Origin of the sequence: Streptomyces sp. NPDC004435, from assembly GCF_042873895.1 — a bacterium.
GTDB lineage: Bacteria > Actinomycetota > Actinomycetes > Streptomycetales > Streptomycetaceae > Streptomyces.
The window spans coordinates 113,134-169,061 of record NZ_JBIAMB010000019.1 but is presented as its reverse complement, the minus strand read 5'-3'; the positions used below and the strand labels follow the sequence as shown (position 1 = coordinate 169,061).

Genomic DNA, 55,928 nt, shown 5'->3' with positions numbered 1-55,928 from the left:
ACGGCGGCCACGTCGTAGAGCAGCAGTCCGGCGGCTCCGAGGACGACGGCGGCGAGCAGGGCGGCGGGGATCCGCCGGACGGCCCAGAAGCGGCGGACCCGTTCGGTGTCCGTACCGCTTCCGGCGAGGACGGGGACGCCGCCGTCGCCGTCCTCGGCCGTCTCCCCGCTCTCCCGGGGGCCGTTGGGCTGTCCGGGTGTCGTCATGCCAGGCGGCCCTTCCCGGCGGCGGACGAGGTGCGCGCGGAGTGGAGGCGTTCGACGTGGACGGAGACCTCGTGGACCTCCATGCCGACGAGCTCCTCGACCCGGCCGCGGACCCGGCCGCGGACGGCTCCGCAGCGGCGGCCGACGTCCGTGGGGTAGTCCAGTTCGAGGCTGATCGAGATGCGGGCGGCGTCCCGGTGGACGGCGACCGAGGCGTGCGGCGGGTGGCCGCCCTTCGGCACGCCGCCGAGGGCCTCCCGGGCGGCCTGGGCGGAGATCTTGGCGACCACCCGGTCGGCGATCGTGGTCGCGCCCCGCTCGCGCACCCGGGGCCGCTCCTTCACGTCCGTGGGCACCCGCCGTCACCGCCGCCGGTCGCCGCGGTCGCGGCCCCGGAGGAGATCGCCGGGTTCGAGGTCGCCGTCGAGGAAGCGGCCGGCCACGAAGCCGACCGCGCCCAGGGCCGCGACCAGCAGAAACGCCCCGAAGCCGCCGAAGTATCCGGCGAAGCCGAGACCCATGCCGGCCAGCAGGCCGACCACCGCCATGCTCATGCTGAACCTCTTTCCGGGCCCTGCGGTCCGTTGTCGGTGCCGGTCGGCTACTGGAGCCGCGACTCCGGCTCCTCGTCCTCCTCGTCGGGCAGCTTCACGTCACTGACCGCGATGTTGACCTCGACGACCTCCAGGCCGGTCATCCGCTCCACGGCCGCGATCACGTTCTCGCGGACGTCGCCGGCGACGTCGGCGATGGAGACGCCGTAGTCGACGACGATCTCCAGGTCGAGGGCGGTCTGCACCTCGCCGACCTCGGCCTTCACCCCTCGGGTGACGCCCGCCTTGCCGCCGCCCCCGCCGGGGACGCGGTCGCGGACGGCGCCGAGGGTGCGGGAGAACCCGCTGCCCATGGCGTGGACGCCGACGACGTCGCGGGCGGCCATGCCGGCGATCTTCTCGACCACTCCGTCGGCGATGGTGGTGCGGCCCCGGGAGCCGGCCGCGCCGCCGCCCTTCTTGGTGATCGAGGTGGTCTCGCCTGTGCGTTCGCTGTCCGTCATGGAATTCATCCCCTTCTGGGATATTTCGGGGTTCTTCGCCCACACTAAGGGCGGTTCCCCGAGACCGCTCCGGGGATACGGCAGGCTGGGGCAATGACCATGGGTGACGGTTGGACGGCGGCGGTGCGCGACCGCCTGGCGCCGGGCAGGCTGCTGCCGCTGGGCGCCGCGGCGGGGGCGTGGCTCGCGGAGCGCGCGGCCCGGGAGGCGCTGGTCCGCGCGGCGGCGGGGGTGCGGGGCGCGGTGCCGGGCAGGCTGCGGATCGGCGCGGCGACGGGGCCGGACCTCCCGGATCCGCCTTTTCCGGATCCGCCTTTCCCGGTACCGCCGGGCGGGCTCGCGCCGGGGCCCCTGCGGATCGAGGCCGAGTTCGCCGCGGTGGCCGTCGGGCGGCCGCTGCCGGAGACGGCGGAGGAGGTACGGGCGGTTCTCCTCGCCGCGGCGACGGAGCTGGGCCTGGCGGTGACGGAGGCCGATCTGCGGGTGACGCACCTGCTGGAGGAGGCGCCCGCGGACGGGCCGGCGCCCCCGTCGCCGGGCCGTGGCGTCCCGGCGACGGACGATCCGGTGGCGCTCGCGGTGCTGCTGGTGCCGGGCGTGGCGGCGGTGACCGAGGCGCTGGGCCCGCCGGTGCTCCGGACGCGGGGGGCCGTCCGGGTGGAGTTCGCCGTGGCGGCGGACCATCCGCCGGCGGAGGTGGCCCGGGCCGCGCGCGCGGCGGCGGCCGCCGAGGCCCCCGCGGACGTCGCGGTCACCGTCGTGGTCACGGAGGTGCGCTGACGGCCCGAGGGCCCGGCGTGCAGGTGTCAGTCGCCGAGGCCGGCGAGGTCGCGGAGGCGGCGGACCTGGGCGGCGCGCTCGGCGACGCGCTGGTCCTCGTAGGAGCGGCCGGCGGCGCCCCGGAGCAGCGCCTTGGTCTCGACGACGGCGTCGCGGGGCGCGGCGAGCAGGGCGGCACCGAGGTCCCGTACCGCGGCGTCGAGTTCGGCGACGGGTACGGCGATGTTGGCCAGGCCGATGCGCTCGGCCTCGTCGGCGTGGACGAAGCGGCCGGTGGCGCAGATCTCCAGCGCGCGGGCGTAGCCCACGAGGGAGACCAGCGGGTGCGTCCCGGTGAGGTCCGGGACGAGGCCCAGGCTGGTCTCGCGCATCGCGAACTGCACGTCCTCGGCGACGACCCGCAGGTCGCAGGCGAGGGCGAGCTGGAAGCCCGCACCGATGGCGTGGCCCTGGACGGCCGCGATCGACACGAGGTCGCTGCGGCGCCACCAGGTGAACGCCTCCTGGTACTCGGCGATGACCGCGTCGAGGTCCGCGTCGGAACCCCGTGCGAGGTCGAGGAAGGACGGCTCTCCGTCGAAGCCCTCGGGCGTGAAGGCCTGTCGGTCGAGTCCGGCGGAGAAGGACTTGCCCTCACCGCGCAGGACGACGATCCGCACGCTGCCCGGCAGAGACCGGCCGGCTTCCGTCAACGCCCGCCACAGAGCGGGAGACTGGGCGTTGCGCTTCGCCGGATTGGTCAGGGTCACCGTGGCAACGGCGTCCTCGACGGTGAGCCGTACACCGTCCTTGTCGAAGACGAGCTGGGCGTCGTCGGGCGTGGTCATGGGGCGCCTCCGGTTCCGGTGCAGCACTGCATCCGATGCTAAGTGACTGCACAGTAACCACCGGGTCGGTCGCAGGACCGACCGGGTGCCCACCGGGAAGGTCCCGGTGGACCGGTCGAGTCGCCCCCGGCGTCAGGCCGAGGCTGCCTTCTTGCCCCGGGTAGCTCCGCCGCGACCACGCAGCGTCACTCCGGATTCACTGAGCATCCGGTGGACGAATCCGTAGGAGCGGCCCGTTTCCTCGGCCAGCGCCCGGATGCTCGCACCGGAGTCGTACTTCTTCTTCAGGTCTGCCGCGAGCTTGTCGCGCGCGGCGCCGGTCACCCGGCTGCCCTTCTTCAGAGTCTCGGCCACCCGTGCCTCCTCATGGGAAGTGCGCTCTGGACTTCTCATGATCACCCCTCCCCGTCGTCCTGGCCACCCATTCGACGAGGTCCGTCCTGCCGGGTTTGCGGACGAGTAGGTCGTCCTCACGATCGGAACCGGTCATTCCGCACGGCCGGAACCCGACCATCGGACGAATGGATCAAGGGACTGGCAGGTCAGCACCGCCATCCGAACACACGTACGGCGCGGACTCTGCCGGAAGGATTCGGCAGAGGTCCGCGCCGGGGGTACGAGACCTTCTCACTCAGATGACGGATCCGGCGATGAGCCGAATGATCCAGTCCGGGCTCAGGCCAGGGCGACGAGGTCCGCGTAGTCGGGGCCCCACAGGTCCTCGACGCCGTCCGGGAGCAGGATGATCCGCTCCGGGTCGAGCGCCTCCACGGCGCCTTCGTCGTGGGTGACCAGGACGACCGCGCCCTTGTAGGTGCGCAGCGCGCCGAGGATCTCCTCGCGGCTGGCGGGGTCGAGGTTGTTGGTGGGCTCGTCGAGCAGCAGCACGTTGGCCGAGGAGACGACCAGGGTGGCGAGCGCCAGCCGGGTCTTCTCACCGCCGGAGAGCACTCCGGCCGGCTTGTCGACGTCGTCGCCGGAGAAGAGGAAGGTGCCGAGCGTCTTGCGGACCTCGACCAGGTCCAGGTCGGGGGCGGCGGAGCGCATGTTCTCCAGGACCGTGCGCTCCGGGTCCAGGGTCTCGTGCTCCTGGGCGTAGTAGCCGAGCTTGAGGCCGTGGCCGGGGGTGACCTCGCCGGTGTCGGGCTGCTCGACCCCGCCGAGGAGGCGGAGCAGGGTCGTCTTGCCCGCGCCGTTGAGGCCGAGGATGACGACGCGGGAGCCCTTGTCGATGGCGAGGTCGACGTCGGTGAAGATCTCCAGCGAGCCGTACGACTTCGACAGGCCCTCCGCGGTGAGCGGGGTCTTGCCGCAGGGCGCGGGCTCCGGGAAGCGCAGCTTGGCGACCTTGTCCGAGACGCGGACCGCCTCCAGGCCGGAGAGCAGGCGCTCGGCGCGCTTGGCCATGTTCTGCGCGGCGACCGTCTTGGTGGCCTTGGCGCGCATCTTGTCGGCCTGCGAGTTGAGCGCGGCGGCCTTCTTCTCGGCGTTCTGGCGCTCGCGCTTGCGGCGCTTCTCGTCGGCCTCGCGCTGCTGCTGGTAGAGCTTCCAGCCCATGTTGTAGACGTCGATGGTGGAGCGGTTGGCGTCCAGGTAGAAGACCTTGTTGACGACGGTCTCGACCAGGTCGACGTCGTGGGAGATGACGATGAAGCCGCCGCGGTAGCTCTTGAGGTAGTCGCGCAGCCAGATGATCGAGTCGGCGTCGAGGTGGTTCGTCGGCTCGTCGAGGAGCAGGGTGTCGGCGTCCGAGAAGAGGATCCGGGCCAGCTCGATCCGGCGGCGCTGACCGCCGGAGAGGGTGTGCAGCGGCTGGCCGAGGACCCGGTCGGGCAGGCCGAGGGCGGCGGCGATGGTGGCCGCCTCGGCCTCGGCGGCGTACCCGCCCTTGGTGAGGAACTCGGTCTCCTGGCGCTCGTACTGCTTGAGAGCCTTCTCCCGGGTGGCGCCGGCGCCGGTGGCGATCCGCTCCTCGTTCTGCCGCATCTTGCGCAGGAGGACGTCGAGGCCGCGGGCGGAGAGGACCCGGTCGCGGGCGAGGATGTCGAGGTCGCCGGTGCGGGGGTCCTGCGGGAGGTAGCCGACCTCGCCGGAGCGGGCGATGCTGCCGCCGGCGGGCTGGCCCTCGCCGGCCAGGCACTTGGTGAGGGTGGTCTTGCCCGCGCCGTTGCGGCCGACCAGGCCGATGCGGTCGCCCTTGGCGACGCGGAAGGAAGCGTTCTCGATGAGGATGCGGGCGCCGGCGCGCAGCTCGATGCCGGAAGCGGTGATCACGGACAGACTCCAGGGCGGTGGGAAAACGGCGGATGACGGCTGGTGACGGGCTGCGACGCCGCTAGTGCACCCAGGGGAGGATGTCCCAGGGGAGAATGTCCATGCGGCCATTCTATCGGGCGCCTGCAACTGGTTTTCGGCCACACGGGCGACGGGGACGAGTTCGGGACTTATCTCTCAGTCCGCATCAGAGGGAACAAAAGGGGCGAGGCGCGGAAGATCGGCTGATACTCGGCGGAGGGCGGCGGTCGGGCCGTCGCGGTGACGCGGAGGTGGACCGTGCAGTTCGACGACGACGCCCGTCTGGACACCTCCGAGGTGAAGGACGTCCGCGGCAGCCGCATCCCCGGCGGGAAGGCGACCGTCGGCGGCGGCATCATCGGCTTCATCGCCCTGATCCTCGGCGTCCTCTTCGGGGTCGGCCCCGACCAGCTGGGGCTCTCCTCCGGCGGCGAGGAGGAACCCGCCGCCGGCGCCTCCTCCGCGGCCGAGGTGAACCGGTCCTGCCGGACCGGGGCGGACGCCAACAGCCGGCTGGACTGCCGGACCGTGGCCGTCGTCAACAGCGTCCAGGACTACTGGCGCGGCGAGTACCGGCGCCGGGGCGGCACCTACGGCGACGCCTCCACCGTGCTCTTCAGCCAGCGGGTGAACACCGCCTGCGGGGCCGCGAGCTCGGCGGTCGGCCCCTTCTACTGCCCCGGCGACCGGAGGGTCTACCTGGACCTCGGCTTCTTCGACGAGCTGCGGACCAAGTTCGGCTCCAGCGGCGGGCCCTTCGCCCAGGCGTACGTGGTGGCCCACGAGTACGGGCACCACGTGCAGAACCTGATGGGGACGCTCAGCCGGGCCCAGGACGGGCGGACCGGGGCCGACTCCAACGCCGTCCGGGTCGAGCTCCAGGCCGACTGCTACGCGGGCGTGTGGGCCCGGCACGCGACGAGCACCCCGGACGAGTCCACCGGACGGCCGCTGATCGCCCGGCTCGACGACGCCGACATCCGGGACGGCCTCGACGCGGCGGCGGCGGTCGGCGACGACCGGATCCAGGAACGCTTCCAGGGCCGGGTGACCCCGGAGAGCTGGACGCACGGCTCGGCCGAGCAGCGGCAGCAGTGGTTCTACACGGGGTACCGGACCGGCGACATGGCCCGGTGCAACACCTTCCGCTGATCGGCCCGGCCGCCTGCGAGACTGTGTCTCAGGTCACATCCGGCCGAAGCGAGAGGGAGTGAGCGGGATGTCCGAGGCACCCGACATCTGTCCGGCGCTGAAGTACCGGGACGCCAAGGCGGCGATCACGCTGCTCACGGAGGCGTTCGGCTTCACCGCCACCGCGGTGTACGAGGGCGAGGACGGTCTCGTCGCGCACGCCGAGCTGAGCTACGGCAACGGCATGGTGATGCTCGGCAGCGCCGGCACCGACAGCGAGTTCGACAAGGCGATGGGCGCGGGCGGTCCGGTGGGGATCTACGTCCACGTCCGGGACGTCGACGAGCACCACGCCCGGGCCGCCGCGCACGGCGTGGAGATCGTGATGCCCCCCACCGACCAGGACTACGGCTCCCGGGACTACATGGCGAAGGACGCCGAGGGCAACGTGTGGAGCTTCGGCACGTACACCCCCGGCGGCGACTAGGACTGCCGGGGCGACCGGGCGGGCGTCCGGTTCGGCGGCCCGGTTCCCGTGCCGCGTCAGGAGCCCCCGGTGTGGACCTGGAAGGCGGCCCGGCGGACGGCCTTCGCCAGGGCCGGGTCCGGGTGGGCGGCGGCCAGCGCCACCAGCACCTGCACGGTACGCGGGTGGCCGACGGCCCTGACCTCGTCGAGCAGCGCCGGCACCGTGCCCTGGACGGCCGAGTCCAGGTGCCGTACCAGCAGCTCGCTCTCGCCGTGGTCGGCGACGGCCGCGGCGGTGTCCACCCAGAGCCAGGTCGCCTCCTCCCGGGTCAGGACCTCGGGGGCGTCGTCGGGGTCGGCGCCGTCGTACTCGGCGAGCCAGAGCAGCGCGTACGGGCGCAGCGAAGGCTCGGCGACGGCGGCGCGGACCTCCGCCTCGGCGGGGGCGCCGACGACCCGCAGCGCCTCGAAGGCGAGCCCGCGCAGCAGCGCGTCCTCGCCGCGGGCGGCGGCGAGGAGCTCGGCGACCGCGCCGGCCAGCGGGCGGGCGGCGAGCCAGGCGCGGTACTCGTCGCGGGCCGGTCCCGGGGTGAGCCGGGCGCAGCCGCGGAGCATGTCGGCGGCGGACTGCTCGATGTTGCCCGCGGGGCTCTGGGCGGCCACGCAGATCTGCTCCAGCTTGACCCAGACCGCCCAGTTGCCGAGCGGGGTCAGGGTCGCGTGACGTCCCTCCGGCCCCGCCGGGTCGAGGGTGAGCGCGCCGACCTCGGCGAGGCCCTCCAGGGCCCAGTCGAGGAGCGCGGGCAGCCGCTCGGCCGGGGCCGGCGGAGCCACGGGGGCGGGAGCGCCGTCGTCCGGCACCTCGCAGCGCTCCTCGCGGAGTTCGTCCACGCGCTGGCCGAGGAGGTCCAGCAGGGCGGGGACGAGGACGGGGCCCTGGGAGAGCTGGAGCAGCGAGAGGACCTGCGGCACCGCCTCCACGACCTCCGCGACCGCGCCCGGCGCGACGCCCTCCGGGGCGGGGTGGACCAGCGACCAGGCGTCGAGGAGCGCGACCCAGCCGCGGAGCACCGCGGAGTCGTCCCGGTCCCACGCCTGCAGCCGCCAGCCGGGGCGGACGGTGGCGCCGTGCAGCTCGACGAGGCCGGCCAGCCGGGCCCGGTCCCAGCCGGCCCGGACCCGACCCGGTGTCAGATCGAGGTCGGTGGCGGCCCGTTCGGCGGCGGCGGGGCCGTCGAGCGGGGCGGAAGCGGAGGCGTCGGCGGCGACCGCCCGGGGACCCGCCTGCGGGCCGCGCGGCGCCGCGGCCCAGCGGGCGATCCGTACGGCGTCGGCGAGGACGAGCCGGGCCTGGCGGGCCAGCTCCGCGCGGGGCGGGGTGCCCTCGGGCGGCCTCGGGGCAGGCCGGGTGCGCCGCGTCGTCGCGGCCCGTCGGGCGGTGGCCAGCGACCGCGGACGGACGAGTCGGAGTCTGGAGTTGCGCGCCAATGGTTCATCGGGCTTTCGAGACGTCACGGGGGCAGTCTTCCCGCTGACGGCCCGAAAGCCCAATCGGAATGCCGCGCGCCACGACGGGACGCCCCGCGCAGGCCTCCCGGCGGGGGCGGGCGGGCGCGGGGGCGGGCGGCGCTCCGGCGGACGGTCGCGGGGTCACATCAGGGGCGTGAGGTAACGGCGGAGGGCTTCCTCGTAGCGGAGGGGATCGGCGTTCCACATGGCCGTGTGGGGGGCCTGGCGGACCGGGAGGAGGGTCACCAGGTCCGGGCGGCGGGCGGCCAGTTCGACGGACGGCTCCCAGGGGGCGATCGAGTCGTCGGGGCCGTGGGCCAGGAGGACCGGGACCCGGAGGCCCGCCGTGTGGTCGGGGTGCGGGCCGGTGCGGCCGAGCGCGGCGCGGACGGCGAGCGGGACCAGTGGGCCGGGGACGCCCCGTGCCGCCGCGAGGTTGCGGACGGTGGCCTCCCAGTCGAGGACCGGGGAGTCGAGGACGAGGCCGGCGATGCGGTCGCGTACGCCCGACTCGGCCGCCGCGCGCAGCGCCATCGTCGCGCCGGTGCCCCAGCCGTGCAGCACGATCTTGGTCGCGCCGCGCCGGACCGCGTACCGCAGGACCGCGTCGACGTCGCGCCACTCGGTGTCGCCGAGCTGGGAGATGCCGTCGGCCGGGGAGGGGGCGCCCGCGTCGCCGCGGTAGGCGGGGACGAGGACCGGGACGCGGCGGCGCGCGTAGAAGGGGACGAGGTTCAGCGTGTGCTCGCGGCCGGCGGTGAGGCCGTGCAGGGCGACCACCCAGGTGGAGCGGGGGCCAGTGACCAGCCAGGCGGGCAGCGGGCCGAGCTCGCCGGGGATCTCGACGTCCTCGTGGAAGAGGCCGAGGGCGGTCTCCGGGGTGCCGGTGTGCAGCTGCGGTGTGAGCCGGACGCGGCTGCCGGGCCCGAGCGCGCCCTGCTCCACGCGTTCGAGGCGGCGCACGACGGTGTCCGCGGTGTGCGGGACGCGGTCGAGGACGGGTCCGGTGACCGCGTGCACTCCGGGTGCCGTCATCCCGTACGTGCCGGGGCGCAGCGAGGCGAGGCTGCGGGTGAGGGTGACCCGCTCGGGTCCCGTGGCGTGCACGGTGAGCTTGGGGTCGCCGGGGAGGGGCCGGCCGGACGCCGGCCGGAGCGCGACGTCGCCGGCGTGGCGGGCGGCCGCGACCGCGGCCGCGCCGACACCGATCAGGGTGGTGACGGCCGCTGCCGTCGCTGTAGCCGGGCGCACGCTCCCAGTCTCGGCACGGGGTGCGGAGACTGCCACCGGACGGGGGCCGTGCGGGTGTCCCGGGGAACTCCGGGGGGCTCGCCCGGGTGCCCCGGGAGGGTGACGAGCGTCTCCTCCGCGGGTGCCCCGTGCGGATGAACGCGTCCAGGGCGTGGAACGCGCCGATCGCGGCGAAGGCGGCTTGGGTCCGGTGCGTCCCGTACGGGGCGGGATTACCCGGGGTTGCGGGGTGACCGGATGGTGGACACGGGGGCGTCCCGGCGAAGAAGCGGAACCTCACGACACCGGTTCGGGACACCGTGATGCCCCACCCAGTTCACCTTCCGTTCACCCAGGTTGCTTACGTTCGTCCAGCCACTGACGTCAAACGATTGCCTGGGTAAATGGAACACATCACGCTGCTGCTCGCCATTGTGGTCGTGACAGCTCTCGTGTTCGATTTCACGAACGGTTTCCACGACACCGCGAACGCGATGGCCACGACCATCTCGACCGGTGCGCTCAAGCCGAAGACGGCGGTGGCCATGTCCGCCGTGCTGAACCTGGTCGGCGCCTTCCTGTCCGTCGAGGTCGCCAAGACGATCTCCGGCGGGATCATCAACGAAGAGGGCATCCGCACAGAAGTGATCTTCGCGGCCCTCGTCGGCGCGATCCTGTGGAATCTGCTGACCTGGCTCCTGGGCCTGCCGTCCAGCTCCTCCCACGCCCTCTTCGGCGGCCTCATCGGCGCCGCGGTGATGTCGGCCGGCTGGTCGGCCGTGAACGGCTCCACCATCGTCACCAAGGTCCTCATCCCGGCGATCGCGGCGCCCCTCGTCGCCGGTCTCGCCGCGATGGCCGCGACCAAGCTGACGTACAAGATCAAGGCCAACCCCGAGGCGAAGGCCACGGCCAAGGGCTACCGGGCCGGCCAGATCGCCTCCGCCGGTCTCGTCTCCCTCGCCCACGGCACCAACGACGCCCAGAAGACGATGGGCATCATCACCCTCGCCCTGGTCACGCAGGGCGTCGTCGCCCCCGGCTCGAACCCGCCCATGTGGGTCATCGTCTCCGCCGGTGTCGCCATCGCGCTCGGCACCTACCTCGGCGGCTGGCGCATCATCCGCACCATGGGCAAGGGCCTCACCGACCTCCAGCCGCAGCAGGGCTTCGCCGCCCAGACCAGCGCCGCCACGGTCATCCTGGCCTCCTCGCACCTCGGCTTCTCGCTCTCCACCACCCAGTCCTGCTCGGGTGCCGTGATGGGCGCCGGCCTCGGCCGCAAGGGCGGCGTCGTCCGCTGGTCGACCGCCACCCGCATGTTCGTCGCCTGGGGTCTGACCCTCCCGGCCGCCGGCCTCGTCGGCGCCGGCGCCGAGTTCCTCACCAAGCAGGGCCCCTGGGGCATCGCCGCCACGGCGTTCGTCCTGGTCGGCGGCTCGGCCGTGATCTGGGTGCTCTCCCGCCGCGAGCCGGTCGACCACAACAACGTGAACGGCGACGACCTCGGCGACGGCCCCGACTCCGGCACCCCCGGCGTCGTGACCACGGCCATCGCGGCCGTCACCCCGCCGCCGGCCGGCACCGTCGCCGCCGTCGCGGACGACGGCCTGAAGACCACCATCCACGCGCCGGGTCCGAACGACCCCGCCGCTCCCCCGGCCCCCGCCGCCGCGGTCTGAGACCTCCAAGGAAACGGGAAACCAAGCCATGAAGATCGACTGGGCAGCTCTCGGCTCCGTCTTCGGAGTCAGCCTCGTGGCGACCGTCGCCCTCGTGGGCCTCTTCACCCTCGGCATCGTCGGCCTCACCAAGCAGGAGGAGGCCGCGGCCCGGGGAGGCTCCGCGGCCCTCGCCCGCACCGGCGCCTACGCCTGCTTCGCGCTCTGCGCGGCCGCCGTCGCGTACGGCATCTACCTCATCGTGGTCTGAACCCACGACGCTCCGGGGCCGGGCCCGCACCTCTTCCGAGGGCGGGCCCGGCCCTCGTGTCTGTGGCGCTTCGCACAGTGATCCGCCGCAGGTCAAGGCTGGGTTGACGGCCCTTCTCGGGGCGTGGTGGACTGCCGGGGCCAGTACGGCGGCAATGGAGAGGAAGCCCGGTGCGAATCCGGCGCGGTCCCGCCACTGTGACCGGCCCCGCGGACAGCCGGGCCGGGAGTCAGGAACTCTCGCCGCCGGTCACGTCGAGCCAGGGCGCGGACCCTGAGTGAGGACACGCCGCCATGCCCGGCCGCACCCCCGGGGCCTCCCGGGCCACCACGGTCTTCGCGTACGGGGCCGCCGCCGGCCTCGCCGTCGACCTGATCGTCGGCGATCCGCGCCGAGGCCACCCCGTCGCCGCCTTCGGCCGGGCCGCCGCCGCCGTCGAGCGGCGCCTCTGGCGCGACCACCGGGGCCGGGGCGCCCTGCACACCGCCGTCTGCGCGGGCGGCGCCGCCGCCGCCGGAGCGCTCGCGGCCCGGACGACCCGGGGCAGCCGGGCCGCCTCCGCCACGCTGACCGCCGCCGCCGTGTGGGCCGTCGTCGGCGGGACCACCCTGGGCCGGGAGGCCAGGGCCATCGGCGGGGCGCTCGCCGCCGGCGACCTGGAGGTCGCCCGGGAGCGGATGCCGCACCTCGTCGGGCGCGACCCGCAGGCCCTGGACGGGCCCGCGATGGCCCGCGCGGTCGTCGAGTCCGTCGCCGAGAACACCTCCGACGCCGTCGTCGGCGCCCTGGTGTGGGGCGCGGTCGCGGGCGTGCCCGGCCTCCTCGGCTTCCGCGCCGTCAACACCCTGGACGCCATGGTCGGCCACAGGTCGCCCCGGTACCGCCGCTACGGCTGGGCCTCCGCCCGCCTCGACGACCTGGCCGGCTGGCCCGGCGCCCGGCTCACCGCCGCGCTCGCGACCGTCGCCGGCGGCGATCCGCGCGGCGCCGCGCGCGCCTGGCGTGCCGACGCCTCCCGGCACCCCAGTCCCAACGCCGGACCGGTCGAGGCGGCGTTCGCGGGTGCCCTCGGGGTACGGCTCGGGGGGACGCTCTCGTACGGCGGGCGGGTCGAGCACCGGCCCGTCCTCAACGGCGGGGGGCGGCCCGTCCAGGTCGCCGACATCGACCGGGCGGTCCGGCTCTCCCGCCGGGTGACCTGGCTGACCCTGGCCGCCTGTGTCGGCGGCCGGATCCTGACGGACACGCTGAAGCGGAGGACGAAGTGAGGGGTGGGGGGCTGCTCGTCGCCGGGACGACCTCCGACGCGGGCAAGAGCGTCGTCACGGCGGGCATCTGCCGCTGGCTGGTCCGGCAGGGCGTCAAGGTGGCGCCGTTCAAGGGACAGAACATGTCCCTCAACTCCTTCGTGACGCGGGAGGGCGCCGAGATCGGCCGCGCCCAGGCCATGCAGGCGCAGGCCGCCCGCGTCGAGCCGACCGCCCTGATGAACCCGGTGCTGCTCAAGCCGGGCGGCGACCGGTCCAGCCAGGTCGTCCTCATGGGCAAGCCGGTCGGCGAGATGAGCGCGCGCGGCTACCACGGAGGCCGGCAGCAGACCCTCTTCGAGCCGGTCCTCGCCTGCCTGGAGGAGCTGCGGGCCACCCACGACGCGGTGATCTGCGAGGGCGCGGGCAGTCCGGCCGAGATCAACCTGCGCCGTACCGACATCGTCAACATGGGCATCGCGCGGGCCGCCCGGCTCCCGGTGGTCGTGGTCGGCGACATCGACCGGGGCGGGGTCTTCGCCCAGTTCTTCGGCACGACGGCACTGCTCGCCCCCGAGGACCAGGAGCTGATCGCCGGATACCTGGTGAACAAGTTCCGGGGCGACGTGACGCTGCTCGAACCCGGCCTCGACATGCTGCACGGCCTCACCGGCCGCCGGACCTTCGGTGTGCTGCCGTACGCGCACGGGCTCGGGATCGACGAGGAGGACGGCCTGAGGGTCTCGCTGCGGGGCACCGTCCGCGAGTCGGTCGTCGCGCCGCCGCTCGGGGCGGACGTGCTGCGGGTCGCGGTCTGCGCCGTGCCGCTGATGTCGAACTTCACCGACGTGGACGCGCTGGCCGCCGAGCCGGGCGTGATCGTGCGCTTCGTGGACCGGCCGGAGGAGCTGGCCGACGCGGACCTCGTCGTCGTGCCGGGCACCCGCGGCACGGTCAAGGCGCTGGCCTGGCTGCGCGAGCGGGGTCTCGCCGACGCGATCGCCCGGAGGGCCGCCGAGGGGCGGCCCGTCCTTGGGATCTGCGGCGGTTTCCAGGCGCTCGGCGAGCACATCGAGGACGAGGTCGAGTCGAAGGCGGGCGCCGTCGACGGGCTCGGGCTGCTGCCCGTACGGGTCCGGTTCGCGCGCGAGAAGACCCTCGCCCGGCCGGTCGGCGAGGCGCTCGGCGAACCGGTCGAGGGGTACGAGATCCACCACGGCGTCGCGGAGGTGCTCGGCGGCGACCCGTTCCTGGACGGCTGCCGCGTCGGCGCCGTCTGGGGCACCCACTGGCACGGCTCCCTGGAGAGCGACGGCTTCCGCCGTGCCTTCCTCCGGGAGGTCGCGGCGGCCGCCGGCCGTGCCTTCGTCCCCGCCCCGGACACCTCCTTCGGCGCGCTGCGCGAGGAGCAGCTGGACCGGCTCGGCGACCTGATCGAGGAGCACGCCGACACGGACGCGCTGCTGCGGCTCATCGAGGAGGGCGCGCCCGAGGGGCTGCCGTTCGTGCCGCCGGGGGCGCCGTGAGCACCGTCCCGGTCCAGGCATCCGTACGTACCGAAGGAGCGACCACCCGATGAGCACCCGCTATCCCTTCACCGCCGTCGTCGGCATGGACGACCTGCGGCTCGCGCTGCTGCTCAACGCGGTCTCGCCGGCCGTGGGCGGTGTGCTCGTGCGGGGCGAGAAGGGCACCGCCAAGTCCACCGCCGTGCGCGCGCTGGCCGAGCTGCTGCCCGAGGTGGCCGTCGTCGCCGGGTGCCGGTTCAGCTGCGATCCCGCCTCGCCCGACCCCGGCTGCCCGGACGGGCCGCACGGGGACGGCGCCTCCGACGCGCGTCCCGCGCGGATGGTGGAGCTGCCCGTGGGCGCCTCCGAGGACCGGCTCGTCGGATCGCTCGACATCGAGAAGGCGCTCGCCGACGGGGTGAAGGCGTTCGAGCCGGGTCTGCTGGCCGCCGCCCACCGGGGGATCCTCTACGTCGACGAGGTCAATCTGCTGAGCGACCACCTCATCGACCACCTCCTCGACGCCGCCGCCATGGGCGCCTCCCACGTCGAGCGCGAGGGCGTCTCCGTGCGGCACGCCGCCCGTTTCCTGCTCGTCGGGACGATGAACCCCGAGGAGGGCGAGCTGCGGCCGCAGCTGCTCGACCGGTTCGGGCTCACCGTGGAGGTCGCCGCCTCCCGGGTGCCCGAGGAGCGGGTCGAAGTGGTGCGGCGCAGGCTGGCGTTCGAGGACGACCCGGCCGGCTTCGCCGCGCGCTGGGCCGGCGAGGAGGCCGCGCTGCGGAGCCGTATCGTCGCCGCGCGGGAGGCGCTGCCGCGGGTGACGCTCGGGGACGCCGTACTGCTCCAGATCGCCGCCACCTGCGCCGCGTTCGAGGTCGACGGCATGCGCGCCGACATCGTGATGGCCCGGACCGCGACCGCGCTCGCCGCGTGGGCGGGCCGGGAGGAGGTCACGAGCGAGGACGTGCGGCAGGCCGCGCTGCTCGCCCTGCCCCACCGTCGGCGCCGGAATCCCTTCGACGCGCCGGGGATGGACGAGGACAAGCTCGACGAGACCCTGGAGCGGTTCAAGGGCGAGGAGCCGGACGACGATCCGGACCCGGGTCCGGACGGACCGGGGGACGGCGGTCCCGATGGCGGCGGGGTGCCCCCGCAGGGCGGCGAAGGGCCCGCGCCCGAGACCGACGGCGTACCGGAGGGGGCGCCGGAGCAGGCGCCCGCTCCCGGGAGCGGGGCCGGGGAACGGGCCGCGGTGAAGGCCGCCGAGCCGTTCCGTACGAAGATGCTCAGCGTGCCCGGGCTCGGCGAGGGGGCCGCCGGGCGGCGCTCCCGGGCCCGTACCGAGCACGGCAGGACCACCGGCGCGACCCGGCCCCGGGGCGCGCTGACCAAGCTCCACCTGTCCGCGACCGTACGGGCCGCCGCGCCGCACCAGCGGGCGCGCGGCCGGTCCGGGGCGGGGCTCGTGGTGCGGCGGGACGACCTGCGGCAGGCGGTCCGGGAGGGGCGCGAGGGGAACCTCGTGCTGTTCGTGGTGGACGCCTCCGGGTCGATGGCGGCCCGGAAGCGGATGGGCGCGGTGAAGGGCGCCGTGCTGTCGCTGCTGCTCGACGCGTACCAGCGGCGGGACAAGGTGGGCCTGGTGACCTTCCGGGGGCGCGGGGCCGAGCTGGCGCTGCCGCCGACGTCCTCCGTGGACGCGGCCGCCGCCCGTCTGGAGGAGCTGCCGACCGGGGGGCGTACGCCGCTCGCCGCCGGGCTGCTGAAGGCGCACGACGTGCTGCGGGTGGAGCAGCTGCGGGACCCCTCGCGCCGGGCGCTGCTCGTGGTCGTGACCGACGGACGGGCGACCGGGGGCGGGCCGGACCCGGTGGGTCTGGCCGCGCGGGCCGCGCGGCTGCACGCCGGCGAGGGCACGGCGAGCGTGGTCGTGGACTGCGAGGCGGGCCCGGTGCGGCTCGGTCTCGCCGGGAACCTCGCCCGCGATCTGGGCGGCACCGCCGTCACCCTGGACGAGCTGCGCGCCGACGCGATCGCCGGGCTCGTCCGGGAAGCACAAGTCAACCGCTCTGTCAGGAGGGCCGCTTAATGCCGCAGGGACAGCCGACCGTCGTGCCCGACGACGGTCTCACGACCCGTCAGCGCCGCAACCGGGCGCTGGTGATGGTGCACACGGGCGTCGGCAAGGGGAAGTCGACGGCCGCCTTCGGGATGGCGCTGCGCGCCTGGAACCAGGGGTGGCCGATCGGGGTGTTCCAGTTCGTGAAGTCCGCCAAGTGGAAGGTCGGCGAGGAGAACGCCCTCAAGGCGCTCGGCGAGACCGGCAAGGGCGGCACGGTCACCTGGAACAAGATGGGCGAGGGCTGGTCCTGGATCCAGCGCGAGGTCGCCGAGGGCGAGCAGTCGCACGAGGACAAGGCGCGCGAGGGCTGGGAGCAGGTCAAGCGGGACCTGGCCGAGGAGCGGTACAAGTTCTACGTCCTCGACGAGTTCGCGTACCTGCTCCACTGGGGCTGGATCGACGTGCAGGAGGTCGTCGAGGTGCTGCGGGACCGTCCGGGCCACCAGCACGTGGTGATCACCGGGCGCAACGCGCCGCAGGAGCTGGTGGACTTCGCCGACCTCGTCACCGACATGTCCAAGGTCAAGCACCCGATGGACGCCGGTCAGAAGGGCCAGCGGGGCATCGAGTGGTAGCACGTCTCGTCATCGCGGCCCCGTCGTCGGGGGCGGGCAAGACCACGGTGGCGACCGGCCTGATGGCCGCGTTCGCCTCCCGCGGCCTGTCCGTCTCCCCGCACAAGGTGGGGCCCGACTACATCGACCCGGGCTACCACGCGCTCGCCACCGGCCGCCCGGGCCGCAACCTCGACGCGTACATGTGCGGGACGGGGCTGGTCGCGCCGCTCTTCGCGCACGGCGCGCGCGGCTGCGACCTGGCCGTGGTCGAGGGCGTCATGGGGCTGTACGACGGGGCCGCCGACCAGGGGGAGCTGGCGTCCACCGCGCAGGTGGCGAAGCTGCTGAAGGCGCCGGTGGTGCTGGTCGTGGACGCGTCCTCGCAGTCGCGGTCGGTGGCGGCGCTCGTGCACGGCTTCGCGTCCTGGGACCCGGAGGTGCGGATCGGGGGCGTGATCCTCAACAAGGTCGCGACCGACCGGCACGAGCACCTGCTGCGGGAGGCGCTCGGGGAGTCGGGGGTGCCGGTCCTGGGCGTGCTGCGGCGGGCGCCCGCGGTGGCGACGCCGTCGCGGCACCTCGGTCTGATCCCGGTCGCCGAGCGGCAGGCGCAGGCCGTGGAGGCGGTGGCGGCGCAGGCGGAGCAGGTGCGGGCCGGGTGCGACCTGGACGCGCTCCTCGCGCTGGCGCGGTCGGCGCCGGCCCTGGACACGGAGGCGTGGAGCCCGGTCGTCGGGGCGCCTGTCCCGGCGGGGCGGCGGCCGGTCGTGGCCGTGGCCGGCGGGGCGGCCTTCACCTTCTCGTACGCCGAGCACACCGAGCTGCTGCGGGCCGCCGGGGCCGAGGTCGTCCCCTTCGACCCGCTGCGGGACGAGGCGCTTCCCGAGGGGACGCGCGGGCTGGTGATAGGCGGCGGGTTCCCGGAGATGTACGCGGCCGAGCTGGCGGCCAACGAGCCGCTGCGGAAGGCCGTGGCGGAGCTGGCGGCGAGCGGGGCGCCGGTCGCGGCCGAGTGCGCCGGGCTGCTGTATCTGGCGCGGTCGCTGGACGGCACGCCGATGTGCGGGGTGCTGGAGGCGGACGCGCGGATGTCGGAGCGGCTGACCCTCGGGTACCGGGACGCGGTCGCCGTGAGCGACAGCGTGCTGGCGCCGGCGGGGGCGCGGCTGCGCGGGCACGAGTTCCACCGGACGGTGATCGAGCCGGGTGCCGGGGCGGTCCCGGCCTGGGGGCTGCGGCAGCCGGAGCGCCGGGTGGAGGGCTTCGTGCGGGGCGGGGTGCACGCGAGTTACGTGCACACGCACTGGGCGGGGTCGCCGGAGGTCGCCGCGCGGTTCGTGGCGCACTGCGGGTGAGTTCAGTGGCCGGAGAGTCCCACCACGAGCCAGATGAAGCCGACGCCCGCGACCGTGCAGAGCAGGGTGGAGAGGGCGGGGTGTTCGTGGTGGGCCTCGGGCAGGATCTCGGCGGCGGCGAGGTAGAGCAGGGCGCCGCCGAAGAAGCCGAGATAGGCGCCGAGAAGTTCCTCCGGAAGAGTGAGGAACGTGGCGAGCGCCGCGCCGGCGATCGGTGCGAGCGCGTCGGCGAAGAGCATCGCGAGGGCCTTGCGGCGCTCGTTCCCGTACAGGCTGGTGAGCGTGTACGTGTTGAAGCCGTCGGCGAAGTCGTGGGTGATGACGGCGAGCGCGACGGTGGCGCCCATGGCGCCGCCGACCTGGAAGGCGGCGCCGAGCGCGATGCCGTCCATGAGGCTGTGCAGGACCATGGCGCCCGCGGCCACGAGCCCGACCTGCGGGGTCCGCTCGCCCGGCTCGGCGCCGTGCGCGGCGCGGCGGGTGGCGAGGAGCCGCTCCACGACGTGGGCGAAGAGGAAGCCGCCGACGAAGAGCAGCAGGGCCTCGGGGACGCCGAAGACCTCGGTCCCGGCGGCCTCCAGGGCCTCGGGCAGGAGGTCGAGTCCGACGACGCCGAGCATGAGGCCGCCGGCCAGTCCGAGGACGAGGTGCCGGCGGTCGGTGACGCGCTGGGCGACCCAGCCGCCGAAGAGCGTCATCAGGAACGCGCCGAGCGCGACGACCACTGCCATGGCCCTTTGCTATCGGATGGGGGGCCCGGTGTGCACATCGGTGTCGGGGCCCGGTCGGGCGCGTCGCGCGACGAGGTGCTGACGCTGGTGCGGGCCGCGCTCGCGGAGGTGGAAGGGCCGGGGCACGCGCGCGTACGGGTACGGGTGCGGGGGCTCGCGACGCTGGACGCGCGGGTGGCGGAGCCGGGGATCGTGGCGGCGGCCGCGCGGCTCGGGGTGCCGGTGACGGGGTTCCCCGCGGAGGAGCTGGCCGGGGTCGCCGTACCGCATCCGTCGGAGGTGCCGCTGGCGGCGACGGGGACGGCGTCGGTGGCGGAGGCGGCGGCGCTGCGGGCGGCGGGGCCGGGGGCGGTGCTGCTGGTGCCGAAGCGGAAGTCGCGGCGCGTGACGTGCGCGATCGCCGGTTTCGTCCCCTTTGATCCGAGCGAAGTGACGTCCGTCGCACGGTTGTCGCCCTTGACGTGCGGGTACATGGCTGGGAAGCCTGACTCACCCCACATCCCCACCCCCCACACGACGGCGGACATGGACACCCACACGGACAGCCCCCACATGGGCAGGCACATCCACGACCTGCGTCATCACGGTGACGCCGAGGTCCGGGACGAGAAACTCATCGACCTCGCGGTCAACGTCCGGACGGCGACCCCGCCGGACTGGCTGCGGGAACGGATCGCCCATTCCCTGACGACTCTGGCGCAGTACCCGGACGGACGTTCGGCACGCGCGGCGGTCGCCGAGCGGCACGCGCTGCCCACCGGGCGGGTGCTGCTGACCGCGGGCGCGGCCGAGGCGTTCGTGCTGCTCGCGCGGGCCCTGCCGGTGAAGCGGCCGGTGGTGGTGCATCCGCAGTTCACCGAGCCGGAGGCGGCGCTGCGGGACGCCGGGCACGAGGTGACCCGGGTGCTGCTGCGCGAGGAGGACGGCTTCCGGCTGGATCCGGCGGCGGTGCCGGAGGACGCGGACCTGGTGGTGATCGGCAATCCCACCAACCCGACCTCGGTGCTGCATCCGGCGGAGACGATCGCGTCGCTGGCGCGGCCGGGGCGGTATCTGGTCGTGGACGAGGCGTTCATGGACGCGGTGCCGGGCGAGCGGGAGGCGCTGGCCGGGCGGACGGACGTGCCGGGTCTGGTGGTGCTGCGGAGCCTGACGAAGACCTGGGGCCTCGCGGGGCTGCGGATCGGGTACGTGCTCGCGGAGCCGGAGACGGTCGCGCTCCTGGAGCGGGCGCAGCCGCTGTGGCCGGTGTCGACGCCGGCGCTGGTGGCGGCGGAGGCGTGCGTGTCGCGGGCGGCGCTGGCGGAGGCGGAGCACGCGGCGCACCGGATCGGGACGGAGCGGGCCCATCTGCTGGCCGGGCTCGCGGAGTTCGACGAGGTGCGGACGGTGCCGACGGCCGAGGGGCCGTTCGTGCTGATCCGGATCGAGGGCGCCGACGCGATACGGGAGCGGCTGCGGCTGCTGGGGTTCGCGGCGCGGCGCGGGGACACGTTCCCGGGTCTCGACCGGCACTGGCTGCGGCTCGCGGTCCGGGACCGGGCGACGACGAATCGTTTCCTCCAGGCGCTGGACCAGGCGCTGCTGCTGGGCGGCTGAGGCTTTCGCGTATCGCGGGCGGCTGAGCCCTGCGCGTATCGCGGGTGGCTGAAGCTTTCGCGTATCGCCTTCGCTCGCCTCTGGAAGGCGGACGGACGGGCAGGGCGGGCGGTGTGTGGTCACACCGCCCGCCCTGCCGGGTTCCCCCTGTCTCCCCCTCGGGCCGTCAGCCGCGGGCGCGGGCGCGGGACCGGGTCAGGGCCACGGCGACACCGCCGGCGAGCAGGAGCGCGAGGGCGCCGCCCGCGATGTACGGGGTGGCGGAGCTGCCGCCGGTCTCGGCGAGGTTCTGGGTCGGGGTCGAGCCGCCGTTGTTCGTGGTGATGCCGCCGTCGTCGGCGGGCTCGGTGGGCCGCGGCGAGGGCCGCTCGGACGGCTTCTCGGTGGGCCGCTCGGTCGGCTGCTCGGTCGGCTCCTGGGTGGGCTCCTCGGTCGGCCGCTCCGTGGGCTTCTCGGTGGGCTTCTCGGTCGGGGCCGGGCCGTCGGGCGTCTCGCAGGTGGCCTCGGCGAGGGTGACGGTGCCCTTGACCTTGGCGACGCCGAGGTTGAGCGGGTTGACCTCGACGTCGAGCTCCAGCGCGGTGGCGGCCGCGGTGCGGGTGGTGGTGCTGGTGCGGGAGAGGTCCAGGGTGATCCGGCCGACGGCGGGCACGTCGAGCTGGGTGCGGCCGCCCGCGGTGAGCGTGACCTTCTTGCCGAGGGCCTGGACGTGGCCGAGGACGTTGGACTCGGCGACCGGCTTCTTCCCGGCCTCGCAGACCGCCTTGGAGGTGACCTTCTCGACCTCGACGAGGGCGAGCGCGGGAAGGCCGGGGACGTGGACGCGGGCCTTGACGAGGTTGACGTACCCCTCCGCCTTGCGCTCGTCGACGGTGGCGGTCGAGGTGGCGACGTCGGCGGAGAGGATGTCGATCGGCTTGCCCTCCTCCGCGCCCTGCACCTTCACGCTGAGCGCGGTCTTGTTCTCGCTCTCGGGCGCCTGGACCTCGTTGAGCGTGGCGCGGACCGGGACCTTCACGGTCTCACCGAGGAGGGAGACGTCGAGTCCGGTGCGGAGCACGACGGCGCCGGCCTTGCCCTCGCGGTGCTCGCCGTCCGTCGCCTGAGCGGCCGGGGCCGCGAGGAGGACGGGGCCGACGGCCAGGGCGACGACGGTCGCGGCGGCGGCGGTCCGGCGGACGGGCGCGCGGAAGGTGTTGCTGTTCAAGATGGTGGAACCCCCACAGAAGACATGGCGTCGCCGGCCGCTCACCACGGGGACGGTGGATCTGCGCGGCGGCGGCGACTTGAGACACCGGAATCTTTACGCACGGAGAGTGAACCGACAGTCGCCTGACGTGAGTTCACTCCAAAGGGGGGTTTCCGTGTTCTTTTTCGATTCTTTAGGACACAACCGTTCCCGCTCGTCCCGCGTGTTTCGTACGGGGAGGTGTGTCCGGGGCGCGGAAGGCCCCGCGCGGACAAAAGAAACGATCCGCGCCCCGGTGGGGTCACGGATCGTCAACAGCCTGCCCGGACAGGCGTGCTTCAGCTTTCCCGCCAGTAGCCGAGCGCGTGGACCCGGTCCTTCGGCAGCGCGAGCTCCTTGCGGGCGTACCCGGCCAGCGCGCGGGTGGTCGCCGTGTCGCAGGCGATCCACACGTACGCCCCGGGACCGGCGAGCTCGGGCAGCTCGGCCCTCACCCGCTCGACGAGGGCGGCGCCGGACCGCTGACGGGGCACCCGGCGCAGCTCGTGGCGGTCCGGGTCGGTGCGGAAGGGCAGCTCCTCGTCGGAGGCGTGCTGGGTCTCGAACCAGATGGTGGCCGGGAGGTCCGGGTGCGCGTCGAGCAGCGAGTTGACGGCCGGCAGGGAGGCCGGGTCGCCGACGACGAGCAGCCGCTCGGGCCGCGGCTCGGGGGTCTCGAAGCCGGTGCCCTGGAGGGTGGCCTCGACGGTGTCGCCCGGGGCGCAGCCGCGCGCCCAGTGGCTGGCGGGGCCGTCGTGGAGGGCGAACTCCAGACTGAAGGTGCCGGCCTCGGGGTCGGGGTCGACCAGGGTGTAGCCGCGCTGGTGCGGCTTGCCCGCGTTCTCGAACCAGATCCGGACCCACATCGTCGGGTGGACCCCGGCGGCGGCGAGCAGCCCGCCGTCCGTGAAGTGGACCCTCCGGTAGTCCTCGGTGACCTGCTCGGCCCCCGTGACGGTGAACGTGAAGTCCTTGGCGCCCATCAGCTTCAGGACGGCGCCCTGCCACCCGTGCCCCACCGCGTGCTCCTCCCCCGGACCCATGGGTTACTTTGGGTCGGCGATCAATTTAGGTCAGCCTAACCTAACGGCATCGGGAAGCACAGGACGGAATCGGATCGGGTGAGCATCGAGGTCTACCGGGACGCGTACGGCGTCCCCCATCTGCGTGCCGGGGACCCGGAGGAGCTGGCCTTCGCGCAGGGCCGGGTCACCGCGCGCGACCGCGCCTGGCAGCTGGAGGTCGAGCGCCACCGGGCCCGGGGCACCTCGGCCGCCCTCCTCGGCGCGGCCGAGGCGGGCTGGGACGCCTTCGTCCGGCGGGCCCGGCTCGCGGACACCGCGCGCCGCTGCCTGGAGCGACTGGAGGAGACCGACCCGCGGACCGCGGACTGGGTGAGGGCGTACGCGGACGGGGTGAACGCGGGGCTGGCCGAAGGGGCCCGCCGCGCACCCGAGTTCGCCGCGACCGGGTCGGCCGCCGGACGCTGGGAGGCGTGGACGCCGCTGGCCGTCTGGCTCTCCACGCACATCCTCTTCGCCGGCTTCCCGACCAAGCTGTGGCGCGAGCAGGTGGCGACCGGGCTCGGCGAGGAGTGGACCGAGCTGTTCGCCGCCGACGGGCCGGCCACGGCGGGGTCCAACGGCTGGCTGGTGGCCGGCGAGCGGACCGCGAGCGGGGCGGCCCTGGTGGCCGGCGACCCGCACCGGTTCGTCGAGGCGCCGGGCGTCTACCAGCAGATCCGGCTCGCCTGCCCGGAGTACGACGTGGTCGGGCTCGCCGTGCCCGGCGTCCCCGGGCTCGCCCACTTCGGGCACACCGGGCCGGTCGCCTGGGCGATCACCAACGCGATGGCCGACTACCAGGACCTCTACCGGGAGCGGCTGCGGCGCACCGCCGACGGCGGCGTCGAGGCGTACGGCCCCGACGGCTGGCGCCGGGCCGCCGCGCACACCGAGACGGTCGAGGTCGCCGGCGGCGAGCCGGTCCTGATCGAGCTGGTCGAGACCGACCGCGGCCCGGTGATCACGGGCGAGGTGCCCGAGCGGCCCGGCGCCGAGGGCGAGGGGCTGAGCCTGCGGTACGTGCCCCGGGTCACCGGCCGGCTGGGCTTCGAGGTCCTGCCGCGCCTGCTCGCCGCCCGTACCGTCGCCGAGGTCGACGCGGCCCTCGACGCCTGGGTGGAGCCGGTCAACGTGGTGCTCGCCGCCGACACCGGGGGCGGGCTGCTGCACCGGGTCGCCGGACACGTCCCGGTCCGCGACCGGGCCAACTCCCTGCGTCCCGTGCCGGCCTGGGAGCCGGGGCACGCCTGGGCCGAGGAGCCGGCGCCGCTGCCCCGCGCCGAGGTGACGGGCGGGTACGCGGTGATGGCCAACGCGCGGGGGCTCGCCGCGCCGCTCGGCGTCGAGTTCGCGCCGCCGCACCGGGCCGACCGGATCGCCGAGCTGCTGGGCGCCTCCGGCGCCTGGACCGCCGAGGCCACCCCCGCCGTCCACCGCGACACCGACAACCGCGCGGCGGCCCGGCTGCTCGCCGCCGTGGAGGGCGCGTCCGACGGCCTCTCCCCCGCCGCCGGCGAGCTGCGGGAGCGACTGCTCGGCTGGGACCGGCGGATGGAGGCGGACAGCGCCGACGCCGGGCTCTACGCGGCCGTGCGGGGCGCGGTGGTCCGCCGGCTGGCGGCCCACGAGGTCTTCGCCGGGCTGCGGGAGCCGGCGCCGTACCCCGAGGTGTTCCGGCCCTGGCTGTACCTCGGGCCCCGGGTCGGACTCGCCCTGGAGACGCTGCTGGTGTCCGGTCCCGTGCCGGCCGGCGACGTGGCCCGGATCGTCGGGGAGGCGCTGGAGGAGATCTCCGCCGGCGAGCCGCCGGCCGTCTGGGGCGCCACCCACCGGCTCGCGCCCTGGCAGGCGCTGCCCGATCCCGACGACGACCGCCACCCCGGGCTCGGCGGCGACCACGACTGCGTGCTCTCCACCTCCAGCGCCCCGGGCTACACCGACCGCAGCGCCCGGGCCTCCGCCGCCCGGTACGTGTGGGACCTCGCCGACCGCGAGCGCAGCGGCTGGATCGTGCCGTTCGGCGCGTCCGGGGTGGCCGGGGACCCGCACCACGAAGACCAACTCCCCCTGTGGCTGCGGGGCGAGCTCGCCCCCGTCACCACCGACTGGAACCGCCTCACCAAGGAGCAGGAATGACCGCCCCCCTCCACGTCCAGGCCGTCGAGGGCCTCGGCACCGTCACCGTCAGACCCATCGCCCCGGACGCGGACGCGCCGCTCCTGCACGCGTGGGTCAACGAGGAGCGGGCCCGCTTCTGGGGCATGAACGGCACCACCGTCGAGCAGGTCAGGGACGTCTACGCGCACCTGGACTCGCTCACCACCCACCACGGCTTCATGGTGGAGCTCGACGGGGAGCCGGTCGCGATCCTCCAGACGTACGACCCCGAGGCGGACCGGGTGAGCGAGTGCTACGAGGTGGAGGAGGGCGACATCGGCTGCCACTTCTTCATCGCCCCGAGCGCCGCCCCGTCCCCCGGCTTCACGGCCGGCCTGATCTCGGCGCTGCTCGGCTTCTGCCTCCGCGACCACCGGCGGATCGTGGTCGAGCCGGACGCGGACAACGAGAAGGCCGTCCGCCGCATGGAGCGGGCCGGCTTCGAGCTCGGCCCGGTGGTCGTCCTCCCCGAGGTCGACCTGCCGGAGGTCTTCATCCCGGAGAAGAAGGCGCGGCTGGCCTTCCTCCGCCGGCCCGCCTGACCGGCCGCCGGTCCGCCTGACCGCCGCCGGTACGGGCCGCCGTCCGGGCCCGCCGGTACGGGCCGCCGGGCCGGGCCGCCGGGCCCTCCGGTTCTCCGGTTCTCCTCCGGTGGGGTCCTCAGGCGACGATCCGGCCGTTGACCACGACCCGGCGCGGGGCGGCGAGAACGCGGACGTCCGCGCGCGGGTCCTGGTCGTAGACGACGAGGTCGGCGGGGGCGCCCTCCTCCAGGGCGGGCCGGCCGAGCCAGGCCCTCGCCCGCCAGGTGGTGGCCGAGAGGGCGTCGAGGGCCGGGATGCCGGCCTTCGTCAGCTCCTCGACCTCCTCGGCGACCAGGCCGTGGGCGAGCGTGCCGCCCGCGTCGGTGCCGACGAAGACCGGCACGCCCGCGTCGTACGCGGCGCGGACGGTGTCGTACCGGCGCGCGTGGAGCCGGCGCATATGGGCCGACCAGCGCGGGAACTTGGCCTCGCCGCCGTCCGCGAGGTGCGGGAAGGTCGCGATGTTGACCAGCGTGGGGACGATCGCCACCCCGCGCTCCGCGAAGAGCGGGATGGTCTCCTCCGTCAGGCCCGTCGCGTGCTCGACGCAGTCGATCCCCGCCTCGACCAGGTCGCGGAGCGAGTCCTCGGCGAAGCAGTGGGCGGTGACCCGGGCGCCGAGCCGGTGCGCCTCCGCGATCGCCGCCTCCACCTCGGGGCGCGGCCAGGACGGCGTGAGGTCGCCGACCTCTCGGTCGATCCAGTCGCCGACCAGCTTGACCCAGCCGTCGCCGCGCCGGGCCTCCCGTCCGACGTACTCCACGAGGTCGGCGGGCTCGATCTCATGGGCGTAGTTGCGGATGTAGCGGCGGGTGCGGGCGATGTGCCGGCCGGCCCGGACGATCTTCGGCAGGTCCTCGCGGCCGTCGATCCAGCGGGTGTCGGAGGGCGAGCCCGCGTCGCGGATCAGGAGGGTGCCGGCGTCCCGGTCGGTGAGGGCCTGCTTCTCGGCGGTGGCGCCGTCGACGGGCCCGTGCCGGTCCAGGCCGACGTGGCAGTGGGCGTCGACCAGACCGGGCAGCGCCCACCCCTCGACGGCCAGGGCCTCGCCCGCGGGCCGCTCGAAGGTGATCCTCCCGTCCACGCACCAGAGTTCGTCCCGGACGTCCTCCGGGCCGACGAGCACCCGCCCCTTCACGTGCAAGACCTCGTGATCGCTCATGCCAGCACTGTACGAGGGCGGGCGGGAGCGGTGGGCGTACGCTGGCCGGGCCCGCACCACCGACCTGAGAAGGCACCACCGTGACCGTGACACACCCGCTGCTCGACCTGGCCCCGATGACCGCCGCGCACTTCGCGTCCATCGAGCGGCGGGTCGCCGCGCTGCTCTCCACCGAGCAGGACGTGGTGATCACCCAGGGCGAGGCGCTGCTGCCGCTGGAGGGGTGCATCCGCAGCGGGGCGCGGGCCGGCTCGACCGCGCTGAACGTGGTCACCGGTCCGTACGGGCAGACCTTCGGCAACTGGCTGCGCGACTGCGGGGCGACCGTGGTCGACCTCGCGGTGCCCTTCCACACGGCTGTCACCGCCGAGCAGGTGGAGCGGGCGCTGGCCGAGCACCCGGAGATCGACTTCGTCTCGCTGGTGCACGCGGAGGCCGCCACCGGCAACACCAACCCGGTCGCGGAGATCGGCGAGGTCGTGCGGGCGCACGGCGCGCTGTTCTACCTGGACGCGGTGGCGTCGATCGGCGCCGAGCCGGTGCTGCCGGACGCCTGGGGCGTGGACATGTGCATCATCGGCGCGCAGAAGGCGATGGGCGGCCCCGCGGGCGTCTCCGCGGTGTCGGTGAGCGCGCGGGCCTGGGAGCGGTTCGCCGCCAACCCGGCCGCGCCGCGCCGTTCGTACCTCTCCCTCCTGGACTGGAAGGAGCGCTGGATCGACGGCGGCCGCAAGGCGCTGCTGCACGCCCCGGCGCAGCTGGAGATGCTGGCCCTGGAGGCGTGCGTGGAGCGGATCGAGGCGGAGGGCCTGGACCGGCTGATGGCCCGGCACGCCTCGGCCGCGGCGGCGACCCGGGCGGGCGCGGTGGCGCTGGGCGGGGGTCTGGAGCCGTACGTGTACGAGGCGGCGGACGCGGCCCCGGTGGCGACGACGCTGCGCGCGCCGGCCGGCCTGGACGCCGCCGCCCTGGTGGCGAAGGCGCTGGCGGCGGACCCGTCGCTGCCGCTGATCGCGGGCGGCGGGGCGCTGTCCGGGGAGATGATCCGGGTCAACCACTACGGGGCGGACGCGACGCCGAACGCCGTGCAGTCCTCGCTGGCCGCGCTGGGCGCCGTGCTCGGCGAGGCGGGCCGGACCGTGGACCTGGAGGGTGCGCGCCGGGCGGTCACCGCCGCCTGGGCGGTGTAGCCGGCGTCCGTACGTACGTGCCGAAGGGCGGGGTCCGGTGCCGGACCCCGCCCTTTCGCGTGCCTGCGCGCGCCGGTTACAGCGCGGGGTAGTCCGTGTAGCCGCGGTGGTCGCCGCCGAAGAAGGTGGCGGGCTCGGGGGTGTTGAAGGGACCGCCGGCGCTCAAGCGCGCGGGCAGGTCGGGGTTGGCGAGGAAGAGGGCGCCGTAGGCGACGAGGTCGGCGGTGCCGTCCTCGATCAGGGCCAGGGCGTCGGGGCCGGTGGGGCCCTCGGTGGCCGGGTTGAGGATGAGGGTGCCGGAGTAGCGCTTGCGCAGGGCGAGCGTGAGCTCGCGGACCTCGGGCGCGGGCTCGCTGATGTGGAGGTAGGCGATGCCGAGCGGCTCCACCGCGTCGACGAGCGCCGGGTAGATCTCGTCGGTGTCGGTCTCGGCGATGTCGTTGTAGGTGTTGGCGGGGGAGATCCGCAGGCCGGTGCGGTCGGGGCCGATGGCCTCGGAGACGGCCTTGACGACCTCGAAGGCGAAGCGGATGCGGTTCTCGACCGGGCCGCCCCACGCGTCGGTCCGGTGGTTGGAGCCGGTGGCGAGGAACTGCTGGATCAGGTAGCCGTTGGCGCCGTGGACCTCGACGCCGTCGAAGCCGGCCTCGACGGCGTTGCGGGCGGCCTGGGCGAAGCCCTCGACGGTCTCCTGGATCTCCTCGGCGGTGAGCTCGCGCGGGGCGACGAAGTCGATCAGTCCGGTGCCGGCGAAGAGCTGTCCCGCCGGGGCGACCGGGGAGGGGCCGACGGGGTGCAGGCCCTCGCCGAGGACCTGGGGGTGGCTGATCCGGCCGGCGTGCATGAGCTGGGCGAAGATCCGGCCGCCGCGCGCGTGGACGGCGTCGGTGACCTCGCGCCAGGCGGCGATCTGCTCGGCGGAGTGCAGGCCCGGGGTGTTGGGGTAGCCCTGGCCGACGGCGGTGGGCTGGACGCCCTCGGTGATGATCAGGCCGGCGGAGGCGCGCTGGGCGTAGTACTCCGCGACCAGGGGGGTGGGGAGGCGGCCACCGCCCTCGGCGCGGCTGCGGGTCATGGGGGCCATGGCGATGCGGTTGGCGAGGCGGGCGCCGGCGAGGTCGACGGGGTCGAAGGCAGTGGTCATGGCGGTCTCCCGGACAAATATGTGGTCGGCCAAGTATGTGGCGTGCCGCCACTGTAACCCATTCCTTGGCCAGCCAAGCAATAATCCGGGTCGCGGTAACCTGGGGGCGAGGAACCGCCCCGAGGAGCCCCGATGACCACAGTCGAGCCCGTCTGTACCGAGCAGCTGCCGTCCGCCGCACGCGGCGGCCCGGTCGGCATGACCCTGGCCCGCGTCTCCCGGACGCACCGGATCGCGATGGGGCGGCGCCTGCGCGAGCTCGGCCTCTACCCCGGCCAGGAGCTCATGATGATGCGGCTCTGGGACTGCGGGGCGGTCCGCCAGTCGGAGCTGATCCAGTCGCTCGGCCTGGACCCGTCGACCGTGACGAAGATGCTCCAGCGCCTGGAGCAGTGCGGATACGTGCGCCGCTCCCCCGACCCCGCGGACCGGCGGGCCGTCGTCGTCGAGGCGACGGAGTCGGGGCAGGCGCTGCGGGCCGGGGTCGAGGGCGCCTGGTCCGACCTGGAGGAGAGCTCGCTGGCCGGCCTCTCCCCGGCGGAGCGGGCGGAACTCGCCCGCCTCCTCGGCGTCCTGGCGGAGAACCTGCGCGCGGAGGCGGGCGACGCGGGCGAGTGCCCGCCGCTGAACTGCTGAACCCCTGAGCCGCAGGCCGGGCCGGCGCGGGCCCTGCGGCGGGCGAGCGTCTCGGGCGAGGGTTCCGGGCGAGCGACGGGCCGCTCCCCCGATCCCGCCCGGTCCGGCACGACCCGGCCCGATCCGGCCCGCCCCGGAGGAGACAGGCCCTAGCCGGCGAGGACGTCCAGGGCGCGGTCGACGTCCGCCGCCGTGTTGTACAGGTGGAAGGAGGCCCGCAGGTTGCCGGCGCGGGACGACAGCAGGACGTCGGCGGCGCGGAGCGCGTCCGCGCGGTGACCGAGGCCCGGCACGGCGACGACCGTGGAGTCGTCCATGACCGGCTCGTGCCCGGCGGCGAGCAGCCCCGCGCGGAAGCGGGCGGCGAGCCCCTTGTCGTGGGCCTCGATCCGCTCGATGCCGATCTCCTCCAGGAGCGCGAGCGAGCGGGCCGCGCCGTGGTAGGAGAGGAAGGCGGCCGGCTCGTCGAACCGGCGGGCGGAGCGGGCGAGTTCGCGCACCGGGCCGTAGCTGTTGACCCACAGCTCCTCGCCGGTCACCCAGCCCGCGTGGATCGGCAGCAGGGAGTCCTGGGCCTCCTCCGTGACGGTGAGGAAGGAGGTGCCGCGCGGGCAGAGCAGGTACTTGTAGGCGCCGGCGACCGTGTAGTCCCACTCCCCCGCGGCCAGCGGCAGCCAGCCCGCGGACTGGGTGGCGTCGAGCAGGGTGCGGGCCCCGTGGGCCGCGGCGGCGGCCCGGACGGCGGCGAGGTCGGCGGTGCGCCCGTCCGCGGACTGCACGGCGGAGAGGGCCACGAGGGCGGTCTCCGGGCGGACGGACTCGGCGAGCCGCTCCAGCGGCACGAACCGGGTCTTCAGGTCGCCGCGGACCGTGAAGGGCGTGATGAGGGAGGAGAAGTCGCCCTCGGGGAAGAGGATCTCGGCGCCGGACGGCATCGACTGGGCGATCATGCCGCAGTGCACGGCGACCGCGCTGCCCACCGCCACCCGGCCGGGCGCGACCCCGGCGATCCGGGCGTAGGCGGCCCGGGCCTCGTCGACGAGGTCGAAGCTGCCGGCGCCGTCGGCGCGCCCGTCGGCGGTCTCCTCGGCGAGGAGGGTGACCGCCTCGACGGTACGGCGCGGCAGCAAGCCGCAGGCGGAGGTGTTCAGATAGGTCCGCTTGGGGGCGAACTCGGCGCCGCCGAGCGGCTGATCGAGGGAGTCCATGGCCCCAGCCTGGGCCGCCCTCGACCGCCCGTCAATGCCCGCCGATCATGGACGATCCCCAAGTGCCGCTTATCCGCGCAGGTCAGAGCGGTGCGGGGGTCGGCCCTCGCGCGCTCAGCCGCGCGGCGGGACCTCGCAGCCGTCCGGGCCGCACGCCTCCGCGTCCGGAGCGGCGGCGCCGACCGGCTGGAGGGCGCGGCCCTGCCACGCCTGCTCCAGGGCCTGGGTGAAGACCTCGGCGGGCTGCCCGCCGGAGATGCCGTAGCGGCGGTCGAGGACGAAGAACGGCACGCCGTTGGCGCCGAGTTCGGCGGCCTCGCGCTCGTCGTCGCGGACCGCGTCGGCGTAGGCGGTGTCGTCGGCGAGGACGGCCCGTGCCTCGGTCTCGTCGAGCCCGGCCTCCACGGCGAGGGCGATCAGGGTCTCGCCGTCGAAGACCGACCGCTCCTCGGCGAAGTTGGCCCGGTAGGCGAGGTCGAGGAGCGCGTCCTGGCGGCCGCGCTCCTTGGCGAGGTGCAGCAGCCGGTGGATGTCGAAGGTGTTGCCGTGGTCGCGGCCGTCGGTCAGGTACTCCAGGCCCTCGGCGTGCGCGTTGGACGCGACGTGCGCCTCCATGGCCTTCGCCTCGTCGAGCGTCCGCCCGTACTTCTCGGCCAGCATCTCCAGGACGGGCCCGGTGTCCCCCTTGGCCCGGTGCGGGTCGAGCTCGAAGGACCGGTGCACGACCTCGACGCCGTCGCGGTGGGCGAAGGCGGCGAGGCCCTTCTCGAAACGGGCCTTGCCGATGTAGCACCAGGGGCAGGCGATGTCCGACCAGATCTCTACGCGCATGGGTTCCTTCTCCGGGGGGGGGCGGGCGGTCCGTACCGGTACGAACGCCGTCCGGCCCGGATCGCATTCCGTTTACGCTCGGGACGTGATCCGGAGCACACGGGAGGAACGGCTCAGGACGCGGAGCCGTCGCCCGGACCGGTGCGGCCGGCCCTCCCGGCCAGCCGGCTGAAGGAGGCGCGGTAGCCGCTCGGGGTCAGACCGGTGCGGCGGTGCACGTGCTGGCGCAGCGAGTCGGCGGAACCCAGGCCGCACGCCCGCGCGACGGCGTCCATGCCGAGCGAGGTCGTCTCCAGGAGCTCCCTGGCCCGCTCGACGCGCTGGTGGAGCAGCCACTGGAGCGGGCTCGTGCCGGTCTCCGCACGGAAGCGGCGGGAGAGGGTGCGTACGGACACCCCGGCGTGCCGGGCGAGGTCGGTGAGGGTGAGCGGCGCGTCGAGGTGTTCCATCACCCACGCGCGCGTGTCGGCGAAGGAGACCCCCCGCTCGGGCGGCAGCGGCGTGTCCGTGAACTGGGTCTGGCCGCCGGGGCGCACCGGGGCGACAAGGGCGAGCCGGGCCACGGTGTTGGCGACGGCGGCGCCGTGGTCGGTGCGGATCACGTGGAGGCAGAGGTCGATGCCGGCCGCGTAGCCGGACGAGGTGAGGACCGGGCCGTCCTGGACGTAGAGGACGTCGCCGCGCAGGTCCACGGCAGGGTGGCGGTCGGCGAGCAGCCGGCGGTAGGACCAGTAGGTGGTGGCGGCCCGGCCGTCGAGGAGCCCGGCCTCGGCGAGGGCGAAGGCGCCGGTGCAGATGGAGGCGATCCGGGCGCCCCCGGCCGCGGCACGGCGCAGCGCCCCGATGACGCGGGGATCGGGGTCCGTGTAGGACCCGCTGCCGGCGAGGACGACGGTGTCCGCCCCGTCGACGGCGTCGAGACCGCTCGGGACGATCAGGTCGAGGCCGCCGGTGGTGGCGACCGGACCGGGGTCGGGAGCACAGATGACGGTCTCGTAGCCGGGCGCCCCGTCGATCTCCACCTTGCCGAAGAGCATCTCGGGGATGGCGAGGTTGAACATCGAGACCGGGGGCGCGGCGATGACGGCGACCCGGCGGACCGCCGGTCCGGTCCGCGCGGGGATCGGGCCGGGGAGGGGCGCGAGGGCTCCGGGACCCGGGTGCGCCGGCAAGGGCGCCGGCAAGGGCGAGGACATGGCCAGAACCTCCGGTCATCTGGCATTCGGGCCACTACTGTACGCGACCGCAGGTCACCAGGGTGGGTTCATGGCTTCGACGCAGACCGACCCCGCCGCCGTCCCCCCGCCCGTCCCCCCGCCCGCCTCCCCGCCCGCGGCTCCGCCGTCACCCCGTCCGGCGCTGGTCGCCGCGACGCTCGGCTTCGCCCTCATCACCCTGGACACCTCGGTCGTCAACGTGGCCCTGCCGACGATCGGCGCCGAGTGGGGCACGGGGATGGCCGGACTCCAGTGGGTGGTGGACGCGTACACGCTCTCCTTCGCGGCGCTGCTGCTCTCCACCGGCGCTCTCGCCGACCGGGTCGGGGCGAGCCGGGCGTTCGGCGCGGGGGCCGTCGTCTTCACGCTGGCCTCGGCCGGCTGCGGGCTCGCCCCCGGTCTTCCGTGGCTGCTCGCGGCCCGCGCGGTGCAGGGGGTCGCGGCGGCGGTGATGCTGCCGGCCTCTCTCGCGCTGGTGCGTGAGGCGTACGGGGATCCCGGGCGGCGGGCGCGGGCGGTGGCGCTGTGGGCGGCGGGCGGCACGGTCGCGGTGGCCCTGGGGCCGGTGGCGGGCGGGGCGTTGACGGCGGCGTGGAGCTGGCGGGGCGTCTTCTTCGTCAACCTTCCGCTCGGGCTGCTCGCGCTGGTCCTGCTCGCCCGGGTGCCGGGCTCGGCGCGGCGGCCCGCGCCGATGGACGTGCCGGGCCAGGTGACGGCGGCCGTGGCGCTCGGCGCGCTGACCTTCGCGGCCATCGAGGGCGGCCCGGAGGGCGGTGCCGCGCTCGCGGTCGCCGTGGCGGCCTTCGCCGCCTTCCTGCGGATCGAGGCGCGACGGAGCGGTCCGGTGGTGCCGCTGGACCTGTTCCGGAACAGGACCGTCGCGGTGGCGGTGGCGGCGGGTGCGGCGAACAGCGTGGCGTTCTACGGCACGATCTTCGTCTTCGGCCTCTTCTTCCAGCAGCGGCTCGGGCTCTCGGCACTGATGGCGGGGCTGATGTTCCTGCCGATGACCGGGCTGCTCGCGGTGGTCAACGTCCTCTCCGCGAAGGTGGCGGCGCGGTACGGGGCGCGGCTGCCCGCCCTGGTCGGCCAGGCGGTCGCGGTGTCGGGTCTGCTGGCGCTGCTCGCCGTGGACGAGCACACCTCGCTGACGGCGCAGGCGCTGTTGCTGGTTCCGATGTCGCTGGGGGTCGGGTTCTCGCTGCCGCCGCTGATCGCCGCCCTGATGGAGGCGGTGCCGGCGGAGCGGGCGGGGACGGCGGCGGGGGTGCTCAACGCCGCCCGGCAGACGGCGGGGGCGCTCGCCGTCGCCGTCTTCGGCTCGCTGGCGGCGAGGGGATTCGACCTGGCGCTTCCGGTGAGTCTGCTGATCGGCGCGGGGCTGCTCACCCTGACGACCCTGGCGTCGCTCCGGCTGCCGCGGGCGGGTCGGTGAGGCCTTTCCGGTACCGGCCGGGGGCGGTGCCGTACTGGCGCTTGAAGGCCTTGGCGAAGGCGAACTCGGAGGTGTAGCCGGCCCGCTGGGCGACCACCCGCAGCGGCAGGTCGCCGGAGCGCAGCAGCCGGCCGGCCGTGATCATCCGCCACCAGGTGAGGTACGCGAGCGGGGCCCGGCCCACCAGGGCGGTGAAGCGGCGGGCGAACGCGGCCCGGGAGAGCCCGCCCAGCGCCCCGAGCTCCTCGACCGTCCAGCTCCGCGCCGGGTCGGCGTGGAGGGCGCGCAGGGCGCGGGTGACGGCCGGATCGCCGAGCGCGGCGGACCAGCCGGTGGAGCGGTCGGCCCGCTCGGCGAGCCACCAGGTGCGGAGGAGGTGGATCAGCAGGGTGTCGAGGAGCGCGGGGACGAGTGCGTCGGACCCCGGCAGGGGCTCGGCGAGCTCGGCCCCCAGCAGGTCGATGGCGGCGCGCAGCCGCGGGTGGGCACCGACCCGGGCGGGGAGATGGACGTAGGGCGGCAGCTCGGTGAGGAGCGGGTGGGCGCGGTTCCGGTCGAGCTGGTAGGAGCCGCACAGGAGCAGGGTGTCCGCCGGGCCGACCGGTCCCCGGTCGGAGTCGTTCGGCCAGGAGCCGTCGGGGGCGGGGACGGCGTCGGTGAGCGGGGTGCCGGGCCGGTCGGCGAGGCCGTGGCCGATGCCGTGCGGGAGCAGGACGACGTCGCCGGGGCCGAGCCGGACGGGGTCGGCGCCGGCGGGCGGCAGGAGCCAGGCGGCGCCCTGGAGGAGGACGTGGAATCCGGCACCCTCGCTCGGCGGGAAGCGCGAACCCCAGGGGGCGGAGCGGACCGTGCGGGAGGAGTGGGGGCGACCGGTGCGCATGACGGCGACGGCGTCGCTCAGTACGTCCATGCGCGGCACCGTACCGCTCCACGCAGGGGCGAGACGATCGGACATGGGCGGGAGCGAAAGGGACATGGATCGTCTCCAGGTCGGCTCCTACGGTCGAGGCATGGGAGATCACATGACGACGAGGGCGGTCCTGTTCCACGAGCTCGGCGGCCCCGAGGTGCTGTCCGTCGAGGAGGTGCCGCTGCCGGCGCCGGGCCCCGGCGAGGTGCTGGTCCGGGTCGAGGCGATCGGCCTCAACCGCGCCGAGGCGCTGTTCCGGGCGGGTACCTACTACTACCCGGCGCGGCTGCCGGATTCGCGGCTCGGCTACGAGGCGGCCGGCACGGTCGAGGCGGTCGGCGTGGGGGTGACGGCCTTCGCGCCCGGGGATCCGGTGCTGGCGGCGGCCAACTTCGAGTTCGGCGCGTTCGGTGTGTACGCGGAGCGGGTGGTGCTGCCGGAGGAGTATCTGGTGGCCCGGCCGGCCGGGGTGGACGCGGTGACGGGCGCGGCGGTCTGGCTGACGTACTTCACCGCGTACGGCGGGATGGTGGTGACCGGCGGGCTGCGGCCCGGCGACCACGTGGTGATCACCGGCGCGTCGAGCGGGGTGGGCACGGCCGCGGTGCAGACGGCGCTGCGGGTCGGGGCGGTGCCGATCGCCGCGACCCGGAGCGAGGCGAAGCGGAAGGCGGTGCGGGCGCTGGGGGCGGCGCACGTGGTGGCGACGGAGACGGAGGACCTGGCCGCGGAGGTGCGCCGGATCACCGGCGGGGCGGGGGCGGATCTGGTCTTCGACGCGATCGGCGGGCCGGGGTTCGCCCGGCTCGGGGACGCACTGCGCCCCGGCGGGACGGCGGTGCTCTACGGCTGGCTCGACCCGCGGCCGGTGGAGCTGTCCCGGAACTGGCCGCAGACCGTCCACGGGTACGCGAACGGGGACCTGGCCCGCACCGAGGAAGGACGTCGGCTGGCGGCCGGATTCATCGGTTCGGGGCTGCGGGACGGCTCGCTGGCCCCGGTGGTGGCCGAGGTCTTCGACGGCCTGGAGCGGATCGCGGACGCGCACCGGCTGATGGAGTCGAACACCCACACCGGGAAGATCGTGGTGCGGGTGCGGCACTAGGGGGTGTCCGGACCTCGCTTCCGACGGCTCCCCGGGGGGCCGGAAGGCCGGGCCCCGGTGGGGCCCGGCCTTCGGGTCAGCGGCGGGGCGGGCCGGGCGGGTTGTCGTCGCGCAGCTCCGGCGGGAGGAGGTGCTGGGGGGTCGACTGGTAGGTGACGGGGCGGAGCCAGCGCTCGATCGCGGTGGCGCCGACCGAGGTGGAGGTGGAGGTGGTGGCCGGGTAGGGGCCGCCGTGGTGCTGGGCCGGGGCGACGGCGACGCCGGTGGGCCAGCCGCCGACGAGGATCCGCCCGGCGAGCGGGGTGAGGGCGGCGAGCAGGCCGGGCGCGGCCAGGTCCTCCTCGGCGCAGTGCAGGGTGGCGGTGAGGTTGCCGGGCAGCCGGCCGAGGACGTCGGTGACCTGGGCCTCGCCGGAGTAGCGGGCGACGACGGTGACGGGGCCGAAGCACTCCTCCAGGAGGAGGGCGTGGCCTCCGTCGGCGAGCCGGGCCGCGTCGACGGTGAGGACGCCGGCGGTGACGGTGTGCTCGTCGGCCGCGCCGGGGGCGACGGGGGCCTCGACGCCGTCGAGGGCGGCCCGCTCGGTGACGCCCTCGACGAAGGCGGCCCGCATCCGGTGGTCGAGCAGGACGGCCGGGCCGGCCTGGCCGACGCCCTCGGTGAGCGCGGCGAGGAAGCGGTCGCCGTCGGCGCCGGCCGGGACGAGGACGAAGCCGGGCTTGGTGCAGAACTGGCCCGCGCCCAGGGTCATGGAACCGGCCAGGCCGGTGCCGAGCTCCTCGGCGCGCTCGGCGGCGGCGCCGGGGGTGACCACGACGGGGTTGAGGGAGCCGAGCTCGCCGTGGAAGGGGATCGGCGCGGGGCGGGCGGCGGCGGCGTCGAAGAGCGCCCGGCCGCCGCGCACGGAGCCGGTGAAGCCGGCCGCCGCGACCAGCGGGTGGCGGACCAGCTCGACGCCCGCGTCGAAGCCGTGCAGGAGCATCACGACGTCCTCGGGGAGGCCGGTCTTGGCGGCGGCCCGGCGCAGCAGCCCCGCGGCCAGTTCGGAGGTGGCCGGGTGGTCGGGGTGGGCCTTGACGACGACGGGGCAGCCGGCCGCGAGGGCGCTGGCGGTGTCGCCGCCGGGGACGGAGAAGGCGAGCGGGAAGTTGCTGGCGGCGTAGACGGCCACGACGCCGAGCGGGATCTTCCAGCGCCGCAGGTCGGGGCGGGGCGGCACGGCCGACGGGTCGGGCAGGTCGACGCGTACGTCGAGGAAGGCGCCCTCGTCGACGACGTCGGCGAAGGCCCGCAGCTGGGCGGTGGTGCGGGCGAGTTCGCCGGTGAGCCGGGGGACGCCGAGCGCGGTCTCGGCGTCGGCCGTGGTCACGACCTCGTCGGCGGCGGCGTCGAGGAGGTCGGCGGCGGTCCGCAGGAAGGCCGCCCGGGCGGGGCGGTCGGCCAGCGCGTCACGCGCGGCGTGCGCGGCGCGGACCGCGTGGTCGACGACGTCCGCTGTGGCCTCCGTCGCGACCTGCTCGCGCCGCTTCCCCGTACGGGGGTCCACACTCCACACTGCTGCTGCCGACACCGCTCCACCCCTTGTCCGCTCCGACCGTTCACCATGGCCGCCCACCAGGGCTGTTCACTATGATGAACGCTGTTCTTGTGCGTGAACGCTTCCGGGGTGGACTCTATTGACGCCACGGGCGTTCCCACAAGGGCGTCCGGACGTCAGGGAGAAGGGCGGGGTCATGGCGGGTGCCGACGTGAGCGGTGCGCAGGTGAAGTCCGCGGTGCGGACCGTGGAGCTGCTGGAGTTCTTCGCCGGCCGGCCCGGGATGCACACGCTGGCCGCGGTCCAGGAGGCCGTCGGCTACCCCAAGTCGAGCCTCTACATGCTGCTGCGCACCCTGGTCGAGCTGGGCTGGGTGGAGACCGACGCCACCGGCACGCGGTACGGCATCGGGGTGCGGGCCCTGCTGGTGGGGACCTCGTACATCGACGGCGACGAGGTCGTGGCCGCGTCCCGGGTGACCCTGGACCGGCTCTCGGACGACACCACCGAGACCGTCCACCTCGCCCGTCTCGACGGCACCAGCGTGGTCTATCTGGCCACCCGCCAGTCCCAGCACCACCTGCGGCCCTTCACCCGGGTCGGGCGCCGGCTCCCCGCCCACTCGACCGCGCTGGGCAAGGCACTGCTCGCCACCCATGACGACGAGCGGGTGCGCGAGCTGCTCCCGGGGACGCTGCCGGCGGTGACCGAGCACACGATCACCGACCGGGAGCGGCTGATCGAGGAGCTGGCGGCCGTGCGCGAGCAGGGGTTCGCGGTGGACCGGGAGGAGAACACCCTGGGGCTGCGCTGCTTCGCGGTGGCGATCCCCTACCGGGAGCCCGCCCGGGACGCGCTCAGCTGCTCGGTGCCGGCCGCTCGGCTGACCCCGGGCCACGAGCAGCTGATCAAGGACGCCCTGTTCGACGCGCGCGACCGGCTGACGCTGGCCACCCGGCGGTTGTGAGCCCGGCGGTGCGCGGGGCCCGGGGGACGCGCACCGGCGGCGGTGCGCCCCGCCGACCGCGACGGATGCGTGCCGCATGAACGTTTCCTGAGAATCGGTCCGCCCCCGGAACGCCCCGCGCCGCCCCGTTCGTCCCTCCTGGTGCCATGAACAAGACGATCAGGCGCACCTCGGTCTTCGCGCTGCTCCTCGTGCTCGCCCTCCTGGGCCGGGCCACCTGGGTGCAGGCGTACGAGGGCAAGGCGCTCGCGAACGACAGCAAGAACCGGCGGAAGACCATCGCGCAGTACGCGCAGCCGCTCGGGAACATCGTCGTGGCCGGCTCGCCGGTCACGGGCTCGAAGCACACCGAGAGCGGTGATCTCGCGTACGAGCGCACCTACACCGACGGCGAGCTGTACGCGGCGGTCACCGGCTTCAGCTCGCAGGCGTACGGCGCCACCCAGCTGGAGGGCATCTACTCCGGGATCCTGGACGGCACCGACGACCGGCTGAAGAACCCGGTGGACGCGGTCACCCGCAAGCAGCAGGAGCCGGGCACGGTCGTCACCACGATCGATCCGGAGGTGCAGAAGGCCGGCTACCGGGCGCTCGGGAACAAGAAGGGCGCGGCGGTCGCGATCGACCCGGCCAGCGGCCGGATCCTCGCCATGGTCTCCACGCCCTCCTACGACCCCTCGGACATCGCCGGCACCACGGACGGCGAGGCGTGGAAGCGGCTGTCCGAGGACCCGGACAAGCCGCTGGTCAACCGGGCGCTGCGGCAGCCGCTGCCGCCCGGCTCCACCTTCAAGCTGGTGGTCGCCGCCGCCGCCCTGGAGGACGGCCTGTACTCCTCCGTGGACGTGGCGACCACCAGCCCCGACCCGTACACGCTGCCGCACACCCGGACCGTCCTGAAGAACGAGAACGCCTCCGCGCCCTGCGAGAACGCCACGATCCGCACCGCGCTCCAGTACTCCTGCAACAACGTCTTCGCCAAGATGGCGGCGGACCTGGGGCAGAAGAAGGTGAAGGCGATGGCGGAGAAGTTCGGCTTCGGCGAGGACGAGCTGGACGTGCCGGTCAGGGCCTACGCCAGCGTCTACCCGTCCGGGATGGACCCGGCGCAGACCGCGCTCACCGGCATCGGGCAGTTCGACGTCACCGCCACCCCGCTCCAGATGGCGATGGTCTCGGCCGTGATCGCCAACGACGGGCAGCTGGCCGCCCCGCACATGGTCTCCGAGGTGGTCGACTCCGACGGCGACCCGCTGCGGACCTACGCCGACGGCGACGCCTCCCGGGTCGTCTCCTCCGGCACCGCCGAGCAGCTGCGCAGCGCGATGGTGACGGTGGTGGAGAAGGGCACCGGGACCAACGCGGCGGTCCCCGGCGCCGAGGTCGGCGGCAAGACGGGCACGGCGCAGCACGGCGAGAACAACAGCAAGACGCCGTACGCCTGGTTCACCTCCTACGCGAAGGACCCGTCGACCGGGAAGCAGGTGGCGGTGGCCGTGATGATCGAGGACTCGGGCGCGGCCCGCTCCGAGGTCAGCGGCAACGGCCTGGCGGCGCCGGTGGCGCAGAAGATGATGGCGGCGGCGCTGAAGTGACGTCCGCGGGGGCCGGATTGGCCCCCGCGGCCCCTCACGCGATATGCAGGGGCACGCTCGTGCGCCCGAACGGAGGGCGCACCTTCGAACTGTCGATCTCGCCTGCTCCGCGGAGGACCGTCGTGCGTCGCCTGCCCCGTTCGCTGTCCGGCTGGACCATCGCGGTCTTCGGTCTGCTCGCCGCCGCCCTGGGGGTGGTGGGCCTGGTCGCCCCGGAGGCCCTGCTCACGGTGATGGGCTTCGAGCCGGTGCCCGACGGCGGGCGGGCGGACGGCGACCACACCCTGGTCTTCCTCACCGCCTCCTCGATGGCGGCGCTCAACATGGGCGTCTACTACGTGCTGGCCGCGCTCTCCGACTGGAAGGCGTTCTTCCGCTGGACGGTCCCCTTCCGGCTCCTCACCTGCGCGGTCTTCACCCTCGCGGTCGCCGGCGGACGGGCCCCGGCCGGCTTCCTCGGAGTGGGCCTGTGGGAGGGGCTCGGTGCCGTGGTCACGGGGGCGGCGCTGTGGTACGAGCGCAGGCGGACCACCCGCCCGGAATAGGGCAGGTGCCCGATCCCTCCGGGCCACCTCAGACGTCACGCTTCGGCCATGCGCTGGTATCTGACAGGTGTGGTCGTGTCCGGGTTCGGGACGACGGCGATGTGGCTGGTCTCCGGGATCTGGGTCAAGTCGCTGACGGGTTCGGACGGGCTCGCGGCCCTCACCGCCTTCGCCCTCTGGGCCCCCGCCCTGCTCGGGCCGCTGCTCGGCACCCTCGCGGACCGGGTGCGCCGCCGTCCGCTGCTGGTCGCCCTCGACCTCGGGATGGCCGCCCTGCTGCCGCTGCTGCTCTGGGTGACCTCGGCCGACCGGGTGTGGCTGCTCTTCGCCGTCCTCGTGCTGTACGGGGCGCACGGCGCCGTCCACGACGCGGCCGAGCACGCGCTCCTCGCGACCGGCTACTCCAAGGAGCGGCTGGGCTCCGTCAACGGCTGGCGGATGACGGCCAACGAGTCGATGAAACTGATCGCCCCGCTCGCCGCGGCGGGGCTCTTCGCCCGGTACGGCGGTGGACCCGTCGTCCTCCTGGACGCGGCGACCTTCGTGCTGGCCGCGGGCGCCTTCGCCGCCATGCGGGTCAGGGAGGAGCGTCCGGCGCCGGCCGCGCGGGAGCGGGGCGCGTGGCGGCGGGAGACCGCCGAGGGCGTCCGGCTGCTCGCCGCCTCGCCGGTGCTGCGGCCGCTGGTCGCCACCGGGGCGTTCACCATGCTGCTCGCCGGGGTGAACGGGGCCGCGGTGTACGCGATGGTGGAGGGGCTCGGCCGGCCGCCCGCGTACGCCGGGGTGCTCTACGCCGTGCAGGGCGCCGGTTCGGTCCTGGCCGGGCTGACCACGGGGCCGCTGCTGCGCCGGGTGCCGGAGCGGCTGCTCGCCGCCGCCGGGCTCGCGCTCTTCGCGGCGGCGGCCGGGCTGCGGGCGCTGCCGCTGGAGGCGACGGCCCTGGCGGCGAGCGCGGTGGTCGGCCTCGGCCTGCCGTGGGTCCTCGTGGCGGCGATGACGGCGGTCCAGCGGGAGGCCCCGGCGGAGGCGGTCGGCCGGATCGCGGCGACCGCGAACACGGTGCTCTTCGTCCCGAACGCGGTGGCCCTGGCGCTGGGCGCGGCCCTGGTCACGGCCGTGGACGTCCGGCTGCTGCTCCCGGCGCTCGCGGTCGCGGGGCTGGCCGGGGCCGCCGTCGCGGCGACGGGCCCCCGGGCACGCGCGCGTGCGGGGGCCGCGGCGCTCTAGGGGCGTCTCTCTCCCCCCCCCGGCCCGGCCTGGGGGCAGGGCCGTGGCGCCGTAGGGGCCTCCCGCCGTAGGGCCAGCCCGGGGCAGGACGCCCCCCTGGGCCGTCTCCTTCGGATCGGTCCGCGAGCCCGGCAAGATCCGCGAGGGACGCCCCGGGGCCCGCCCCCGGCGTCCTCGTGGTGCGTGGGGGCGGAGGGCCGGGGAGCATGGAAGGGCGGCGGGCTCAGGGCCTGTGCGGGAGGAGGGCATGTGACGGCCGGATCCTTCCCGGAGACGGGCACGGGGACGGAGGAGGGTCGCGGCGGTGTGCCCGGCGGCCCCGAGGGCGGGACGGCCTTCGGCACCGGAGGGCTGCTCGACGTGCTCGGGGTGGCGGCCGTGGTGGTCGACGCGACCGGGCGGATCGTGCTGTGGAGCCCGCAGGCGGAGGCGCTCTTCGGCTACCGGGCCGACGAGGCCCTCGGGCAGTACGTGGCGCGGCTGATCGTCGGCGAGGAGCACCGGGCCGAGGCGATGCGCCTCTTCGGCGAGGTGCTGAGCCGGGGCACCACCTGGGCGGGCACCTTCCCCGTACGGCACAAGGACGGAACGACCCGCCGGCTGGAATTCCGCAACATGCGGCTCACCGACGCCGTGGGCGACCTGTACGCGCTCGGCATCGTCGCCGACCGGTCCGCCGTCGCCCGGGTGGAGACCGAGCTGGCCCTCTCCGACCGGCTGGTCGACCAGTCCCCCCTCGGCCTGGCCGTCCTCGACACCGGGCTGCGGTACGTCCTGGTCAACCCCGCGCTCGAACGGTTCAACGGGCTGCCGGCCGCCCTCCACCTGGGCAGGCGGCCCTCGGAGGTGCTGCCGGGCGTGGACGCGGCCGCCCTGGAGGCGGCGGCCCGGCGGGTCCTGGAGACCGGCAAGCCGCTCCTCGACGTGCAGGCGATGGGCGAGACCCCGGCCGACCCGGACGGCGGCGAGCACGCCTGGTCGGTGTCGTTCTACCGTCTGGAGGCGGCCGGAGGGCGGGTGCTCGGGGTGGCGGCCTGGGTGGTCGACGTCACCGAGCGGCACCGGGCGGACGCGGCGGCCGACCGGTCCCGGCGGCGGCTCGCCCTGGTCGCGGACGCCTCGGCCCGGGTCGGCACCACCCTGGAGGTGGAGCGGACCGCGGAGGAACTGGCCTCGGTGGTGGTGCCCGCCCTGGCCGACATCGCCGCCGTCGACGTCCTCGACTCGATGCTGACGCTGCGCCGGCCGGACGCCCCGGAACAGGGCCCGGCGCTCTTCCGGGCGCTGGCCGTGCGGGCCGGGCACGAGACGGAGGCGCTGGCGGCCGCCGACCCGCCCGGTTCGGTCGCGCTCTACGGCGCCGAGCGGCTGGTGACCCGGTGCGTGCAGACCGGGCGGCCGGTCCTGGTGCCCCGGGTCGGGGCGGAGGACCTGCCCCGGATCGCGCGCGGGCCGGAGGCGGCCGGGCAGCTGGCGCGGGCCGGGGTGCACTCGTACCTGGCGGTGCCGCTGATCGCGCGCGGCGAGGTGCTGGGCGCGCTCGACCTGAAGCGCGACCGGCACAACCCCCTGCCGTTCGACGCGGACGACGTGCTGCTCGCGGTGGAGCTGGCCGCCCGGGCGGCGGTCGGCATCGACAACGCCCGCTGGTACCAGAACGTGCGGAACGCGGCCGTGACCCTCCAGCGCAGCCTGCTGCCCGGCGACCCGCCCGACCGTCCGGGCCTGGAGGCGGCCGCCCGCTACCAGCCGGCCCAGGCGTCCAGCGAGGTGGGCGGCGACTGGTACGACGTGATCGCGCTGCCCGACGAGAAGACGGCCCTGGTGGTCGGGGACGTGATGGGCAGCGGCATCGAGGCGGCGGCGACCATGGGCCGGCTGCGGACCGCCACCCGCGCATTCGCGGACCTCGACCTCTCCCCCACGCAGGTGCTGCGGCACCTGGACCGGATCGCGGTGGGCCTGGAGCACTCCATCGCCACCTGCCTGTTCGCCGTGCACGACCCCCGGCGGGGCCGCTGCCGGATCGCGAACGCCGGCCACCTGCCGCCGGTCCGCCTCCCCGCGGACGGCCCGGCCGAACTGGTCGGCCTCTCCACCGGTGTGCCGCTCGGCGTCGGCGGCGGCACCTTCCGCACGGCCCGGGTGCCCTTCCTGCCGGGCGACCGGCTCGTGCTCTTCACCGACGGGCTGATCGAGACCCGCGACACCGCCATCGACGACCGGCTCGACCTGCTCGTGACCCTCGTCGAGGCCACCCGGGGACTGTCCCTGGAGGAGAGCTGCGACCGGCTGCTGCGCGAACTGCGCCGCCCCGGCGCCGCGGACGACGTGGCGCTGCTCATCGCCAGGAGCACCCGATGACGGCCCGCGGGCACCGGCCGCCGCCGGGGCGCGGCTCCGGGCTGCGCAGTCTGGCCGGCCAGGTCCTCGCCCTGGAGGCGCTGATCGCGCTCCTGGTGATCGTGGCGGCGGTGCTGGTCACCTTCCAGCAGGCCCGGCAGGACGTGCTGGCGGACGCCCGGGTGCGGTCGCTCGCGGTGGCGGAGGCCTTCGCCAAGGCGCCCGGCGTGGACGAGGCGCTCGCCTCGGACGACCCGACGGCGGCGCTCCAGGAGGCGGCCGAGCAGACACGGGTGGCGACCGGGGTGGACTTCGTCGCGGTGCTGGGTCTCGACGGGGTGCGGTACACGGACTCCGAGACGGGGCTGATCGGCCAGAAGGCGACCGGCGACCTGTCCCGGGCGGTGGTGGACGGCGAGTCGTACACGGAGACCTTCCGGGGCGCGCCGAACGACGCGGTGCGGGCCGTGGTGCCGGTGGTGGACGACGACGGCCGGATCGTCGGCATGGTGACGAGCGGCATCGAGGTGCAGTCGATCAGCGACGTGGTGCAGGGCCGGCTGGTGGTGCTGCTGGCGGCGGGCGGCGGGGCGCTGCTGCTCGCGGTGGGCGGGGCGACGCTGGTGTCGCGGCGGCTGCGGCGGCAGACGCACGGCCTGGGCCCGGCCGAGATGACCCGGATGAAGGAGCACCACGAGGCGGTGCTGCACGCGGTCCGCGAGGGGGTGCTGATCGTCGACGCGGACAAGCGGCTGCTGCTCGCCAACGACGAGGCGCGGCGGCTGCTCGGCCTCGCGGCGGACGCCGACGGGCGGCCGGTCGCGGAGCTCGGGCTCGATCCCCGTACGGTCGAGCTCCTGGAGTCCGGGCGGACCGCGACCGACGAGGTCCACCGGGCGGGCGACCTGCTGCTCGCGGTGAGCGTGCGCCCCACCGTCCGGGACGGCGGCCCCGGCGAGGGCAGCGTGATGACGATGCGGGACACCACCGAGCTGGCCGCGCTGAGCGGGCGGGCGGCGGTGGCGCGGGGCCGGCTCCAGCTGCTGTACGAGGCGGGGGTGCGGATCGGGACGACCCTGGAGGTGGTCCGGACGGCGGAGGAGCTGGCGGAGGTGGCGGTGCCGCGGTTCGCGGACTTCGCGACCGTGGAGCTGCTCGAACCGGTGCTGCGGGGCGAGGAGCCGCCGCAGGACTCGACGCTGTCGGAGATGCGCAGGGCGGCGCTGAGCGGGGTGCGGGCGGACCAGCCGCTCCAGCCGGTCGGCGAGGTGATCCGCTTCCACGTGCCGAGCACGCCGATGGCGACGGCGCTGTCCGAGGGGCACGCGGTGGTGCAGGCGGAGCTGGCGGCGGCGGACGGCTGGCGGGCGCAGGACCCGGAGGGGGCGGCCGGGGCGCTGGCGTACGGGATGCACTCGCTGCTCACGGTGCCGCTGCTGGCCCGGGACGTGGTGCTGGGGATGGCGAACTTCTGGCGGGCGGACACGGAGGAGCCGTTCGGCGAGGAGGATCTGGAGTTCGCGGAGGAGCTGGCGGCGCGGGCCGCGGTGGCGATCGACAACGCCCGCCGGTTCACCCGGGAGCACGCGATGGCGGTGACGCTCCAGCGGAGCCTGCTGCCCCGGGTGCTGCCCGAGCAGAACGCGGTGGAGGTGGCGTACCGCTATCTGCCCGCGAAGGCGGGGGTCGGCGGCGACTGGTTCGACGTGATCCCGCTGCCGGGGGCGCGGGTGGCGCTGGTGGTGGGCGACGTGGTGGGGCACGGCCTGCACGCGGCGGCGACGATGGGACGGCTGCGGACCGCGGTGCACAACTTCTCGACGCTGGACGTGCCTCCGGACGAGATCCTGGGGCATCTGGACGAGCTGACCGGGCGGATCGACGAGGAGGGGGAGCCGACGCCCGAGGCGGACGACGGCGGCAGGGGGCGGGAGGAGACCATCACCGGCGCGACCTGCCTGTACGCGATCTACGACCCGGCGTCCGGGGTGTGCTCGATGGCGAGCGCAGGGCATCCGGGGCCCGCGGTGGTGCACGCGGACGGGCGGGTGGAGTTCCCGCCGCTGGCGCCGGGCCTTCCGCTCGGGCTGGGGCTCGGGGACCTGCCGTTCGAGTCGACGGAGCTGCTGCTGCCGGAGGACAGCAAGCTGGTGCTGTTCACGGACGGCCTTCTGGAGGACCACGGGCGGGACGTGGGGACGGGGCTGAGGCTGCTGCGGACGACGCTGGAGCGCGCGGACCGCAGCCCGGAGCAGATCTGCGCGGACGTGCTGGCGAACCTGCTGTCGCCGACGCCCCGGGACGACATCGCGCTGCTCGTGGCGCGGACCCGGCGGCTGCCCGCGGACCGGATCGCCGAGTGGGAGGTGGCGCGGGACCCGGCGGCGGTGTCGCCGGTGCGGAACGCGGCGGCGGCCAAGCTCGGCGAGTGGGGGCTGGACGAGGCGGCCTACGCGGTGGAGCTGATCCTGAGCGAGCTGGTCACCAACGCGGTGCGGTACGGGGCGGATCCGGTGCGGGTGCGGCTGCTGTACGACCGGACGCTGGTGTGCGAGGTGTCGGACGGCAGCTCCACGTCGCCGCACCTGCGGCACGCGGCGGAGACGGACGAGGGCGGGCGGGGGCTGTATCTGGTGGCGCGGTTCGCGGAGCGCTGGGGCACCCGGTACGGGCGGCGGGGGAAGACGATCTGGGCGGAGCTGCGGGTGGGACCCGGCGGCGGGGAGGGCGGCCCGGGGATCGCGGGTCCCGGTCCGGCTCCGACGGCGGCGCTCGACCTGGACGCGCTGGAGAAGCTGGCCTGGTGAGGGGGTGCGGGGGCCGCCGCCGCTCCGGACCACCACGCCCACATGGTATACCAAAAGGGTTCCGTCCGAGCCCCGAAGGAGCCCCCGTGAGCCCCACGCCCCGCACCGCGACCCTCTTCCACGACGTACGGCCCCTGGGCGGCCCCGCGGGCGACCTGGTCGCCGTCGACGGGGTGCTCGTCGCGGAGCTCCCCGAGGGCGTGCCCGTCGAGCGGGTCGACGGCGGCGGGCGGCTCGCCCTGCCGACCCTGGTCGACGCCCACATCCACCCGGACAAGACCTCCTGGGGCGAGCCCTGGTACCGCCGGCGCCCCGCCCGGGGCATCGCCGACTTCGTGGCCGGGGACGTGGAGCTGGCCCGGGCGCTGCCCACCCCGGTGGGCGAGCGGGCGCTGCGCCTGATGGCGCACGCGGCGGCGATGGGCACCCGCGCCATGCGGGCCCACGCGGACGTCGCCCCGGCCTACGGCCTGGCCGGGATCGAGGGCATCGCGGAGGCCGCCGCGAAGCTGGCCGGGATCGTCGACGTCGAGCTGGTCGCCTTCCCGCAGCACGGCGTCGTCCGCACCCCGGGCGCGGCGGAGCTGCTCGCGGAGGCGGCGGCGAGCGGCCTGGTCAGCCATGTCGGCGGCATCGACCCGACCGGTTTCGACGCCACCGGCGGCCGGGACGGCGACCAGCTGGGCCTGGTCTTCGGGCTGGCCGAGAAGCACGGTCTCGGTCTCGACATCCACCTGCACGACCGGGGCGAGCCGGGCCTGGCGGTGCTCCGGGACATCGCCGCCCGCACCCGTGCGGCCGGGCTGCACGGCAGGGTGGCGGTGGCGCACGCCTTCGCGGTGGCGGGTCTCGCGGACCGGGAGCTTGACGAGACGGCGGACCTGCTCGCGGGATCCGGGGTCGCGCTGACCACGGTCGCGCTGGGCGAGACGACGATCCTGCCCTTCCGCCGGCTCGCCGAGCGCGGGGTGACGGTCGGCCTCGGCTCGGACGGCGTCCGCGACAGCTGGAGCCCGTACGGCGACGCCGACATGCTGCACCGCGCCTGGCTGGCCGGCTGGGCCCTGGACGCCCGCCTCGACGAGGAGCTGGAGTCCTGCTTCGCCCTCGCCGCCCACGGCGGCGCGGCCCTGATGGGCCTGCCGCCCGCCGACCTGCGGCCCGGCTCCCCGGCCGACTTCATGCTGGTCGGGGGCGAGTGCGTGCCACAGGTCGTGGTGGACCTGCCGCGCCGCGACCTGGTGGTCCGGGCGGGCCGGGTGGTGGCCCGGGACGGGCACCTGGTCTGAGCGGTTCCGGGAGGACGGGCGAGAGCTGTACGGAGGGGGTTCCGGGCGGTTCTAGGCCGGCTCGGCCAGGGCGGCGCGGACCGCCGCGAGGTCGGCGCCGGAGGCCAGGCCCGCGTGGTAGAGCCGGAGTTCGGTCGCGCCGTCGGCGAGGGCGCGGCGGGCGTCCTCGGCGAGGCGGCCGGGGGCGCCGCCCATGCCGGTGACGACCGACAGGTTGGCGGCGACGGTGGAGCCGGGCGGCCGGTGGGCGGCGAAGGCGGCGAGCCGGCCGGGGCGGGCCACCACGCCGTCGGCGAGGCCGAGGACGTGCCCGGGGTCGGTGCCGGCGTCGGCGCCGCAGCGGTACGGGTCCGGATCGGCGTGCAGCAGGATGCGGAAGCCCGGCGGGGCGGCGGCCCGGACGGCGGCGACGGCGGCCTCCTGGAAGGAGCGGGCGGTCCCGGCGCGCCAGGCGAGGACGGGCGCGGCCAGGTCGCCGAGCTCCCCCGCGGGTCCGGTGCCGGCCCAGACGGGGGCGAGGGCCGCGCGGACGGCGGCGGCCAGCGCGTCCGGGTCGGCGCCCCCGTCCGCGTACCCCCGGCGGCAGTGCGGGCAGAAGCAGAGCGACAGCAGCAGCTGGGCCCGGTCGTCGAGCGGGACGCCGCCGGTCTTGTCGTGGGCGTGCAGGTGGGCGTAGCCGTACCAGCCGCAGGACTCCAGCTCGGTGCCGGCCGCGCCGGGGCGGACGGCGGCCTCGGCGGCGAGCTCCACGAGCAGCGCGCGGACCTCGGGGTGCGCGATGCAGGGCGCCCACGGGTAGCGGTCGCCGTGGGCGTTGACCACGGAGGTGTCCGGATGCTCGGCGCCGAGCCGGGAGTTGTGGGCGAGGACGACCCAGCTGTGCACGGCGAGGCCGGTGCCGTCGAGGGCTTCGGCCGCGCGCGCCCAGGAGTCGCCGGGGGCCCAGTCGCCCGCCGGGTACGGGGCGAGGCGGCGGCCCGCCCAGCGTTCCGGATCCGGCGGGTACAGCACGGCGGCGTGCTCGGCGGTGACCACCCGGCGCTCCGGGTGGCGGGGGCTGAGCGCCCGGGTGGAGTGGTAGGCGGCGGCGAGGGTGACCTGCTGGACGCCGAGCCCGGCGAGGAGCTCGGGGGCGGCGGGGTCGCCGTCGACGTCCCAGGGATAGAGGAAGACTCCCGTACGGGGGCGGGCGGGGGTGGTCACGGGCGCTCCCGGAAGTACGCGTCACACGGCTCCACGGCCGTTCACATCCATGAACGACACCCGAACGCTAACCGCGCCCGCACCCCCGGTCAAGGAGAAGGAACCCGGTGAGAACGCATCTTGACGCCCCCTCGCCCCCTCCCTAGCGTGTCCACGTCCATGAATGCAGCCCTCCGGCCGAGGAGTTCCGCCGATGCCCGCACCCCGCACCCTCCTGCTCACCGGTGCCGCCGGCGGTGTCGGCACCCTCATGCGGGGACTGCTCCCCGGGTACGGCTACGAGCTCCGCCTCCTCGACGTCGCCCCCGTGGCGGACGCGCCGGACGCGATCGTCGCGGACCTGGCCGACCGGGAGGCGGTGCGGGAGGCCGTGCGGGGCGTGGACGCGATCGTGCACCTCGCGGGCATCTCCGTCGAGGCCGACTTCGACGCGATCGTCGCGGCGAACGTCACCGGCCTCCACCGGTTGTACGAGGCGGCCCGCGAGGAGGGCGTCCGCCGGGTGGTCTTCGCCTCCAGCAACCACGCCGTCGGCTTCACCCCCAGCCCCGGCGCCGGGGACCCCCTGGTGCCGGTCGCCACCCCGCACCGGCCCGACTCCTACTACGGCCTCTCCAAGTGCTTCGGCGAGGACCTGGCCCAGCTCTACTGGGACCGGCACGGCATCGAGACCGTCTCGGTCCGCATCGGCTCCTGCTTCCCCGAGCCGACCTCGGTCCGGATGCTCTCCCTCTGGCTGAGCCCCGCCGACTGCGCCCGGCTGCTGCACGCCGCCCTCACCGCGCCGGACGTGGGCCACACCGTGGTGTACGGCTCCTCCGCCAACACCCGCGAGTGGTGGGACCTTTCGAGCGCGCGCGCCCTCGGGTACGAGCCGCGCGACGACGCGGAGCACTACGCCCCGAAACTCCCGCCCCTCCCGCCCACCCCCGAGGACACCCTCCTGGGCGGCCCCTTCACCCGCGGCTCCGTCGTCCGCGCGCGTCCCGGCCGGGCGACGTCCCCGGGCGGCGCGCCCGACTGCACAACGGCCGCGGGTCAGGGCCTGATCTCGCGATAGGCGGCCAGCGCGCCGCGCTCCGCCTTCGCCAGCAGGCCCTCCCGGGTCTGCGCGTCCATCCCGCGCGCCTCCGCCCAGAGGCGGGTCATGTCGACGCCCTGCGTGCGCAGCCGCTCGTGGCGCGTCTCCTCCGGAGCAGCGGCGAGACCGTCCAGCCAGGTCGCCGCGAGGTCCCGTCCTCCGGCGGCGCGGCCCTTCAGGAGCCCGTCGACGACGGCGGTCCGCCAGGCCCGGGACGCGTCCGCGTCGAGGTCGCCGGTGGCCGCGTCGGCGATGCCGTCGAGAACGCCGAGGGCGCGGGCGCTCTCGGTGGGGGGCACGCTGAGCCCGTACCCCTCGGCGTCGGCGGGGACGGCGGCAAGGCGCTGTCCGGTGGTCCGGGTCTCTGCCAGACGGAGTGTCGCGTAGGCGTCGGGGTCCTGGGCGATGGCGCGCAGGACGCCGCGGAGCGTGTCGGTCAGGACAGTCAGGTGGTAGGTGCCGTCGGACTTCCACGGAGGCTCGCTCGGGGCCGCTTTGGTCACGAAGTCCTCGACGGTGATGCCGCCGAGCATGGCGTGCAGGTCGGCGGCGTAGTCGGACAGTGCCACGGCCAAGGGGCGGCGCAGCGCCGGGTCGACGGTGACGTCGCCGGTCCCCTGGCCCCCCAGCGTGGTGAGCACGTCCTTGAGGGCTTGTGCCTGGGCGAGGGTGTGATGGCCACGGTCGTCACCGGCTGAGGCCTTGACGATGGCCTCACCGAGTGCCTGGCAGCTCATACCGGGCCGGACGGCCTCGCCGACGGACTTCTGGACACGGGGGTTCTCCGTCAGGTCGCCGCACGGAGGGGCCGACTCGCGGCCGAGCAGCAGCCATGCCCCGATACCGCCGAGCAGTGCCAGGCATATGCCGAGCACGATCACTGCCGTGGCCGCTCGGGGGCGACGGGCTGAGTCCTTGGGCATGGTCGACTTCCTCCGTGGGCGGCCGGGTCAGTTGGTGGTGTCGGTCAGATACTTCTGCGTCGTGTTGGTCCCCCGGTCATGGCCGTCGAGGATCTCGCTCTTGAGCCCTGCCCTTTCGTCGGCGTCGATGTCCTTGCGGCCGTCGGCCCACGAGTCGACCATGAGGTTCATCTGGTTGTTGGCGTTGAGGTAGTGGTCGGCGATGCCCGCGTTGGCCGTGGTGTCCGCTTCGGCCTTGAGGTTGTTGCCCATGACCCAGGCCCAGGTGTCGACGCCGCGCTGGATGGAGTCGCCGAAGGCGATGGAGACACCGCCGGCGGTGGTGAAGTACAGCGGGGTCACGGCCCCGCCGACGACGTGGTACGCCATCTTCGACTTCCAGTCCGCCGCACTGTAGGCGGACATGCGCTCGTCGTTGATGACGTCCTCCCGGATGGCGCTGTAGGCGCCGAGGGTGGCCCCCGCGTTGCTGAGGGGATTGCTCTGGGTGAAGCCGTCGGCGCCCTTCGGGATCTTCTCCATCTCCAGGCTGATGTAGCGGGACTCCGCCTTGTGGAGCGTCGCGTACGCCTCCGGGTCGTCGGACAGGCCACGCATGAACTGCGCCAGGTCCTTCTGGCTCGCCGCCATGTGGACCTTGTCGCCGTCGCGGAAGAAGCCCTCGCCCGTGGCGGCGGTGACGTACTGGCTGCTGCCCATTCCGCCGAGGATCTGATGGGTGTCCTCGGTGTACGAGGCGAGGGCACGGGAGAGAGGCTCCCGCATGTTCTCGTGCACCTTCTGATCGGGGCCGAGGCCGCCGATCACATCGTGCATGATGCGGGCCTGGCCCTCGGTGTGCGGGGTCACGGGCCAGGGGTCCTGGTTCGGTCCCAGAGGCGGGTGCCCGGTGGTCGACGACTCCAGGATGAGGCCCAGACCCGTACGGACGTCCCGCTCCTCGCTCTCGCGGTCGGCCTGGGTCTCGATGTTGCCGCGCCACTCCGGGGTGTCGACGAGGTTCCAGTCGCGATCCTTCAGCAGGTACCGCAGGTTGTCGTTCTTGCCCTCCGGCCCGGGATCGAGATAGGAGGTCGCGGCATCGGGATCCTTGGCCATGAGACCGAGCACTCCGTCGAGCGGGTCGTTGGCGAACCACCCGCCGTCCTTGCCGCTGAAATCACCCTGCAGGTCCCAGACGCCGGGGTCACCGCCGCGCTTCTTGTCCTCAGCCGTGCGGATGTCGTCGGCCAGGTCGTGCAGGAAGGAATCGGAGTAGCCGTCGCCCTGCTGCATGAGCGTGACCAGGCTCTGATAGCCGCGGACCTGCTGGCCGTGACCCCGGCTGATCACGTTCGGACGCTCGCCGGCCTCCTTGAGGTCGAACTTCTCGGTACCGGCCTGCTTCAACTGCTCACGGAAGTCCTTGTAGAACGCCGACTTCGGGTCCTGCATGGCGTTCGACAGGGAGTTCGCCAGCCCCTTCTCCAGACCGAGGTAGGTCTCCCGCTGCTTCTTGTCGTCGTGGTGGGCGAGATCGTTCAGCCTGTTCGTGAACCTCAGCGTGCCCTGGGCGCCCATCCCGTTCAGGAACGTCTGGGTGAACTCGGGCCGGGAGAAGTTGTCACGGAAGGACCGCTGCAACTCGGCCAGGTCCGCGGCCGAGACCTTCTCCCCGCCGTTGATCCGGGTGGCGATGTCCTCCGCCCGATCCGCCTCGTACAGTTCGACGTCGCTCTTCGCGCCCGCGTTGAAGCCGTCGAAGGTGCCGTCGAGCGGATTGCTGTCCACCACGACCGCCTCCAGAGCGATCCGGACGCCGTCGTCGGCGTCGGCCACCGCCTTGACGGCCGCGGTGATCGCCGCGTTCCACTCGCCCACCGACGAGCGGACCGAGTCCTGGTAGCTGGGGTCGTGGAGGTAGGCGCTGCGTTCGCTGTCACTGAGCCGGGCGGTGTCGAAGGATACGTGGCCCTGTTCGGACACCGCCATCCCCGCCTTGACCGCGTCGTCCCGGACGCCGCGCACCTTGCCGCGCAGGTCGACGAACTGGGCGTGCGCGTCGCGCAGCAGCGCGGCGACGGCCTTCGCCTCCTTCTGCGCGGCCCGGTACTCGCCCAGCGTCACCGAGAACCGCCCGTTCGCGGCGTCGGCGCTCAGCCCCTGCCAGGACGGGCCGAGGGAGACCCCGTGGACGTCCCGGTCGTACTGGTCCTCCAGCTTCTTGAACTCACCCGCCATGTCGTCCCACTTCGCGGCGGCGGCGGTGAGCTTGGACAGGTCCGTGGTCATCACTTCGTGGTACGTGGGCATGGCTCCCCCCGAGGCGGATCAGAGCGCGTCGAGCGCGGACGAGCGGCGGGTCTGCAGGCCGACGCCGAGGTCGGTGCCACGGAGCAGGAGCGAGGTGCCGCGCAGCGCGCTCTTCTCCGAGGCCAGCCGTCCCATCAGCCCCTTGACCTGCCGCTCCCACGCGGCGTGGGCCTTCTTCAGGGCCGGCGAGGTGTCCCAGCCGCCGCCGTCCTTGCCGGCGAACTCCCGTACCGCGGTGCCCGTGCTCTCCTCCGCGGTGGTCCCGGCCTTCCGCGTGCCGGGTTCGAGGTGCCGCTCGATGGCGTCGGCGGACGCCTTCTTCCGCGCGGGCGTCGACGCCAGGTCAGGCGCTCCGCCGCTTCGTTCCCGCTCGTCCCCGGCCATGTGCCCCGCCCCCGTCGATCCGCTCGCGTCCCTGTGACGATCACCCGAGGTGATCATGAAAAGTCTTCGCGACGGCGGCGGGCGCGTCCATGGGTGACGACACCCATCTCGGGGAACGCCGCGGGCCCGGCCGGTGATACGGGGGAGCCGGCCGGGCCCGGTTCGACGGCGCGCGCTGGCAGCGCCGGACCCGCCTCACGCTATGCGGCCACCAAGATCACCGCGATCCGCGTAACGCGGCCTCTGTCCGGAATGCGCGGTCGGCAACCGCCTCAGGGCGCGGCCCGCAGCGTCCGGGACGGCGACTCGCCGAACTTCTCGCGGTAGCAGGCGGCGAAGCGGCCCTGGTGCGCGAAGCCCCAGCGCCAGGCGACCTCGCTCACGCTCACCTCGTCCGGCTCCGCCGCCCGCAGCTCCTCCCTGACCCGTTCGAGCCGGACCTCCCGGACGTACGCCATCGGCGACATCCCGACGTACTCGCGGAAGGACTCCTGGAGCCGGCGCACGCTCACGCGCGCGTGGACGGCGAGTTCGGAGGTGGTGAAGGGGTGCTCGGGGCGCTCCCGCACCGCGTCCATGGCCCGCTTCACCGGTGCCGGGCGGCGCGGCCCCGCGGGGTGGGCGAGCTCGTCCCGCCAGGGGTGGTCGGCGGCCAGCAGCAGGCCGTTGAGCAACGCCTCCTGGAGCGGGCGCGCGACGAGTTCGTGGTGGGCGAGTCCCTCCCCGGCGAGCGCCTCGGCGGCGACCCGGCGGGCGAACCGCACCCAGCCGAGGCCGGGGCCCCGCGAGATGTCGAGGCCGGGCCGGAAGGCGAGGCCGCCCTGCGGCGGCCGGCCCAGCAGGCTCTCCAGCCGGTCGCGCAGCTCGGCGGCGCCGACCTTGACCGAGAGGATCCGCCCGTCGCCGCTCCAGCGGTCGAGGAAGGTGTCCCCGGCGGGGTCGAGGAGCAGCGCCTCGCGCGCGGAGGCCTGCACGGCCGGTCCGCGTCCCTGGCGCATCTCCATGGTGCCGCTGAGGGGGGCGTTGACGTGGTAGGCGCCGAGCTCGCCGAAGCTCATCCGGACGTCCGCCCCGCAGCTGAGGTCGCCGATGACGAGCGGCCCGAAGTCGACGATGTCGAAGCGGGCCTCGAAGGACCGGTGCTCGTCGACGACGTCCATCCGGCTCGCGTAGTAGCGCGCGTCGAGTTCCTGACGCGCCTCGTCGACGTCCCCGGTCTTGAAAGAGCTCCCGCCCACAGCACCCACGATGCGAAAGATAATTCATATGACCGACCCGCCCGGGACGGGCAGGATGCCCCCATGCCA

General features: G+C 74.9%; 50 protein-coding genes and 1 riboswitch (2 of these 51 only partly in view). Of the genes, 26 read left to right on the top strand and 24 right to left on the bottom strand.

Going from position 1 to position 55,928, the window contains the following annotated elements:
- The 4 genes in view from ACFYT9_RS30035 to ACFYT9_RS30020 are tightly spaced (at most 47 nt apart) and all read right to left on the bottom strand, a layout consistent with a single transcriptional unit that may run on beyond the window.
- A protein-coding gene (locus ACFYT9_RS30035) for a DUF6286 domain-containing protein (protein WP_389168892.1) crosses the window boundary here: on the bottom strand, nucleotides 1-206 show its 5' portion. Its footprint begins 442 nt before the window's first position; only the first 206 of its 648 coding nucleotides appear in the window; the start codon lies at nucleotides 204-206; the stop codon falls past the left edge of the window.
- Complete coding sequence (locus ACFYT9_RS30030; protein ID WP_376597328.1) at nucleotides 203-562, bottom strand: Asp23/Gls24 family envelope stress response protein; 360 nt, start codon at nucleotides 560-562, stop codon at nucleotides 203-205. Before ACFYT9_RS30030 ends, ACFYT9_RS30035 begins: the two co-directional genes overlap by 4 nt.
- Nucleotides 563-568: 6 nt before the next feature.
- Nucleotides 569-760 (bottom strand): hypothetical protein, encoded by a 192-nt coding sequence (locus ACFYT9_RS30025; protein ID WP_031002902.1) that lies wholly within the window; start codon nucleotides 758-760, stop codon nucleotides 569-571.
- Nucleotides 761-807: 47 nt separating this feature from the next.
- A complete protein-coding gene (locus ACFYT9_RS30020) occupies nucleotides 808-1,272 on the bottom strand; it encodes an Asp23/Gls24 family envelope stress response protein (RefSeq protein ID WP_389168890.1) in 465 nt (154 codons plus the stop codon).
- Nucleotides 1,273-1,356: 84 nt separating this feature from the next.
- On the opposite strand from ACFYT9_RS30020, the gene ACFYT9_RS30015 reads away from it, so the two are divergent.
- Complete coding sequence (locus tag ACFYT9_RS30015; protein ID WP_389168888.1) at nucleotides 1,357-2,043, top strand: hypothetical protein; 687 nt, start codon at nucleotides 1,357-1,359, stop codon at nucleotides 2,041-2,043.
- A gap of 26 nt (nucleotides 2,044-2,069) precedes the next feature.
- Here ACFYT9_RS30015 and ACFYT9_RS30010 read toward each other — a convergent pair whose 3' ends face one another.
- From ACFYT9_RS30010 to ACFYT9_RS30000, 3 genes are all read right to left on the bottom strand, one after another.
- Nucleotides 2,070-2,870 (bottom strand): enoyl-CoA hydratase/isomerase family protein, encoded by an 801-nt coding sequence (locus ACFYT9_RS30010; protein WP_389168886.1) that lies wholly within the window; start codon nucleotides 2,868-2,870, stop codon nucleotides 2,070-2,072.
- Nucleotides 2,871-3,002: 132 nt separating this feature from the next.
- Nucleotides 3,003-3,224 (bottom strand): helix-turn-helix domain-containing protein, encoded by a 222-nt coding sequence (locus tag ACFYT9_RS30005; protein ID WP_006123601.1) that lies wholly within the window; start codon nucleotides 3,222-3,224, stop codon nucleotides 3,003-3,005.
- 321 nt (nucleotides 3,225-3,545) lie between these two features.
- Nucleotides 3,546-5,144: an ABC-F family ATP-binding cassette domain-containing protein gene (locus ACFYT9_RS30000; protein ID WP_376597332.1), complete on the bottom strand. Its 1,599-nt coding sequence runs from the start codon at nucleotides 5,142-5,144 to the stop codon at nucleotides 3,546-3,548.
- A 279-nt stretch (nucleotides 5,145-5,423) separates the two neighbouring features.
- Between ACFYT9_RS30000 and ACFYT9_RS29995 the strand changes: the two genes are divergently transcribed.
- A complete protein-coding gene (locus ACFYT9_RS29995; protein ID WP_387273292.1) occupies nucleotides 5,424-6,317 on the top strand; it encodes a neutral zinc metallopeptidase in 894 nt (297 codons plus the stop codon).
- Nucleotides 6,318-6,384: 67 nt separating this feature from the next.
- Complete coding sequence (locus ACFYT9_RS29990) at nucleotides 6,385-6,783, top strand: VOC family protein (protein ID WP_387273294.1); 399 nt, start codon at nucleotides 6,385-6,387, stop codon at nucleotides 6,781-6,783.
- A 56-nt stretch (nucleotides 6,784-6,839) separates the two neighbouring features.
- Here the strand turns inward: ACFYT9_RS29990 and ACFYT9_RS29985 are convergent, their stop codons facing one another.
- Both ACFYT9_RS29985 and ACFYT9_RS29980 read right to left on the bottom strand, forming a co-directional pair.
- On the bottom strand, nucleotides 6,840-8,279 hold the full coding sequence (locus ACFYT9_RS29985; RefSeq protein ID WP_389168883.1) for a hypothetical protein: 1,440 nt from the start codon (nucleotides 8,277-8,279) through the stop codon (nucleotides 6,840-6,842).
- Between the two features lie 135 nt (nucleotides 8,280-8,414).
- Entirely contained in the window at nucleotides 8,415-9,524 is a 1,110-nt protein-coding gene (locus tag ACFYT9_RS29980; protein WP_389168881.1) for an alpha/beta hydrolase, read from the bottom strand.
- 383 nt (nucleotides 9,525-9,907) lie between these two features.
- On the opposite strand from ACFYT9_RS29980, the gene ACFYT9_RS29975 reads away from it, so the two are divergent.
- From ACFYT9_RS29975 to ACFYT9_RS29945, 7 genes are all read left to right on the top strand, one after another.
- Entirely contained in the window at nucleotides 9,908-11,185 is a 1,278-nt protein-coding gene (locus tag ACFYT9_RS29975) for an anion permease (RefSeq protein WP_376605913.1), read from the top strand.
- 28 nt (nucleotides 11,186-11,213) lie between these two features.
- A complete protein-coding gene (locus ACFYT9_RS29970; protein ID WP_376605914.1) occupies nucleotides 11,214-11,435 on the top strand; it encodes a hypothetical protein in 222 nt (73 codons plus the stop codon).
- A gap of 158 nt (nucleotides 11,436-11,593) precedes the next feature.
- Nucleotides 11,594-11,674, top strand: a riboswitch (cobalamin riboswitch).
- Nucleotides 11,675-11,728: 54 nt separating this feature from the next.
- Nucleotides 11,729-12,703: a cobalamin biosynthesis protein gene (locus ACFYT9_RS29965; RefSeq protein WP_389168879.1), complete on the top strand. Its 975-nt coding sequence runs from the start codon at nucleotides 11,729-11,731 to the stop codon at nucleotides 12,701-12,703.
- Nucleotides 12,700-14,208 (top strand): cobyric acid synthase, encoded by a 1,509-nt coding sequence (locus tag ACFYT9_RS29960; RefSeq protein ID WP_389168877.1) that lies wholly within the window; start codon nucleotides 12,700-12,702, stop codon nucleotides 14,206-14,208. Before ACFYT9_RS29965 ends, ACFYT9_RS29960 begins: the two co-directional genes overlap by 4 nt.
- A gap of 49 nt (nucleotides 14,209-14,257) precedes the next feature.
- The gene (locus ACFYT9_RS29955) at nucleotides 14,258-16,282 is read left to right on the top strand and encodes a putative cobaltochelatase (protein ID WP_389168875.1); all 2,025 of its coding nucleotides are present in this window, start codon (nucleotides 14,258-14,260) and stop codon (nucleotides 16,280-16,282) included.
- On the top strand, nucleotides 16,282-16,890 hold the full coding sequence (cobO, locus tag ACFYT9_RS29950; protein WP_376602512.1) for a cob(I)yrinic acid a,c-diamide adenosyltransferase: 609 nt from the start codon (nucleotides 16,282-16,284) through the stop codon (nucleotides 16,888-16,890). The genes ACFYT9_RS29955 and cobO overlap by 1 nt, the downstream gene beginning before the upstream one ends.
- A complete protein-coding gene (locus tag ACFYT9_RS29945; RefSeq protein ID WP_389168873.1) occupies nucleotides 16,884-18,227 on the top strand; it encodes a cobyrinate a,c-diamide synthase in 1,344 nt (447 codons plus the stop codon). Before cobO ends, ACFYT9_RS29945 begins: the two co-directional genes overlap by 7 nt.
- Before the next feature lie 2 nt (nucleotides 18,228-18,229).
- Here the strand turns inward: ACFYT9_RS29945 and ACFYT9_RS29940 are convergent, their stop codons facing one another.
- Nucleotides 18,230-18,958: a ZIP family metal transporter gene (locus ACFYT9_RS29940; RefSeq protein WP_376602510.1), complete on the bottom strand. Its 729-nt coding sequence runs from the start codon at nucleotides 18,956-18,958 to the stop codon at nucleotides 18,230-18,232.
- Nucleotides 18,959-18,994: 36 nt separating this feature from the next.
- On the opposite strand from ACFYT9_RS29940, the gene cobC reads away from it, so the two are divergent.
- Entirely contained in the window at nucleotides 18,995-20,557 is a 1,563-nt protein-coding gene (cobC, locus tag ACFYT9_RS29935) for an Rv2231c family pyridoxal phosphate-dependent protein CobC (RefSeq protein WP_389168904.1), read from the top strand.
- Between the two features lie 166 nt (nucleotides 20,558-20,723).
- On the opposite strand, the gene ACFYT9_RS29930 is transcribed toward cobC, so the two are convergent.
- Together ACFYT9_RS29930 and ACFYT9_RS29925 are read right to left on the bottom strand one after the other, a co-directional pair.
- The gene (locus ACFYT9_RS29930) at nucleotides 20,724-21,764 is read right to left on the bottom strand and encodes an SCO1860 family LAETG-anchored protein (RefSeq protein WP_389168871.1); all 1,041 of its coding nucleotides are present in this window, start codon (nucleotides 21,762-21,764) and stop codon (nucleotides 20,724-20,726) included.
- Between the two features lie 320 nt (nucleotides 21,765-22,084).
- Nucleotides 22,085-22,804, bottom strand: coding sequence for a siderophore-interacting protein (locus ACFYT9_RS29925; RefSeq protein ID WP_389168869.1), 720 nt, complete (start codon nucleotides 22,802-22,804; stop codon nucleotides 22,085-22,087).
- 102 nt (nucleotides 22,805-22,906) lie between these two features.
- On the opposite strand from ACFYT9_RS29925, the gene ACFYT9_RS29920 reads away from it, so the two are divergent.
- Entirely contained in the window at nucleotides 22,907-24,985 is a 2,079-nt protein-coding gene (locus ACFYT9_RS29920; RefSeq protein ID WP_389168867.1) for a penicillin acylase family protein, read from the top strand.
- Nucleotides 24,982-25,548 (top strand): GNAT family N-acetyltransferase, encoded by a 567-nt coding sequence (locus tag ACFYT9_RS29915; RefSeq protein ID WP_387273312.1) that lies wholly within the window; start codon nucleotides 24,982-24,984, stop codon nucleotides 25,546-25,548. The genes ACFYT9_RS29920 and ACFYT9_RS29915 overlap by 4 nt, the downstream gene beginning before the upstream one ends.
- 118 nt (nucleotides 25,549-25,666) lie before the next feature.
- Here ACFYT9_RS29915 and ACFYT9_RS29910 read toward each other — a convergent pair whose 3' ends face one another.
- Nucleotides 25,667-26,752 carry an amidohydrolase family protein gene (locus ACFYT9_RS29910; protein ID WP_389168865.1) on the bottom strand — a complete coding sequence of 362 codons (1,086 nt, stop codon included), beginning with the start codon at nucleotides 26,750-26,752 and terminating at the stop codon, nucleotides 25,667-25,669.
- Nucleotides 26,753-26,838: 86 nt separating this feature from the next.
- Between ACFYT9_RS29910 and ACFYT9_RS29905 the strand changes: the two genes are divergently transcribed.
- Complete coding sequence (locus ACFYT9_RS29905; RefSeq protein WP_389168902.1) at nucleotides 26,839-27,942, top strand: pyridoxal-phosphate-dependent aminotransferase family protein; 1,104 nt, start codon at nucleotides 26,839-26,841, stop codon at nucleotides 27,940-27,942.
- 76 nt (nucleotides 27,943-28,018) lie between these two features.
- On the opposite strand, the gene ACFYT9_RS29900 is transcribed toward ACFYT9_RS29905, so the two are convergent.
- Entirely contained in the window at nucleotides 28,019-29,086 is a 1,068-nt protein-coding gene (locus ACFYT9_RS29900; protein WP_389168863.1) for an alkene reductase, read from the bottom strand.
- Nucleotides 29,087-29,218: 132 nt separating this feature from the next.
- Here ACFYT9_RS29900 and ACFYT9_RS29895 point away from each other — a divergent pair, with 132 nt between their 5' ends.
- Nucleotides 29,219-29,722 (top strand): MarR family winged helix-turn-helix transcriptional regulator, encoded by a 504-nt coding sequence (locus tag ACFYT9_RS29895; RefSeq protein ID WP_389168862.1) that lies wholly within the window; start codon nucleotides 29,219-29,221, stop codon nucleotides 29,720-29,722.
- A 149-nt stretch (nucleotides 29,723-29,871) separates the two neighbouring features.
- Here ACFYT9_RS29895 and ACFYT9_RS29890 read toward each other — a convergent pair whose 3' ends face one another.
- The 3 genes from ACFYT9_RS29890 to ACFYT9_RS29880 all read right to left on the bottom strand — a co-directional run bounded on the left by ACFYT9_RS29890 (nucleotide 29,872) and on the right by ACFYT9_RS29880 (nucleotide 32,822).
- Nucleotides 29,872-30,930, bottom strand: a complete 1,059-nt coding sequence (locus tag ACFYT9_RS29890; RefSeq protein WP_387278692.1) for an aminotransferase class V-fold PLP-dependent enzyme — start codon at nucleotides 30,928-30,930, stop codon at nucleotides 29,872-29,874.
- Between the two features lie 114 nt (nucleotides 30,931-31,044).
- Complete coding sequence (locus ACFYT9_RS29885; protein ID WP_376602670.1) at nucleotides 31,045-31,761, bottom strand: DsbA family oxidoreductase; 717 nt, start codon at nucleotides 31,759-31,761, stop codon at nucleotides 31,045-31,047.
- A 113-nt stretch (nucleotides 31,762-31,874) separates the two neighbouring features.
- Nucleotides 31,875-32,822, bottom strand: coding sequence for a GlxA family transcriptional regulator (locus ACFYT9_RS29880; RefSeq protein ID WP_389168900.1), 948 nt, complete (start codon nucleotides 32,820-32,822; stop codon nucleotides 31,875-31,877).
- Between the two features lie 205 nt (nucleotides 32,823-33,027).
- Here ACFYT9_RS29880 and ACFYT9_RS29875 point away from each other — a divergent pair, with 205 nt between their 5' ends.
- Nucleotides 33,028-34,413 carry an MFS transporter gene (locus tag ACFYT9_RS29875; protein ID WP_389168860.1) on the top strand — a complete coding sequence of 462 codons (1,386 nt, stop codon included), beginning with the start codon at nucleotides 33,028-33,030 and terminating at the stop codon, nucleotides 34,411-34,413.
- Here ACFYT9_RS29875 and ACFYT9_RS29870 read toward each other — a convergent pair.
- Complete coding sequence (locus ACFYT9_RS29870; RefSeq protein ID WP_389168858.1) at nucleotides 34,364-35,323, bottom strand: AraC family transcriptional regulator; 960 nt, start codon at nucleotides 35,321-35,323, stop codon at nucleotides 34,364-34,366. The genes ACFYT9_RS29875 and ACFYT9_RS29870 overlap by 50 nt on opposite strands.
- A 100-nt stretch (nucleotides 35,324-35,423) precedes the next feature.
- Here ACFYT9_RS29870 and ACFYT9_RS29865 point away from each other — a divergent pair, with 100 nt between their 5' ends.
- Nucleotides 35,424-36,428, top strand: coding sequence for a zinc-dependent alcohol dehydrogenase family protein (locus tag ACFYT9_RS29865; RefSeq protein WP_389168856.1), 1,005 nt, complete (start codon nucleotides 35,424-35,426; stop codon nucleotides 36,426-36,428).
- Between the two features lie 76 nt (nucleotides 36,429-36,504).
- Here ACFYT9_RS29865 and ACFYT9_RS29860 read toward each other — a convergent pair whose 3' ends face one another.
- Nucleotides 36,505-37,998: an aldehyde dehydrogenase (NADP(+)) gene (locus ACFYT9_RS29860; protein WP_389168854.1), complete on the bottom strand. Its 1,494-nt coding sequence runs from the start codon at nucleotides 37,996-37,998 to the stop codon at nucleotides 36,505-36,507.
- A 163-nt stretch (nucleotides 37,999-38,161) separates the two neighbouring features.
- On the opposite strand from ACFYT9_RS29860, the gene ACFYT9_RS29855 reads away from it, so the two are divergent.
- From ACFYT9_RS29855 to ACFYT9_RS29825, 7 genes are all read left to right on the top strand, one after another.
- Nucleotides 38,162-38,932: an IclR family transcriptional regulator gene (locus ACFYT9_RS29855; RefSeq protein ID WP_376597140.1), complete on the top strand. Its 771-nt coding sequence runs from the start codon at nucleotides 38,162-38,164 to the stop codon at nucleotides 38,930-38,932.
- 146 nt (nucleotides 38,933-39,078) lie between these two features.
- Nucleotides 39,079-40,527, top strand: a complete 1,449-nt coding sequence (locus ACFYT9_RS29850) for a peptidoglycan D,D-transpeptidase FtsI family protein (RefSeq protein WP_389168852.1) — start codon at nucleotides 39,079-39,081, stop codon at nucleotides 40,525-40,527.
- A gap of 122 nt (nucleotides 40,528-40,649) precedes the next feature.
- Nucleotides 40,650-41,072: a hypothetical protein gene (locus ACFYT9_RS29845; RefSeq protein ID WP_389168850.1), complete on the top strand. Its 423-nt coding sequence runs from the start codon at nucleotides 40,650-40,652 to the stop codon at nucleotides 41,070-41,072.
- 48 nt (nucleotides 41,073-41,120) lie between these two features.
- Complete coding sequence (locus tag ACFYT9_RS29840) at nucleotides 41,121-42,299, top strand: MFS transporter (RefSeq protein ID WP_389168848.1); 1,179 nt, start codon at nucleotides 41,121-41,123, stop codon at nucleotides 42,297-42,299.
- 249 nt (nucleotides 42,300-42,548) lie between these two features.
- Complete coding sequence (locus ACFYT9_RS29835; RefSeq protein ID WP_389168847.1) at nucleotides 42,549-44,663, top strand: SpoIIE family protein phosphatase; 2,115 nt, start codon at nucleotides 42,549-42,551, stop codon at nucleotides 44,661-44,663.
- Nucleotides 44,660-47,449, top strand: coding sequence for a SpoIIE family protein phosphatase (locus ACFYT9_RS29830; protein WP_389168845.1), 2,790 nt, complete (start codon nucleotides 44,660-44,662; stop codon nucleotides 47,447-47,449). Before ACFYT9_RS29835 ends, ACFYT9_RS29830 begins: the two co-directional genes overlap by 4 nt.
- Before the next feature lie 47 nt (nucleotides 47,450-47,496).
- Nucleotides 47,497-48,738 (top strand): amidohydrolase, encoded by a 1,242-nt coding sequence (locus ACFYT9_RS29825; RefSeq protein WP_389168898.1) that lies wholly within the window; start codon nucleotides 47,497-47,499, stop codon nucleotides 48,736-48,738.
- A gap of 51 nt (nucleotides 48,739-48,789) precedes the next feature.
- Here the strand turns inward: ACFYT9_RS29825 and ACFYT9_RS29820 are convergent, their stop codons facing one another.
- Nucleotides 48,790-49,941 (bottom strand): hypothetical protein, encoded by a 1,152-nt coding sequence (locus ACFYT9_RS29820; RefSeq protein WP_389168843.1) that lies wholly within the window; start codon nucleotides 49,939-49,941, stop codon nucleotides 48,790-48,792.
- A 193-nt stretch (nucleotides 49,942-50,134) separates the two neighbouring features.
- Between ACFYT9_RS29820 and ACFYT9_RS29815 the strand changes: the two genes are divergently transcribed.
- Nucleotides 50,135-51,001 (top strand): NAD-dependent epimerase/dehydratase family protein, encoded by an 867-nt coding sequence (locus ACFYT9_RS29815; protein WP_389168841.1) that lies wholly within the window; start codon nucleotides 50,135-50,137, stop codon nucleotides 50,999-51,001.
- Here the strand turns inward: ACFYT9_RS29815 and ACFYT9_RS29810 are convergent.
- The 4 genes from ACFYT9_RS29810 to ACFYT9_RS29795 form a co-directional block, all read right to left on the bottom strand.
- Nucleotides 50,980-51,945 (bottom strand): hypothetical protein, encoded by a 966-nt coding sequence (locus ACFYT9_RS29810; RefSeq protein WP_389168839.1) that lies wholly within the window; start codon nucleotides 51,943-51,945, stop codon nucleotides 50,980-50,982. The genes ACFYT9_RS29815 and ACFYT9_RS29810 overlap by 22 nt on opposite strands.
- Before the next feature lie 27 nt (nucleotides 51,946-51,972).
- On the bottom strand, nucleotides 51,973-54,216 hold the full coding sequence (locus ACFYT9_RS29805; RefSeq protein WP_389168837.1) for a DUF6571 family protein: 2,244 nt from the start codon (nucleotides 54,214-54,216) through the stop codon (nucleotides 51,973-51,975).
- Between the two features lie 39 nt (nucleotides 54,217-54,255).
- On the bottom strand, nucleotides 54,256-54,621 hold the full coding sequence (locus ACFYT9_RS29800) for a hypothetical protein (protein ID WP_389168835.1): 366 nt from the start codon (nucleotides 54,619-54,621) through the stop codon (nucleotides 54,256-54,258).
- Between the two features lie 272 nt (nucleotides 54,622-54,893).
- Complete coding sequence (locus ACFYT9_RS29795; protein WP_389168833.1) at nucleotides 54,894-55,859, bottom strand: AraC family transcriptional regulator; 966 nt, start codon at nucleotides 55,857-55,859, stop codon at nucleotides 54,894-54,896.
- 63 nt (nucleotides 55,860-55,922) lie between these two features.
- Between ACFYT9_RS29795 and ACFYT9_RS29790 the strand changes: the two genes are divergently transcribed.
- A protein-coding gene (locus ACFYT9_RS29790) for a hypothetical protein (RefSeq protein ID WP_376597160.1) crosses the window boundary here: on the top strand, nucleotides 55,923-55,928 show its beginning. Its footprint extends 234 nt past the window's final position; 6 of the gene's 240 nt are visible here — the first part of the coding sequence; the start codon lies at nucleotides 55,923-55,925; its stop codon lies off the right edge, out of view.

Excerpts from the sequence above, each read along its gene's own strand:
- ACFYT9_RS29870 (WP_389168858.1), bottom strand. The coding sequence starts at position 35,323 with ATGGACGTACTGAGCGACGCCGTCGCCGTCATGCGCACCGGTCGCCCC.
- ACFYT9_RS30020 (WP_389168890.1), bottom strand. The coding sequence starts at position 1,272 with ATGAATTCCATGACGGACAGCGAACGCACAGGCGAGACCACCTCGATC.
- ACFYT9_RS29895 (WP_389168862.1), top strand. The coding sequence starts at position 29,219 with ATGACCACAGTCGAGCCCGTCTGTACCGAGCAGCTGCCGTCCGCCGCA.
- ACFYT9_RS30025 (WP_031002902.1), bottom strand. The coding sequence starts at position 760 with ATGAGCATGGCGGTGGTCGGCCTGCTGGCCGGCATGGGTCTCGGCTTC.
- ACFYT9_RS29990 (WP_387273294.1), top strand. The coding sequence starts at position 6,385 with ATGTCCGAGGCACCCGACATCTGTCCGGCGCTGAAGTACCGGGACGCC.
- ACFYT9_RS29840 (WP_389168848.1), top strand. The coding sequence starts at position 41,121 with ATGCGCTGGTATCTGACAGGTGTGGTCGTGTCCGGGTTCGGGACGACG.
- ACFYT9_RS29890 (WP_387278692.1), bottom strand. The coding sequence starts at position 30,930 with ATGGACTCCCTCGATCAGCCGCTCGGCGGCGCCGAGTTCGCCCCCAAG.
- cobO (WP_376602512.1), top strand. The coding sequence starts at position 16,282 with ATGCCGCAGGGACAGCCGACCGTCGTGCCCGACGACGGTCTCACGACC.
- ACFYT9_RS29800 (WP_389168835.1), bottom strand. The coding sequence starts at position 54,621 with ATGGCCGGGGACGAGCGGGAACGAAGCGGCGGAGCGCCTGACCTGGCG.
- ACFYT9_RS29910 (WP_389168865.1), bottom strand. The coding sequence starts at position 26,752 with ATGAGCGATCACGAGGTCTTGCACGTGAAGGGGCGGGTGCTCGTCGGC.
- ACFYT9_RS29850 (WP_389168852.1), top strand. The coding sequence starts at position 39,079 with ATGAACAAGACGATCAGGCGCACCTCGGTCTTCGCGCTGCTCCTCGTG.
- ACFYT9_RS29900 (WP_389168863.1), bottom strand. The coding sequence starts at position 29,086 with ATGACCACTGCCTTCGACCCCGTCGACCTCGCCGGCGCCCGCCTCGCC.
- ACFYT9_RS30010 (WP_389168886.1), bottom strand. The coding sequence starts at position 2,870 with ATGACCACGCCCGACGACGCCCAGCTCGTCTTCGACAAGGACGGTGTA.
- ACFYT9_RS29975 (WP_376605913.1), top strand. The coding sequence starts at position 9,908 with ATGGAACACATCACGCTGCTGCTCGCCATTGTGGTCGTGACAGCTCTC.
- ACFYT9_RS29810 (WP_389168839.1), bottom strand. The coding sequence starts at position 51,945 with ATGCCCAAGGACTCAGCCCGTCGCCCCCGAGCGGCCACGGCAGTGATC.
- ACFYT9_RS29875 (WP_389168860.1), top strand. The coding sequence starts at position 33,028 with ATGGCTTCGACGCAGACCGACCCCGCCGCCGTCCCCCCGCCCGTCCCC.
- ACFYT9_RS29970 (WP_376605914.1), top strand. The coding sequence starts at position 11,214 with ATGAAGATCGACTGGGCAGCTCTCGGCTCCGTCTTCGGAGTCAGCCTC.
- ACFYT9_RS29855 (WP_376597140.1), top strand. The coding sequence starts at position 38,162 with ATGGCGGGTGCCGACGTGAGCGGTGCGCAGGTGAAGTCCGCGGTGCGG.
- ACFYT9_RS29965 (WP_389168879.1), top strand. The coding sequence starts at position 11,729 with ATGCCCGGCCGCACCCCCGGGGCCTCCCGGGCCACCACGGTCTTCGCG.
- ACFYT9_RS30015 (WP_389168888.1), top strand. The coding sequence starts at position 1,357 with ATGACCATGGGTGACGGTTGGACGGCGGCGGTGCGCGACCGCCTGGCG.
- ACFYT9_RS29885 (WP_376602670.1), bottom strand. The coding sequence starts at position 31,761 with ATGCGCGTAGAGATCTGGTCGGACATCGCCTGCCCCTGGTGCTACATC.
- ACFYT9_RS29805 (WP_389168837.1), bottom strand. The coding sequence starts at position 54,216 with ATGACCACGGACCTGTCCAAGCTCACCGCCGCCGCCGCGAAGTGGGAC.
- ACFYT9_RS29830 (WP_389168845.1), top strand. The coding sequence starts at position 44,660 with ATGACGGCCCGCGGGCACCGGCCGCCGCCGGGGCGCGGCTCCGGGCTG.
- ACFYT9_RS29955 (WP_389168875.1), top strand. The coding sequence starts at position 14,258 with ATGAGCACCCGCTATCCCTTCACCGCCGTCGTCGGCATGGACGACCTG.
- ACFYT9_RS29815 (WP_389168841.1), top strand. The coding sequence starts at position 50,135 with ATGCCCGCACCCCGCACCCTCCTGCTCACCGGTGCCGCCGGCGGTGTC.
- ACFYT9_RS29940 (WP_376602510.1), bottom strand. The coding sequence starts at position 18,958 with ATGGCAGTGGTCGTCGCGCTCGGCGCGTTCCTGATGACGCTCTTCGGC.
- ACFYT9_RS29915 (WP_387273312.1), top strand. The coding sequence starts at position 24,982 with ATGACCGCCCCCCTCCACGTCCAGGCCGTCGAGGGCCTCGGCACCGTC.
- ACFYT9_RS29880 (WP_389168900.1), bottom strand. The coding sequence starts at position 32,822 with ATGTTCAACCTCGCCATCCCCGAGATGCTCTTCGGCAAGGTGGAGATC.
- ACFYT9_RS29865 (WP_389168856.1), top strand. The coding sequence starts at position 35,424 with ATGGGAGATCACATGACGACGAGGGCGGTCCTGTTCCACGAGCTCGGC.